This window comes from Lacimicrobium alkaliphilum (genome assembly GCF_002591895.1).
In the GTDB taxonomy this organism is placed as follows: domain Bacteria; phylum Pseudomonadota; class Gammaproteobacteria; order Enterobacterales; family Alteromonadaceae; genus Lacimicrobium; species Lacimicrobium alkaliphilum.
Genome location: NZ_NISX01000001.1, coordinates 345,464 through 403,134, shown reverse-complemented (window position 1 = coordinate 403,134; position 57,671 = coordinate 345,464). Strand labels below are relative to the sequence as shown.

The window sequence follows — 57,671 nt, the reverse complement described above, 5'->3', positions numbered from 1 at the left end:
AGCTATTTTGAACAGCAGGGTATCGGAGTTGATTCATTCGACAAAGAAGAAGGCACTCTGGTGACAGACTGGATGCTGATGGAAACAGAAGTCGACAGTGGCTGGTTCGATTGGACTACCACCGAGCGCAGTGTGGGTAAGCGTTTCGAGTTTAAGCTAGATGTTAAGCCCCATGGCCGCACGGCGGCGTTGAAAGTGAGACTTAAAGACTACCTGGAAACGGTAGGAGACAAGACACGTTCAGCATCAGAATTGAATGATGACGCGATTCGCCGCAATGAGGTAGATATACTCAATCAGGTAATTGGCCATTATCAACAGCAGTTGCAGGTTGCCGATATTCGCAAGGTCAGAAAGATTCGCGAAGGTATGAACATGGCAATGGGAACCAACGCAAAAGGTGAACCGGCGTTTGTGGTTGAAGGTGACTATGATATCGCCTGGACCCGCATGCAACTGGTGTTGCGAAAGCTGGGTTTTAACGTAAAAGATTTGGATAAAACTGCCGGGCTGTTATTTGTTTCTTATGAGGGCGGCGAGAGTAGTTGGTGGGATGGTTTATGGGGCGATGACGAAGGATTGCCACTGGATAAGCAGGAATACCGATTGCGTATGACCCGGGTCGACAACAACAAGGTAGCCATTACATTTATGGATAATGACAGCAATAACCTTTCCGAAACCTTGTTATCGGGTATTTTCCAGCCATTCTCTGACACGATGGCTGCCAATAACCTGGATATTTAACTTTTAAGAGAACCTTTGAATGGAAAAGCGAACTGAACTTTATCGGGGCAAAGCAAAAACGGTCTTTACAACAGAAGACCCGTCCCGCCTTGTATTGCACTTTCGTAATGACACATCAGCCTTCGACGGTGAAAAGATCGAACAGCTTGAGCGTAAAGGGATGATTAATAACAAGTTTAATCACTTTATCATGTCAAAGCTGGAGCAGGCTGGGGTGCCCACTCAGGTAGAGGCGCTGCTGTCTGATACCGATTCTCTGGTTAAAAAACTGGAGATGATTCCTGTAGAGTGTGTGGTCAGAAACATTGCTGCAGGTTCTATTTGTCGACGCCTCGGGATTGAAGAGGGTACGGAGCTGACTCCGCCAACCTTCGAGTTTTTCCTTAAAAACGATGCACTGCACGATCCCATGATCAATGAGTCTCATATCCGTACTTTTGGCTGGGCTGAGGAATCTCATATTGAGCAAATGAAAACCCTTACCTTTAAGGTTAATGAGATACTCAGGAAGCTGTTTGACGACGCCGGAATGTTGTTGGTTGATTACAAACTGGAGTTCGGTCTGTTTGATGGCAAGATTACGCTGGGTGATGAAATCACCCCGGATGGTTGCCGCTTATGGGATAAAGAAACGCGCAAAAAACTGGATAAAGACCGCTTCCGCCAGGGGCTGGGAAATGTGGTAGAGGCTTATGAAGAAGTCTCTGCCCGCCTTGGTATTACACTGAGTTAGCGCTGGATCTATTCGATAGCGATAAAAAAGCAGAGGCCTTGGTTATCCAGCCTCTGCTTTTTTTATTAATAAGCTTCTATGCTCTCCCGGCTGTGTGTGTTCTGCGCAGCGTCAATAACAGTAGTGCACCGAGACTGACAAACAGGCTCCCGCCACCTGAACCACTGCTATTTTGAGCCGGTTCCGGATTTACCGTAACCGAGACGCTCGCCTGACTGCTGAGCCCCGCTGTATCCGTGACGGTTATCTGAAAGCCTAATACGGTTGAGCTGCTGACCACAGGCATACGAATAGCGGGCTGTAAGACCGTTTGTTGGAACGTCACCGCTGACCCGGAAGTTTGTTGCCAGCTAATGGTTAATGGATCCTGATTGGGATCGCTGGCAGTTGCCATCAGTGTGACTAAATCCCCCGACGTAGCCGAAACTGTGGCTTCAGTTTGATTGTTGATGAGTACTTCTGGTGGCCCTTCAACTTCAACCCGCTGCGTTGGCTGATGTTGTTCTTCTCTGGTGTTTTCTCGCTGTGGTAATTGCGAACTCAGGTTAATATCGATGGGTCCGCCACTGTGCTCTTCATCAACCTGTACTGTAAAATTCAGACTGCTGCGATTATCTGAGCCAGCCACTTTATTCAGCTGCCAGCGTATTCCGCTTTCTGTAAGAGTAAAGTCGCCGCTGATACTCTGTGTTTTTACTTCTACGTTTTCAGGTATTGTGGCGTTAATAACATAGGCTCTGCTCTGTGGACCGGGATTGGCCGCGACATTGATTTTATAATCTACCTCCTCTCCGGGGAATACGCGCTGAGCAGACAACGGTACTAGTGTCACATCATCCTCGAGTCTGATCATGTCAACAAGCAACAGGCCCAGGTTGCCAGCCAGATCCGGTGTCGTGCCTAAATCAGCGGCACCATAAACTCTGTCATTGTCACTCATCGGCTGATCCCAGGCGACCTGCAATGAAAAGACTTGCTGCTGCTCCACAGACTCGGGGCCACTGATCATCAGACTATCTGCTTCACTGCCATCGACAATGGCATGGTTTAGGGTGAAAGCGTCGCTGGGGCTGCCACTACCTTGCCAGCTTTGCACCAGGACCCAATATTCTCCGGGGTCAGGCAGGGTTAAATCAACTTTTTCAATGGCAGATGAATTCGCGCTCAACTCGATGAGCTCCTCTTCCTGGGCCATACCGTCATTGTTTTCATCCCGGCCAACCCATAAATCCAAATCCGGGGCCTGGCTTTGTGTCAGTTCTACTACAAAGCGTTTTGCGTTAGCGGGTACCGTAAAGCTGAAAGATTCCACGCCATCGCTGAGATCGTCAAATACGTCTTCATTGTTGCTGTCCTCTGTGATGGTACCTTGTGTAGTCTGAGCAACACTAAGACCATATGAGCGCACTGTCAGCTCATCGATAGTCAGGCTCTGCACATTGTTAATTAATACGGAATCGGCATCCCGCCGGGCTTCAATCACTAACGTTTCAGGCAGTGTTGTTAACGTAGGTTTTATCGCGACAGGCATGGTTAATAACTGACCCGATGCAGAGGAGAGCTGTAATGAAGCAAATTGCCACGTTCCTTGTTCGGCATTACTGCTATTGGCAACAATCTCTAGCTGTTGTTGCTCGCCTTGGTTTATTGAGAATGAATTTGGGCTGACGCTGAACGTCAACTGTGCAGAATCGCTGATAATCTGAGCCGACCATGAATCTGTTTGGGTTCCCTCAACGATGCGCGACCAGCTGCAGGTGCCGAAACAGGCACTGTCGGCCATCGATGGCATATTCAGGGTCTTTGGATCTCCTCCTGCATCGGGGTTTGCTACCTGGTATTGCGCAATACTGATATCCATGATCAGGCCTGATTCGGCAGCCGCACTGACATTAAGCATACCCGAGCCCATATCAAAGGGATCTGAAGGGGTCAGACCATCTTCTTTGAACGTTACCGGGTTGGCACTGAGCATCAACGCAGATTGAATCTGGGCTGCACTCCAGTCCGGATGCATTCCTTTTAGTAATGCTGCCGCGCCGGCAACATGCGGTGCAGCCATGGAAGTGCCGTTTAAAAATGCATAATCCGCCGGGTCGGGAAACTGCTTGAAACCTTCGGGTTGATCGTCTGCGTAGGCTGACCAGATTTCCACTCCTGGCGCGGCCAGGCTGGGGGTAATCACATCATCCAGCTGGTTGTTCGGACCTCTGGAGCTAAAATCGGCAGCAATATTGGCAAGCTCAGGATCAGAACCTATCTCACTGACACTGATGGTTGCCCGGTGACCAGTGCCGCTGGCCAGCCAGTTACGTAATCTGTCCGCTGATATGGCATCAATATGAATGGCGGGAATGACATGATTGTCAGCCACCAGATTCTCAGCGTCTCCCTGTACATTTGCCAGCACCATACCGCCAGCACCACCGGCCTGAACATGCTTACCTTTATCCACGCGGGCAATCTGACCGCGATCACATACTACGATCTCTTTGCTAAACGTACCGGCAGGGAAGGGCTCTATACATTGTGCCGGGTCACCACCCGGGTCATTGGGATTACTGAAATCACCGGCATAAACAATTTTTGCGCTGATCCCTGTGGTTTTTCCCTCACCTTCAATAATACCAGGGGCATCACTGTCACCACCGGTAAAATCTCCTAATGTCTTAGTACCAAATACTCTGTCGTGCGTGTAGGCGGCCACCGTCAGTACCCAGGGAGCGGCCGTGTCGATAGATGCAGACTCTGGATCAGGACCGCTGTTTCCTGCCGAGTTGGCAATGATAATACCTGCTTCCCGGGCATTCAGAAATGCCTGCCCTTTACTGCCTTGCCAGGGTGAGACAGAAGACGCTCCGATTGAATGGTTTAGCACATCCACACCGTCAATAATGGCCTGTTCTATGGCCTCAATGACCAGGTCTGTCCAGCAACCGGCAAAGCCTATATCATCCTCTTCTCCCGGCTCACAAACCTGGTAGCTGATGAGATTTGCCCGTGGTGCAATGCCGGCAATACGCTCAAAGGTGAAAGCAGGCATGGGCTGGCCATCTACATCCAATAAGGGAACATTGAACAAAACATTACCCGCTGCGGCTCCGGCAACATGTGAACCATGACCATTGTGATCTTCGCCGTTTTCTGGCGTGCCAGGGGCAAATTCATCGTATTGAGAAGTGATCCTCTGGTAACTGTAAACGCCAATCAGCTTATTATTGCAGAGTCCGGGACTGGTCTGACAGTCACCCAGATATCCACCGAGAGGATTTTGATGTTGATATCCATCGTCCGCTACTTCGGCAAAAGAGGGATGATCGGTATTAATCCCCGTATCCAGTATCCCTACAATGACTCCTTCACCCTGATAGGCAGGCAAAATATTTTGCCCTTCCCAGACCTGATCTGCACCTGTCCAGGCAGGGCTGGAATCCGTTGCAACAGACAACTTTTCAGAGCGCTCAACAAAAGCAACCTGAGGGAGTCTGGCCACTCTGGCGGCTTGTTTGGGGGTGAGTCTCAGTACCACTGCGTTCAGGGCATACTGAAAGTCCGCTACCATCTTTGCAGCGGTGATCTGGCTGTCAATCGTGTTACGCAAATCCTGCTGTTGTTGTCGTAGCGAAGCTGCATGCCTTTTTGCAGCAGGAGCATGAATATCCAATCGCCGGTGAGCCGCTTGTTTTTGCGTCTCTACTTCGCTGTTTGCCTGTGTTAGCTGGCTGGCCATACCCGCTACGGCGGGGCTGTGTAACCTTACAATGTAATTATAAATGCCGTTTTTGAGTCCTGGTTCTTTAACAAACTTACCCGGGCCAGCAGGTAAAGGTACTTTGCTTTCCCTGCCAACCACGGGAGCAGTAAGTAAAAATGTGGTACTGAGGGCAGTAACGAGCAGCGTACGGGGGAAATTCATATTATTACTCCGGACATCATCCACCTGAGAGCGTTAGACAAAGAACTAATGGTAACGAAAAAAGACCGATAAATGTTTGTACCATGTTCAGCGAATGTGGATCATTTGTTAAATATAGAATTATTGTCCTAATTTAGGTGCATACATTGGTTTCTATGTACTAATAAAATTCAGTGTGCCCGGGTAAAAAGCAACACCTTGCGGAGCATCCTCTACTAGTATAGACAGCAACATTAACACCTGAACCGGCCATTTCCTGTTGCCGGTTTACGAACAGCAAAGGCAAAATATGAAAGACAGAAACCATCTTTCTAACGTCGGTCTTGTTCACGAGGTCAGTATTATTGAGAACGGCCTTATCGACATTCCCATGTTGCAAATTTTACAGCCAGACGGCACCCCCCATAAAAAGGTAACCGTACCGGATATCGATCAGCAACTGGCTTTAAAAATTTATCGCACCATGCGTTTTGTCAGAGTCCTGGACGAGCGTATGGTTGCTGCCCAGAGACAGGGGCGGATCAGCTTTTATCTTGCCAGTACCGGTGAAGAAGCCGCCAGCGTGGCCAGTGCAGCAGCGCTGGAACCCCAGGATATGATCATGTCGCAATATCGCGAGCAGGGGGCGCTGGCGTTTCGTGGGTATAGTACGGAAGCTTTTATGAATCAGATGTTCAGCAATGAAAAGGAGGCCAATAAGGGCCGCCAGATGCCCATACATTATGGTGACAAAGCACTGAACTTTATGACGATTTCTTCGCCATTGGGCACTCAGATCCCACAGGCATCCGGTTACGCTTATGGTCAGAAAATGGCGGGTAACGAGGCCATTACGATCTGTTATTTCGGTGAAGGGGCTGCCTCCGAAGGTGACTTCCATGCCGGATTAAATATGGCCGCGGTACTCCATTGCCCGGTTATTTTCTTCTGTAGAAATAATGGTTATGCGATTTCAACGCCGGCGGAAGAGCAGTTTGCCGGAGACGGTATTGCTTCCCGTGGTCTGGGATATGGCGTAAAAACCATCCGTGTAGACGGTAATGATTCTTTCGCAGTTTATGCTGCTACCCAACAGGCCCGTGCGATTGCCCTTAAGGAAAACTGTCCTGTATTGATCGAAGCCATGACTTATCGTCTGGCTGCGCATTCCACTTCTGATGATCCCACTGGCTATCGCTCGAAAGAGGAAGAGGGGAAATGGCAGCAAAAAGATCCTATTGCCCGTCTTGGTGCCTGGCTGAAGAATAAAGGCTGGCTGGATGAAGAACAGGAGAATAAAGATCTGGAAAAAATGCGCCAGGAAGTACTACAGGAGCTTAAACGGGTTGAGAAAGTACCAATCTGTAAAATAGATGAAATTATTGAAGATGTATATGACACGCCTCCCTGGCACTTAAAAGAGCAACTGAGTGAATTGAAAAAACACATGGCCAAATACCCCGAGGCCTATCCTAAAACATCAGGGAGGCTGTAAGCATGGCTAAAATGAATTTACTACAGGCAATTAATAACGCTTTGATCACGGCCATGGAAGACGATGAAAAGGTCATGGTATTCGGGGAGGATGTCGGTCATTTTGGTGGTGTATTCAGAGCTACCAGTAACCTGCAACAAAAGTTTGGTCGCGATCGCTGTTTTAATACCCCACTGACTGAGCAGGGGATTATCGGGTTCGCCAATGGTCTGGCGTCACAGGGCTCCGTGCCCGTTGCTGAGATCCAGTTCGGTGATTATATCTTTCCGGCTTTCGATCAAATCGTAAACGAAACGGCCAAATGGCGCTATCGCTCCGGTGGTCAGTTCAGCTGTGGCACGCTGACCATTCGTACACCCTATGGCGGTGGAATCGCAGGTGGTCACTACCATTCGCAGTCCCCCGAGGCCTATTTTGCCCATACTCCGGGAATGAAGATCGTCATCCCCCGCAATCCTTATCAGGCCAAAGGATTGTTGCTGGCATCCATTCGGGATGACAATCCGGTATTGTTTATGGAGCCCAAGCGCTTGTATCGTGCCTCAGTAGGGGATGTACCTGAGGACGATTTCACGCTGCCTCTGGGTAAAGCCGAGATTACTAAATCCGGCAGCGATATTACTCTGGTAGCCTGGGGAGCACAGATGGAAGTGTTGGATAAAGCCTCTGAGTTGGCACAAAAAGAGGGCATAGATGCTGAAGTGATTGATTTGCGCAGTATTCTGCCCTGGGATGCAGATACCGTCTGTGAGTCAGTGGTCAAAACCGGCCGCTTGCTGATTTCCCATGAGGCACCTCTGACTGGCGGTTTCGCCAGCGAAATTGCGGCCACGGTGCAGGATAAATGTTTCTTAAACCTGGAATCGCCGATTGCCAGGGTTTGTGGTCTGGATACACCTTATCCTCTGGCCCATGAAAAAGAATATATGCCGGATCACCTCAAGGTGTTCGAGGCCATTAAACGCACCGTTCACTACTAGGAGCCTGGTTTATGAAAGATTTTATATTGCCAGATATTGGCGAAGGTATAGTGGAATGCGAACTGGTAGAGTGGCTGGTTGAGGAAGGCGATACAATCGTTGAAGATCAGCCTGTTGCTGATGTGATGACCGATAAAGCTCTGGTGCAGATCCCCGCCATGAATACTGGTGTGGTTAAAAAGCTGTATTACAAAAAAGGTGAAATCGCGAAAGTGCATGAACCGCTGTTTGCCATGGATGTTGAGGGTGAGAGCAGTGAAAGCGACGCTTCCCAGGTCTCCGCTGACACCCAACAACAGGCTGAAAACACTAAAACGCAGGCCCAATCAGCCCATACTGAGGGCGATTCGCAAAGCAGTTCAAAGCAAACCGAGGATTTTATCCTGCCGGATATCGGTGAGGGGATAGTTGAGTGTGAACTGGTAGAATGGCTGGTCGAGGAGGGAGATGAGATCTCTGAAGATCAGCCCGTTGCCGATGTGATGACAGACAAAGCACTGGTTCAGATTCCGTCTAAATTCAACGGTAAAGTACTCAAGCGTTACTATCAAAAAGGCGAGATTGCAAAAGTACATGAGCCCCTTTTTGCGATTGAAATTGATGCCGATACCGAGACAGAGTCCGCATCGGTAAAATCATCTGAGAAGGCGGGCACAAGCCAACCAGAAACTCAGGAGAAGCCTCAGAAAACCGACTCCGGAGATCGTGCAACTTCAAAGCAGGAAAAGTTCCCCGGCGGCGAGTTTGATCCTAAACCTGCACCAGAAGGTAAAGCGTTGGCCAGCCCTGCGGTCAGGCGTTTAGCAAGAGAGCTAGACGTGGATTTAAATAAGGTTAAGGGCAGTGGCAAAAAAGGCCGGGTGATGAAGCAGGACTTGCATGCTCTTGAACAGCAAGACGCTGAAACTCAGCAACACTCTGGTCAATCTGTACAAAAAGCGTCATCAGCGCCCCAATCCACCGGGGGTAGCAGAGTTGAACCGATTCGCGGTGTAGGGGCAGCTATGGCCAGACAGATGTCAGCGTCGGTATTCAGTATTCCTCATTTCAGCGTCAGCGATGAAATTGAAATGGATGCACTGATGGCTGCCAGAGCTCAGCTTAAGCCTGAATTTGAGAAACAGGGCGTTAAACTGAGCTTTATGCCTTTTATTATCAAAGCGATGTCGCTGGCGCTGAAACACTTCCCCGTCGTTAATAGTCAGGTAAATGATGATTGCACAGAGCTGACGTATTTTGATGATCACAATATCGGTATGGCGGTGGACTCGAAAATTGGCTTACTGGTGCCAAATATTAAAGGGGTTCAGAACCTGAGTCTTTTTGAGGTGGCTAAAGAAGCTAATCGTCTTATTGAGCAGGCCAGGGAAGGGCGCCTGCCCGGCGGGGATCTTAAAGGTGGCACTATCAGCATTTCTAATGTGGGTGTGATTGGCGGTACGGTTGCGACACCTGTGATCAATAAGCCAGAGTCTGCCATCGTTGCCTTAGGTAAAATTCAGCGTCTGCCGCGTTTTGACGAGCAGGATAATGTGAAGCCGGTGAATATCATGCATATCAGCTGGTCGGGCGACCACCGTATTATTGATGGTGCGACTATGGTCAGGTTCTCTAATCTGTGGAAATCCTATCTGGAGAATCCGCTGGCGATGCTGGCTGAGATGAAGTAAAAATCGCCAGAATGCGTAAAAACCCGCGGAGTACGCGGGTTTTCATTTTGGTTCACCTTTGAGGGCGTTCCGCTGTTCAGTTGAAGCGGCCCTTGAATACTGTTGGTAATGTGTTTCAGTTTACAGGCTGCTGATAACTTGTGTCATGCCCTCAACTCCTGAGAGTCTGATTGCATTGCGCACAGCAAGACTATTAGCGGGATTGAGTTCAGTGGCTATTTGCATATCCTTCAAACCCTGTTCGGTTTTACCCTGCACATAGTGCAGTACGCCACGGTTATTGTATGCAATGCTCAGGTCGCGCTTGCTGCTATGCTGTTTAATAGCCATATCGCAAAAAGCTTCGGCATTATTTATCTGGCCCAGAGCGGTATAGGCGACACAGAGGTTGATGTGCGCAGGCGCTGTCAGTTCAGGCAGCCGGGTATTGCCCAGCAAGGTTTTTAATTTCTGGATACCTGTCTGGTATTGTCCGGCTTCAATATTTCTTACGCCGGGTACATCCTGATAACTTGTTTTCAGTTCCAGGTTGTCATTGGCCTGAACGTAGCAGGCAGCTGTTAATGAAAAGGCAATAGTGGTGTTTTTAAATAAATGTTTGAACATGGCTTAAGCCCCTTATAAATACACTTGTTGTGAACCGAACTGTCAGATTGCCGGCACAGGAACAGTTATAAGAAACTACCGGGGCTTGTGCCTGACGAACAAAGAATGAAAAGCTAATGTCTTTCTAATGGAGATTAAAATGGCAAAAAGCAGGGTGTGGAGCTGATGGGGAAAGGGAAAACCCCGGGTGGACAATTTACCATTGGCGAGTTTCGCATCGACACTGGTAATAACAGCATTTACCACAAACAGCAGACTCTGCATGTAGAACCCCGGGCAATGCATGTTCTTTTGGTGCTCGTTGAACATGCGGGGCAAACTGTTGAACGGGAGGTTTTGTTTGATCGCGTTTGGGGGCAGCAGGTGGTGGTTGAAGAGGCCCTTACCCGGACCATTTCCCAGCTAAGAAAAGCACTGAATGACAACCAGTCAAGGAAGTTGATACAGACCATCCCCAAAAAAGGCTATCGACTGGCCAGTGATATTAAATGGCATGATGGTACTGGCAGCAGCGTCAGGGATACTGGTGTAGCAATGAACGCAGATGTTTCGTCCCCTGCGCCACGAAAAAAGCCCCGAACCTTTTCACTTAAACATTTGGTTTGGATACTGCCGGCGGTATTTTTTGTGTTGTGGCTGGCCTTTGAGCTTAGTTGGTTGCATCAACCGGCGACGGAGTATGCCGAATCAGTGATTGTCAAACCTGATGTGGGTGTACTTCCTTTAACCAATCAGTCTGGTAATCCCCAATATGATTACCTGGCTAATGGTATTGCTGATGAGGTATTAACGGCGCTGACGAAAACATCTGATTTAGACCTGACATCACGTTACTCCTCTTTCTCCTATGGCAATACTGAGCTGTCTGCACAGAAAGTTGCACAGGAACTGGCGGTCAGATATTTGCTTGTGGGTAATCTGCAACAACTCAACGAACAGGGGTATGTTATTCAGGTCGAGCTGGTGGATGCACGGCGCAAGACTGCCGCCTGGAACAGGACATATACCGGTCCGCAAGATCAACTGAGTGATGTCAGTCGCCAGATTAGCCAAGATGTTCACCACTATTTGCTACCAGATAAGGCCGCAGCAGAGAATGCGAAATGGGCCCCCGAGCGGATCGAGGTGCAGGCGTATCAACACTATTTACAAGGTCGTTATTGGTGGATGAATGGTTCAACCAGTGAATGGTTTTACCGGGCTGAAAAGGCCTTTCTGGATGCCATTAATGTTGAGCCTGATTTTGCCGCGGCCCACGGCAGTCTGGCTTATATTTATGCCCGGTATCACTTTCATGATATTTACATGGACAAAAATGAAGCCATCCGTAAGGCCGGTTATGCCATAGAACAGGCATTGGCGCTGGATCCTGATCAGGTAGATGCACTCCATGCCCGGGCCATCCTGGCCACTCTGGAACAGCGATTTGACGATGCCACAAAGGCCCTGGAACGGGCTCTGGAAGTACGCTCACCTAATGCACAGGCCTGGTATCTTTTGTCTGAGTTAGCAGTGGCCCAGAGCCAGCCGGATAAAGCGTTAGAGTACGCCTTACGTGCCAGGCAGGCGGATCCACTTTCGCCTTGGGTCAATATCAACCTGGCCATCGTCTACTACTACTCAGGGCAGTCCGAACAGGCTCTACAGGCAATTTCTGTGGCTCAGAGTGTGGATCAGGATTACAGTTGGAGTTATGTCTGGCAAGCCAGGATACTGCATAAAGTGGGGCGGTTGGCTGATGCGATCCTGGCCATGCAACAGTGTCTGAGCCTGGATCCGGGCTCTGCAGCCAACAGTGCTTACCTTGGACTGCTCTATTTAGAGCTGGATCTGCAGGCCGAAGCCGCAAGCTGGTTTGAGCGTACGGCATCTTTATATGGCGATTCCGTCGATGCCCGGTTCTGGAAAAATTTTATTCGTCTTGGATATCAGAATAAGGAACCGCAGATAAGCCTCAGTATGTTGCAGTCTATGCAATCCATTCGCACGGGCACATATGATCTTGTCCCTCTGTTGCGGCAGAATTATCTGGCCCTTGAAAAACAACATCAGGGGGCTCGCGAACTGGCAAAGGTGCAGCCTTCGCCACTTAAGCCAGACGTCACAGTGAATATTCATAATAGTGAACTGTCACTGGCGCTGCTGGCTCTGAGTGATAACTCAAGGATAAAAAATACGCTTTCGCACCAGCTTGCGTATCTTGAACAGCAATGGCCAGATTGGGCGTTGCACTCCGGAGTCAGGGCTAACCATCTGTTTATACAAGGGAAAACTGAGGAAATGTTGACGCTACTATTACAGGCCTATAAAAAAGGCTGGGTTCCGCTCTGGTGGTTATTTATACACTCTGATAAGAGTGATAATGCCAGGGCATTAAAAAGACTGCCGGAGTTTAGTCGACTAAGCAGATTAATTGAGTCTGAACAGCAGCAGCAACGACAACAGCTAAATACCGGTAATACCAAAATCACGGAATAATTGACAAATACAGTGAACGGACCGGTGATATAAGCATCGTTTGCAAACCCCACTTTGGATTACATCGCCTTTATGACTATTAATCTGAAGTCATCCCGACTAAGGTGTAAAACACCTTAATATCACTGACACCAAAGGGGTCATTTCAGTGAAACAGATAAAGTCTCTCATCGCTACCCTGGTTTTCCTGTGCTTTTTCAGCAATACACTGCTGGCTGAGACAGCGCTGGTGGTCAAAGCCGGTCGTTATCTTGATGTGCAAAGTGGAGAAATGATTTCTCCTGCCGTGTTTGTGATTGAAGACGGATTGATCGCCGGGATAAATCCGCAAAACCTGCCTGATGATGCCAGAATTCTTGAACTGGGAGACTTAACCCTGTTGCCGGGTTTTATGGATATGCATAGTCATATCACGCTGGATTATTTTAATGATGATCACTGGACCACAGCGCCGGTTATGGAAACCTCGGCAGACTGGGCTCTACACGGAGTGAAGTTCGGTGGTGACATGCTTAACGCGGGCTTTACTACCGTAAGGGATGCAGGTGGGTTTCCGGGTTTTCCCGATGTTGCCCTGATGCGGGCTATCGATAAGGGCCATGTTATTGGCCCGCGTATGTTTCCGGCTGGCCATTATATCTCTATCACTGGCGGCCACTGTGACATTACCGGATTTGCTCCGGGGATCATGGAACTCGGTCCTCAGCAAGGAATCGCCGATGGTAAAGATGAACTGCTTAAAGCCATTCGTTATCAGGCAAAACATGGTGTCAAAGTGATCAAAGTCTGTGCTACTGCTGGTGTTTTCTCAAAAGGCAACAGTCCGGGGGCACAGCAGTATTCAGATGAAGAGTTACAGGTAATAGTTGAAGAAAGCACCCGACACGGGCTAAAGGTGATGGCTCATGCCCATGGCAGTGAGGGAATTATGGCGGCAGTAAAGGCCGGTGTAGCCTCTATAGAGCATGGCTCTATGCTGACCCCGGAAATTATTCAGGAGATGAAAACGAGGGGAACATACTACGTGCCCACTATACATTTAAATGATGTTCCACTGCCCCCTGAAACACCTGAGTGGACAGTGAAAAAAAATGAATTTCTCAAACCCCATGTTGAAACCAGCTTTAAACTGGCACTTAAACATAAGATTAACATCGCTCTGGGGAGTGATGCCGGTGTGATGCAACATAAAGATGCGAGATTAGAATTTCACGCCATGGTTAAGCGCGGAATGAGCCCATTGCACGCCATTCAGAGTACTACGATTAATGCAGCGGGCTTATTGGGTGTATCTGACCGGGGACAACTCAAAGCAGGCATGCTGGCTGATATGGTTGCCGTTGAAGGCGACCCTCTAGAAAACATCAGAATACTGGAGGATGTAAAAGTAGTGATTAAAGGCGGAAAAATTATTAAAGGAGAGTAGAGGGCGTCTCTTTGCAAACCAGGACAGAGATGTCAGGACTATTAAAATCCCTTAAACTACCGTCAGTCAGATAAATTTAATTGGAATAACGCATTGTTCAGTTACCGACATGCTTTTCATGCAGGCAATCATGCTGATGTACTGAAGCATCTTTGCCAGATGCTGTTGCTGGAAAAGCTCTGTGCCAAAGACAAAGCATTTGTTTACATCGACACCCACGCAGGTGCGGGGATCTATGATTTAACCTCTGAGCAGGCGCAGAAGACCGCTGAGTATCAAACCGGTATTGATATTCTGTTGGATGCGGGATGTCAGAGCTCGCATATAAAAGCGTATTTAAAACTTGTAGAGCAATACCGTCAGCATAATCGCTATCCGGGCTCCCCTGAAATTGCCAGAAGGTTATGCCGTAAACAGGACAGCCTTCAGTTTATGGAATGGCATAACAACGAAGTTCAGCAACTTGAAGCAAATTATAAGCAGCAGCGCCGGGTCCACGTTCACCACCGTGACGGGTTTGAGGGCCTGGTGGCTATTACACCACCAAAGCCTGCACGAGGCATGGTGTTGATTGATCCCTCCTATGAGCTTGAAACAGACTATCAGGTACTCCCAGACACGCTGAATAAGGCGTACAGGCGTTGGCAGACCGGTATTTATGCCATCTGGTATCCACTTTTAGCTAAGCAGCGGGATCGCAGTCAAGGTATGCTTGAGGCGGTCAGCAGGGGCCCTTATAAGTCGGTGCTGGATATTCGGCTCAGTGTGGTGCCACAGGATGAACAACTGGGCATGCATGGCTCAGGGATGCTGATTGTTAATCCACCCTGGCAGTTCGACCAGCATGTAGAGATGTTAATGCCTGAACTGGCAACGGCTCTGGGGCAGGGCGGTGAAGGCAGTTATCAGATTCGCTGGCTGGCTCAGCAGGATTAGCATCGATGTCAGTACCAGATTCCAGACTTAAGCATTTCTATATCCCTGATGAGCAATCCATTTATCTGCTATCTCATCAGGATGCGCAAAAGCTGAAGGACTGGATTAATCTGTGCATAGAGCAGCTGGAATTACTCGGTTATGAAAACATCGAGCTGATCGGTAAAGGGGCCTTTGGTTTTGCTTTTGCCGGAGTAAATGAGCGAAATCAGCAATTAGTGTTTAAATTCTCCCGTATTAACCTGCCTCAGCATGTACAGGATCGTCTTGAAGAAGAAGCTTATATGTTGAGCCAGGTGGATCATCCCAGAGTACCGCAACTGGAAGAGTTCCAGCGAATTAAAAAACAGGCGATCCTTGTAATGGGGCGGGCAAGAGGGTTGGACCTGGAACAGATTTCTTTGCAGCAAGGGCCACTGCCGACCCGGCTGATTGTAAAAATTGCAGTCCAGTTGGCGGAGTTGCTCTGGAGCCTTCGTGAAAATAGGCAAAATGGCATAGCCAAACCTATTGTGCACGGCGATATCAAACCTTCCAATCTGGTGTTTGATCAGGAACAGGAAGAGATTGCACTGATAGACTGGGGCTCCTGTGTATATGCACAGCTTGATGCCGATGGCCACTATGTCGGCAACAGTGTGATGGACTTAATGTCCAGTGATCTTCAACAAACCAATGCCCGTCTGGGGGACGTATATTTTATCGGTGAAGAGCAACTCAATGGTGCTCTTTCCAGTCCGCGCTTTGATGAACAGGGCCTCGCCAGCACTCTTTATGCGTTGGCATCGGGTCAGTCATGTCGCTTTGGTACTCAGGTGATTACCCCCAATGCGCTGGGCCTGCCACAGGAACTGGCCCAAACTCTGACCGCTATGCTCAGTGATGACGCTGATATCCGCCGAAAGGGCGGGGATTATTTTATGCGCAATGCCAACTATTTACGCAACTTACTGTTCAGTGACCAGAACATACAACAACACCAGACAGTGATCCCCTGTTGGACCCATCATGGCGACAAACCGATCGATACCGTAGTCTACAGCTCCAGAAAATCGTTTTTGCGAGCGGAATCGATAGAGGATGAGCTGCGCTATCTTAATGATGAGCAGTTTGAGCGTTATTATAAGAATTATATGCAGGGCATGGGGCAGACTGAAAAAGCATTTATCTCTGCAGTGAGTCGCCTCGGACGCTACCCCGTAGTAGGCGGGCTGGCGGTACGCTGGCATCCTGAAGGTATATATATCGACTCCAGCCTCAACCTGCATGATCCGGCAATGAAGTATTCTTTTGAGGTGTCTGTAAACAATGTCGTCACGCTCGCCAGAGCGATACATCGTGTCGGGGTGTTCAAAAGCTGTATGTTTAATGCCCGGGATACTCTGCACCTGGAACGCAGCGATGTGCACCAGCCCTTCGTTCCTGAACCGGGAATGGCGATACCTTACGAGGTCAGTCGTATTTCAGTGGAGGAGGCGCAAAGTCGCATGCATTCCTACTTTGAAGACGGTGATGATCCCGATGAGCTGCTTAAATTACCGCAAACCATCCTGGCTATTCTCAGTGAATTAAATGATATTCACCACACAGGTTGTATTATCTTTGAAGCACTGGAAACCCATCTCAAGGTACACAGTTACTACACTTTGCTGGATCACAGTAAAGAACAGGTATTCAGTACATTGTTGAAACAGCTAATATTGCATATACCAAAAATTCATGGTGTAGGAATATCCGGTTTTATGAAACTGCCTTATAAAGATACCCGTTTCTTTGAACATATGGCGTGCCTGCCTGATAAGTTCTATCCCCGCAATCCGTTGGAAGTGAGATCCTGAAAACATGAAAAATTCTGTACAACTGAGTGAATTACTGACCTTGGAAAGGCTTGAGAAGGGACTTTACCGTGGCCTGAGCTGGGATTTAGGCTTTCGCGCATTGTTTGGTGGCCAGGTAATGGGCCAGGCGCTGGCGGCGGCACAGCAAACCGTAGACCCAGATCGTATCGCTCATTCAATGCATTGCTACTTTCTGTTGCCCGGCGATGCCAATAAACCTGTGGTTTATGATGTGGAATTTATTCGCGATGGACGCAGCTTCTGCACCCGCCGTGTGAAAGCGATCCAAAATGGCAGAACAATATTTTACATGACAGTATCGTTTCAGGTGGAAGAACAAGGGTTGACGCACCAGCACGCCGATATGCCCGACGTCCCCGATCCGGATAGCCTGGAACCGGATATCCGCTTTTATGAGAATGTACTGGATAAGCTACCGGAAAATATGGTGGAAAAGCTGGCCTATCATCGTCCTGTCGACATGCGTACAGTGCAGGCCATCAATCCCATGAAACCCACAGTAGCACCTCCTACCCGTAATGTATGGATGAAAAGTGTGGAAAAACTGGGGGATGATCTGAATATTCACCAGACAACATTAACCTATGCTTCCGATTACTATTTTCTGGTTACTGCCCTTCAACCCCATGGTATGTCTATTATGCATCCGAATATCCGTATGGCGACTATTGATCACGCCATGTGGTTTCACCGGCCGTTTCGGTTTGATGACTGGTTGCTCTATTGTATGGAAAGTCCATTCTCAGGAGGCTCCAGAGGATTTGCCAGAGGGCAGATATTTAATCGAAAAGGTGAGCTGGTGGCTTCAACAATGCAGGAAGGTCTTATGCGTAAGGTGGAAAAACAGTGATATACAGCCTGGATTCAAAGCACCCCCGCCTGGATGAAGACGTCTATGTAGCGCCCGGTGCTCATATTATTGGTGATGTGAAGATACACAAGCAGTCTTCTGTATGGTTTAACGCAGTGATCCGCGCCGATAATCACGAGGTGGTAATTGGTAGAAAAAGTAACATTCAGGATGGTGCCATTTTACATACAGATGAAGGCGTACCCCTTACTCTGGGTGAGGGAGTGACAGTCGGTCATAAAGCAATGTTGCATGGCTGTGTAATCGATGATTACAGCTTAATCGGAATTAATGCAGTGATACTAAACGGGGCCAGGATCGGCAAGCATTGCCTGATAGGAGCCAGTGCACTGGTAACGGAAAACATGCAGATACCCGATCGTAGTTTAGTGGTGGGGAGCCCGGCTAAAGTGATTCGCCAGTTAACTGAAGAACAGTGTGAAATGTTACAAGCCTCTGCTGCACATTATGTGGAGAACGCAGCTCGTTATCGCCTTAAGCTGAAGACTGTAACTGACTAACAACGTCTGTGGGGGGTAAAAAAAGGCCCAAGAACCCGGGGAGGGTCTTGGGCTTAGGGGAATGGCTCATAAATGAGCCGTGCGCTAACTTTTAAAGCCTGGAAAACGGGAAAACTGTTCATCTCAATTTGTACCGGACTCTAATTGTAGAACAACCCTGAGAGTTTTTTTAATATTTTTCTGTATTAAATAAATATTAATTAAATATCATAAGGTTACCGGTGTGACTTGGCGAACATGCGATACATATAAGCACAGCTTCTGCAGAGGTTATCCACAGCATTATGCCCAGCTTTTACATCGTTTGAATGAGATAATTGTGGCCCTGAATATCGCCGTTCCAGCGAGGTAAATTGTCTCTGACCAGCTCCCGGGGCAGGGAATTTTTTACTCTTTGTCCCAGACCCTTTGCCATACCAACGGGCTGCTCCTGCCAGGTCAATAGAATTTCCCCTTGCGGGGGTATTTCATCAACCTGAAGATCCCGGCCCTGACAATATTCTCTTAGTTGTGCAGTAGTTAATGCCAATCGTTGTCGTGTGAAGCCTGTACCTAATGCAATTGCCGCATCATGGGTTAAACGAAAGCCTGATTTGTGCTGAGTGGCGAGTCTCAGACCAATCCTCTGAAAGCGAAACCTGGATAGCAGAGGTGCTGCCTGCTCAGGGAGAAGCCAAAAATCCTGTTCTTTGATAAACAGCGATTTATCTTCCGGGAGTGTGTAACCGAACTGGTTGAAGAGATATTCGTTGATCAGTTTTTGCTGTTTTTCAGTTACTCTGATATACGGTACCTGGGCTTTTCTGGGGCCTGGGACAGGAAGTCCGAGGCTGCGTGATTTTCTCAGCCGTGCGACGAAAAAACCCTCACTATCAAAAATCTGAGGCCAGATATGCAGATATCCCTCTTCGGTTACCGCTTTATCGGCCCCGGGGAAAAGGTTATTCAGCGGTTCTATCTGTACGGCGTCATCATAAATGTCTGCAAGGTGGTTACAAACTGCCTGGTTTTCCTGATGGTTCAGGGTACAGGTGGAATACACCAGGCAACCGCCGGGCTTCAGGGCTTTAAAGGCGCTGTCGATGAGTTTTTTCTGCACCCAGCTGATTGACTTAATTGACTCATGGGACCAGTTTTTAAGGGCATCGGGATCTTTTCTGATGGTGCCTTCACCCCCGCAGGGCGCATCAACAAGAATGGCGTCAAAGCTCTCCGGGAGCCACTCCCCAAAAACGTTGCCATCAAAATGACTGATTGCTGTATTAGTAACTCCCAGACGCTGTAGCACTGCGGCCATGGATTTGATCCGGCTGGCAGCCAGCTCATTGGCTACCAGCAAACCTTTGTTTTGCATCAGTGCACTGAGCTGGCTGGTTTTAGAGCCCGGCGCTGCAGCCATATCAAGCACAGTTTCAGGTAACGCGTTACCGATTAATGCCAAAGGAGGCAGCATAGAACTGGCCTCCTGTATATAAAACAACCCGGCCAGGTGTTCAGGAGTACTGCCAAGGGGGACAGATTGTTCCTGTTCTGCCGTACGCTGAAGCCAGAAACCATTATTGCACCAGGGAATAGCTGTGAAGTACCACTGTTGGCGGCGCATTTTCTCACAAAAATCTTCTACGCTAATTTTTAACGTGTTGACCCTGATACTTTTTCGTAGCGGTGTTTTGCACGTTTCTACAAAATCACTCATTTCCAGTGAGTCAGGAAGAATATCTGCGATGTGTTTCAGAAACGGCTCAGGAAGGCACGGCGAGGACATAAGCGATACTAAGGTTTTGGTAAACGGCAAGTATACCTAAAATTAAACCTGTGCGGCAGTTGGTTGAAGAACACTCTCTGGGGTAAACTCTGTGCAAATATGGAATGAAAGGGGAACTTTTATGAAAAGACTGTTAATCGGTTCTTTGTTGGTGCTGTTGACCGCATGCTCAAAGGTCAATATGGAGTCCTATGATCAGGTGAAGGCAGGTATGTCTTACGCTGAAGTCAAAACGGTATTGGGAGAAGCCGATAAATGTGAGGAAAAACTGGCTAATACCCAGTGTATCTGGGGTAATAAAGACAAACATATCAAAGTCAATTTTGTTGCTGATTCAGCAGTGTACTTTGATCATAAAGGGCTGATGCCAGAACAATAGTCAGTATTACCGGATGAACTGTAATTCATCCGGTGTTCAGCTGCGATAAGGAAAATGTGTTGTTCAGTCACCCATAGATGATATTACCCCCGGAGCGTTTATGAAAACAATTGCAATCGCATTTTCACTGGTCTTATTTAGTCTGCAGGCCTGGGCACAGCAGTCACCGCCGCAACAAATTCGTGTGGTGGGACAGGCCAGTGTCAGTAAAGTGCCGGATCTCTTTCAGTTCAGTCTGTATATTGAAGAGAAAGGACCGGTTATCAGTAAGCTGAATGACAGCCTTACTGATAAAACACAGCGCATAATTCATAGTCTGATTGAGCAGGGGGTGGAAGAAAAAGATATTGCTTCTATGCAGGTACAATTGCAGCCCTGGTACGAACATCGTAATGGTATGACTGAACAAAAAGGATTTGTGTTGTCCAGAACCGTGCACATTAGCCTCCGGGCGCTACAGCTGTATGACAAAGTACTGGATTCCGTATTCAAACTCGGTGCCACACGTATGGACGGTTTCGAATACGGTTTTGAAGATCCACAAAGTCTTTATTTAAGTGCATTGGCAATGGCGGTTGAAGATGCCCGGGGTCGAGCTGAAAAGCTTGCTGGTGCTGCGGGTGTCAAGGTTGGTCAGGTTAAGAGTATCAATGAAATGTCTCAATACCGGCCAGTGCCAATGATGGCCGAATCACGTATGCGTGTAAAAGGAGATGCCAGTATGCCCGGTCAACAGGCAATTGATGCAAGAGTTGAGGTTCAGTTTGAACTGATAAATTAACCGGGGACGATACTTCAGCCTGTTTTTTTACCCGTTTTTTTATTGCATTTAATAATAAGTAGTAGAATTTTATGCCTTTAGATAAAACACAGTTATACGATGAGATTGTTCAGCAAGCAAAAGCGTTAACAGAAGGTGAGCCCGACTTAGTTGCCAACCTGGCAAACCTCGGTGCCTTGATCTGGATGCGCTTACCCGAAATTAACTGGGCAGGCTTCTATCTATATAAAGATGATCAGTTAGTGCTGGGCCCCTTTCAGGGTAAACCGGCTTGTGTTCGCATTCCTATGGGGCGCGGAGTCTGCGGTACTGCCGCAAAGCTGGGAAAAGCACAATTAGTTGAAGATGTGCATCAGTTTGAGGGGCATATTGCCTGTGACAGTGCTTCAAACTCAGAAGTTGTCATCCCTTTTTATCATCGGGATACCTTGTTAGGTGTGCTGGATATTGACAGTCCTGCCACCGGGCGTTTCGATGAGGACGACTTGCAAGGCTTACAAAAAGTTGTTGATGCACTTGAGGAGGCGCTGCTTTGAAACAGATGGTAGATATACATGTGGTGTTAGCAACGCCTGCCGACATGGAGTTCTGGGAAGAACGGGCAGCGGAAGCCAGTGATAAGCTAAATGAATTTTTACACTATCTTTATAACAGTGTCGACGAAGATATTGATACCCATCAATTGGAATTAATGCTTCAGCATATATGGGAAAATTGGTATGAGGATCAATATTTACTGGATATTGAAGAGCATGAGCTGCATGACTGGGTTGACCAACTACTAGCAACTTGGGATGATGAGCCCCCTGAAGCACACACAGACCATTAGAACAATTGAATGGATAACCCACAACAGAAGTTTTTAAACAGCAAAGAAGTGATTGCTTTTTTAGCTGAAACCTTTCCTGCCTGTTTTAGTACTCAGGGCGACGCCAAACCCTTAAAAATAGGAATTTTTCAGGATCTCGCTGAACGATTGGCTGACGATGAACGTATCAGTAAAACAATGCTGCGTACATCCCTAAGGCACTACACGAATAGCTGGCGTTATTTGCATGCGGTTATCGAGGGGGCACACCGGGTTGATCTTGACGGTAAGGAAGATGCTGCAATCGATAAAGAGCATGCCGAGCATGCAAAACAACAGCTGGCAGAAAGTAAGGAAAAAGCCGCGCAACGACGTAAAGAAAATAAAGAGAAGGCGGCCAAGGCAACAAATGGACAGAAAAGGCCGCAGAAAGCCAGAAACGCCGATGGAAGCAGTACCACAAAAGCAGTAAATCAGGGTACTAAGGGAACTAAATCGGGTTCAGCTAAACCAATAAAAAGGCCCCCCCCGGCTAAACTGGGTGATAATGACCTTAAAGCAGGAACACATGTCACCGTTAAACTTGGGAAAGTACCAGTAGAAGGTACTATCAGTGAAATTGCTAAGGAAGGGGTTCATGTTCAGCTTAGTACAGGCATGGTCGTAAAAGTCCCTGTTGATACACTAAGGTTAGCCCCGCCTAAGAGGTAAATATATGAATCATGCAATTCGGGTTTCCGTTGCCACAGCACTGCTGGTGCTCAGTGGACATTCTGCAGCTGTGCCTGGCACCGCAGGTATTGAAGATCTGCCGGATCTTGAGCAGGAATCACAACACGCCGTAGCATCCAAGCGGGTGGCGTCCTTGTTCACCAGAGCGCACTACAAGAACATTGAACTCGATGATGAGATGTCTTCGAAGATTTTTGATCGCTATTTGCAAGGCCTGGACTCGAATCGCAATATATTCCTGGCCTCTGATATTGTCAGGCTGGAACAGCACCGGGATACCTTCGATGATTCCTTGCAACGGGGTAACCTGAGTCCGGCTTATGATATGTATAAGCTTAATATCAAACGTCGTGCACAGCGTTACGAATATGCGTTGTCGCTGTTAGAGGAACCCTTTGATTTTGAAAAACAAGGGGATGCCTTTCATTATGATCGTGAAGAGGCAGAGTGGCCCAAAGACCAGGCTGAACTGGACGAGTTGTGGCGTCAGCGTGTCAAATATGATGCGTTGAATCTGAAACTGGCCGGTAAGGACTGGGAAGGTATCAAAGATGTGTTGGAAAAACGTTATCAAAGAGGAATAAAACGCCTTACTCAAACACAGAGTGAGGACGTATTCCAGGCGATAATGAACGCTTTCGCGCGCAGTGTAGAAGCACACACCAGTTATTTATCGCCTCGCAACGCTGAACGCTTCCAGATGGAAATGGATCTGTCTTTTGAGGGCATAGGTGCTGTTTTACAGTCAGAGGACGATCATACTGTGATCCGTTCTATCGTGCCCGGTGGGCCTGCTGATGTGTCAAAGCAGATCAAACCAGAAGATAAGATTATTGGTGTTGCTCAGGAAGACGATGAATTTGTTGATGTGGTGGGCTGGCGTCTGGATGAAGTTGTTGAGTTGATAAAAGGGCCCAAAGGAAGTGTAGTCAGACTTCAGGTCCTCAAAGGCTCAGTAGACAGTGGCGCTCCATCGGTGGTTAGTCTTACCCGCGACAAAATAAAACTGGAAGATCGGGCTGCAAAATCCGAGGTGTATATTCCTGAGCAGGGTCCGAACAAGGGTGAGAAACTCGGCGTTATTACCATTCCGTCTTTTTACAATAAGCTGCATCAGGATGTCAGAGCAGAGATCGATACTCTCAAAGAACAAGGTGTACAGGGGCTGATTGTTGATCTGCGGGGAAACGGTGGTGGTTCGCTCAGTGAAGCAACCCTGTTATCAGGTTTATTTATTGATAAGGGACCTGTTGTACAAATTCGCGATGGTGCAGGGCGTATCCGCGAAGAGCGTGATACAGACGGTATGGTTTTCTACGAAGGCCCCCTGACGGTATTGGTTGACAGGTTTAGTGCTTCAGCTTCAGAAATCTTTGCCGCTGCGATGCAGGATTATGGCCGGGCCTTAATTGTTGGTGAGCAAACCTTTGGTAAAGGAACGGTGCAGCAGCACCGGGGGTTAGGTCGTATATATGATTTGTATGATAACCCCCTTGGTAGTGTTCAGTTCACCATAGCCAAGTTTTATCGAATCAATGGTGGAAGTACTCAGCACAAAGGCGTAGTGCCGGATATCATGTTGCCTTCGCCCGTGGACCCACAGGATTGGGGTGAGAGTAAAGAAGAGAATGCGTTACCATGGGACAGCATAATCCGGGCTAACTACACCACCTTTGGTGACACCTCTGATGCGGTGAAAAAGGTTGAGGAATCCCACGCTCAACGGATACAAAAAAATCCAGAATTTGCCTATATTTTTGAGGATATAAAAGAGTATCGCCGTAAAAAAGAGGAAAAATTTATTTCTCTCGTAGAATCTGAGCGTATGCAGGAAAAGGCTGAACAGGAAGAGCAGGCGTTGGAAAGAGCGAATGAGCGTCTGTCGCGACTCAGTAAGGAGCCGGTGGATTCTCTTGAGGATCTGCCCGAGGAACTTGAAGAGATTGATCCATTCCTGGATGAAGCTGCCGCTATTACCTTCGATGTGGTGGGAACCGGCAAGTACGCGATTAAGACTGAGTAAAATAAGTGCAATAAAAGGCAGGCCATGTAAATCTACATGGCCTTTATTTTATGTACAGGAAGTACGGTATGCCGTGGGCGCATGGATGCGAGAGAACGGCGATGTACAGGAAGTACGGGCAGGTAATTGCTCCTGCATAGCCTGCACTTCCGCCCTCCATGGCGGTCGTATGCCGTGGTCGCATGGATGCGAGAGAACGGCGATGTACAGGAAGTACGGGCAGGTAATTGCTCCTGCATAACCTGCACTTCCGCCCTCCATAGCGGTATTTAGTACTCTTATGGATCAGAAAAGGCGCGGGTTTAGCCGAGAATTCAAATTACAAGATGTAAAAAATAGTACAGTCAGGATCTATCCCGACATAAAAATAACAAAAACTTAGGGCGATAATATGAGTGCAAGAGGTGAATTTTCTTCCCGGCTGGGATTTGTGCTGGCGGCGGCCGGTTCGGCAGTCGGACTGGGGAATATCTGGGGTTTCCCTACTCAGGTGGCCAGTAACGGCGGTGCTGCTTTTGTAATGATGTATATTCTGCTGGCATTTGTACTTGCCTATCCGGTATTGATGGCTGAATTGTTAATTGGCCGTGCCACACAATCAAATATGGTTGATGCGTTAGGCAAAATATCCGGTAGCTTCATAGGCAAAGCAACGGGTATCTGGGGGTGCATAACAGTATCACTGATCCTGGCCTTTTATGCGATTGTCGCCGGCTGGATGATCGCCTTTGCTCTACAGGCATTGACCAATATTTTTCAGTGGCAGGCAATGTCACAGTGGCTGATCAGCTTTTCAGACAGCCGTAATCTCATTTTCTGTGCATTTTTCGTTGTGCTGACGGCCCTTATTGTGACCGGTGGGGTCAGTAAAGGTATTGAGAGATGGTCAGTCAGATTAATGCCGACGTTGTTTCTGATTGTCTTATTGTTAATTGGTTATGTAATGACTCTGGACGGAGCCATGCAGGGACTGAAGGTTTACTTACTGCCGGACTTTTCAAAAGTACTTAATCCGGACCTGTTGATCAGCGCCATGGGTCAGGCTTTTTTCTCTATGTCGTTAGGCGTTGGAACCATGTTGGTTTATGGTTCCTATGTGAGCAAGAAAGAGAAACTCCCTAGTCTTGGCGCTTCAGTGGCGTTGGTAGACATTGCGGTTGCGATTCTGGCCGGGTTGTTGATTATACCGGCAATGTACGTCGCACTGCACAATGGCGTAGAGATTTTCTCTGAATCAGGCGAATTGATAGCCGGAGATACCCTGATCTTTACCGTTCTACCGGCACTCTTTGAGACCATGGGCTCGGTGGGCAATTTTGTGGCATTAGCCTTCTTTATACTGATGACTATTGCCGCGGTCACGTCGTCTATCTCGATGCTGGAAGTTCCTGTGGCCTATGTAGTGGAAAGCCGCGGTGTTAAGCGCAGAGCCGCGGTTTGGCTGATCGCGCTGGGCATTTTTGTGTGCAGCGCCATTATCGCGCTGAATTTCGAAGCGCTGTTTGGGTTAGTTATTGCCGCCACAACACAATATAGTCAACCATTACTGGGATTAATGCTGTGTATTTTTGCCGGCTGGGTATGGAATCGTAATGAGATCCTCAAAGAGCTGCGTCACAGTGATGAGCAGGCTGCTCAGGGAATGTTCTGGAAAATCTGGCCCTGGTATGTCCGTTTTGTGTGCCCGGTCATTATCATACTGATGTTTTACCGGTCGTTCTGATTTGTTTTAAGGCCACTATCCCGTCAGGGATGGTGACCACTTAATCGGTCCTCAAATAACAATAATCCAAGGAGCCCCTGATGTCTGACCGAAGACAACCCTCAATGCTGGACGCGCTTATCCCCATTACCGTGCTGGTTGTGCTGCTTAGCTCATCGGTAATACTTTTTGCCGATGATTCTTCTTATGGCCCTAACCAGATAGCACTGTTGCTGGCAATGGGCGTGGCTGCAATTATCGGTCTGAAGAATGGTTTTACATGGAAAGAGATTGAAGAGGGCATAGTACATGGGATTTCTCTGTCACTGGGAGCTGTGCTGATACTTCTATCCGTAGGAGCTTTAATTGGCACCTGGTTACTCTCCGGTACTGTACCCATGTTGATTTACTACGGTCTTAAATTGCTTGACCCGTCTTTCTTTTATGCTGCAACCTGTATTATTTGTGCCATTGTCGCCATGAGTATTGGCAGTTCCTGGACAACCGCGGCTACAGTGGGTGTGGCACTGATTGGTGTTGCTAATGGTATGGGTATGTCTGAAGCGGTAACCGCAGGTGCTATAGTGTCCGGTGCCTATTTCGGCGATAAAATTTCTCCTTTGTCTGAAACCACTAATCTCGCGCCAGCTGTGGCCGGTACCGAATTGTTTGAACACATTCGCTATATGCTGTGGACAACTATTCCGAGCTTTATTCTGGCAGTATTGTTATTTGTTATTGTAGGACTCAACGCATCAGGGCAGGCCTCACTGGAAAAAATTGACAAGATGCAGCGCCTGCTTGAAGCTAATTTTGAGCTCAGCCCGGTATTATTAGTGCCTTTGATCGTGCTGCTCGCATTAGCTATCCGAAAGGTACCGGCGTTTCCTACCGTTTCTATAGGTGCATTGCTTGGAGGGCTCTGGGCAGCATGGTTTCAACCTGATGTTGTACAGAATCTGGCACAACAGGGGCGCGAGGGCTGGCTTGCTTCGGTGACAGTGGTCTGGACCAGTCTGTTCAATGGGGTTACCCTGGATACCGGTAATGCTGACCTTGATGATTTGCTCAGTGGTGGTGGCATGTCCAGTATGCTGAATACTATCTGGTTAATTATCTGTGCCATGTCTTTTGGTGCAGTGGTAGAAAAAACCGGTCTGTTAAAACGTGTGGTTACGGTGTTTCTCAGAGGAGCCAAAACTGCAGGTGGGATGGTTACCCGCACCATGCTAACCTGTCTGGGAACAAACCTGATCACCGCTGACCAATATATGTCCATTGTTATGCCAGGCCGGATGTATAAAGAAGAATTCGCCAAACGTGGGCTACATCAACTCAACTTGTCCCGTAGCCTCGAAGACGGTGGGACTCTTACATCACCACTGATTCCCTGGAACACCTGCGGAGCCTATATGCATAGTGTATTAATGGTCAGCCCGCTGGAGTATATTTTCTTTGCCTTCTTCAACCTCATTAATCCGGTACTAGCGATTATTTACGCGTATCTCGGTATCAAAATATTGCGCATTCCTGTGCCATCGCCAGACGTGGCCAAAACCTGATAAAATAAGACGCAAACACGACCTAATATCACATCATCATTCACTATGGCCATTTCTACCAGCCATAGTGTTTTTGTTCAGGAGTTGCAATGTCCTCAAGCCAGTCCGGTACAATGAAACTATCCGATTACACGCCTTCCGCGTTTAGCATTTCTGATTTATATCTGGAATTTGATCTACAGGATAAAGAAACACGGGTTACGGCGGTTAGTCAGATACGAAAACTGGATAATTCCTGTACTGATTTGGATCTGGATGGAAAGCAACTGACTCTTAAAGCGGTATGGGTAAATGGCATTGAAACCACGGTTACTCATACAGAGCAGGGGATCAGATTAACGGATGTGCCGGATCAGTTTGAACTGAAAATTGAGACCCTGATTGATCCCGTAAATAACCATGCACTAGAAGGCTTGTATAAGTCTGGCGGGGCTTTTTGTACCCAATGCGAAGCACAGGGATTCCGCCGCATTACGTATTTTCTTGATCGTCCTGATGTGATGGCGAAATACCGGGTAAAACTGATTGCTGATAAACAGGCAAACCCATACTTGCTGGCCAATGGAAATCTGATTGACAAAGGTGAGGCGGAGCAGGGGCGCCACTGGGCGCTCTGGGAAGATCCCTTTCCTAAACCCTGTTATTTGTTTGCTCTGGTGGCAGGCGATTTCGATAAGCTGGATGATACCTTTACTACCTGCTCTGGCAAGCAGGTGAAATTGCAGCTTTTTGTGGATAAAGGCAATGTGTCCCGGGGGCGTCATGCACTCGATTCGCTTAAAAAAGCAATGGCCTGGGATGAGCAGAAATATGGTCTGGAATACGATCTGGACATCTACATGGTCGTGGCGGTGGACTTTTTCAATATGGGGGCCATGGAAAATAAGGGACTGAACATTTTTAACAGTAAATATGTGCTTGCCGATGCGGCCTCTGCCACGGATCAGGATTACTTTAATATAGAATCGGTCATTGCTCATGAGTATTTCCATAACTGGACAGGTAACCGGATAACCTGCAGGGACTGGTTTCAGTTGAGTCTCAAAGAAGGCCTGACGGTTTTCCGGGATCAGCAATTCAGCGCGGATATGGCTTCAGCTGCGATCGTCAGGATTAATCAGGTAAAAATCATGCGGGAGCATCAGTTCGCCGAGGACAGTGGCCCCATGGCACATCCTATTCGTCCCTCTGAAGTGATGGAAATGAATAATTTCTATTCAGTAACGGTATACGATAAAGGCGCTGAAGTTATTCGCATGCTGCATACCTTGTTGGGGGAATCTGGCTTCAGAAGGGGTATGGATTGTTATATTGAACGCCATGACGGCCAGGCAGTAACTTGTGACGATTTTGTGCAGGCAATGGAAGATGCTAACCAAAAAGACCTGAGCTTGTTCCGACGTTGGTACAGCCAGTCTGGTACACCGGTTATCAGTGTGAATTGCCAGTGGCATCAATCGCAACAGCAACTGAGACTGGAACTGACACAGAATACCGCACCCACAGCGGACCAATCCATTAAACAGCCACTGCATATCCCCGTTGGAATAGAGATTGTAACCTTGTCAGGTGGGGAGCCGAAGATCAGTGAAGTGCTATCGCTGACTGAGCAGAAGCAGACGTATGTTTTTGAAAATATCCCGAGCCCCTCAACGGTTGCAGTGCTGACTGGTTTTTCAGCACCGGCAAAGCTGAACTATCAGCCTGCGGAGGCCGAACTGATGGCGGTGATTCTACACGCCAGTGATGCGGTAACCCGTTGGGACGCCAGTCAGCAATTAATCAGTGAGGCAATATTCAAATTTTCGCAGAGGGATAATGAAAAAGAACTGCCTGAGTCATTAAAACGGCTGTTCCAGGGATTGCTCGGGCAGGCACATACCGAGCCCGCTTTGATTGCTGAAATGCTCGAATTGCCGAGCTTTGAAACTCTCTCTCAGCAGCAGGAAAAAATTGATCTTGATGCCTTACTCAAGGCCAGAAAACAGCTCAAAGCTCTTCTGGCGGTGAATTTTGCCGAGCATTGGAGAGCACTGTTTGAAAAGTTGTCTAATTCTGCCTATTCCTATGAACAGACGCAGGTAGAGCGGCGACGTTTATCTGGTGTATGCCTGTCTTACCTGGCATGCCTGGACAGTGATGAAAGCCTGGAGCTGTTACAACAGGCATATGAAAAGAGTGACAATATGACAGATACTCTGGCAGTGCTAAAAGCCTGTCAGGCAGAAAACCTGCCTTTATTTGATTCACTGATGCAGGATTTCGAGCAAAAATGGCATGATGACTCATTAGTGATGGATAAATGGTTTGCACTGCATGCCGGGCGTCAACATCCGCAGAGTCTGAGTAATTTGCAATTGCTGATGGCGCACAGCCGGTACAGTATTAATAATCCTAACCGTGTCAGATCGGTGATGGGCACCTTTGCATTTTATAATACCGAAGGGTTCCATCGTCGTGATGGCAGTGGTTATAAGTTTCTGACTGATTATCTGCTTGAGTTGGATAGTGTTAATCCGCAGGTGGCAGCAAGATTAATTACCCCGATGATCCAATACGCTAAACTTGATGAACACAGACAACACCAAATACGCTTACAACTGCTCCGTTTGTTTGAGCATAAAACTCTCAGTCGGGATCTGTACGAAAAAGTTCAGAAAGCCTTGTGATTATGATCAACTGAAGCAAAACTCCGGATTCTGGCGGTGAAAACCTATTTTTTCCGTATCCATTTAAGTTATGACCAGTGTCAGCAATTATACAATGGCAGTACCAGCCAGGCAGTTGTAACTGCCGAGTCGGGCCAGCGTATTCGCATTCCTGCCAGTAACCTGCGACCTTTTATTGGTCAATATGGTATTCGTGGCCGATTCCGGTTAATAACTAATCAAAACAATAAAATTCTGTCGTTTGAACCGGTATCTTAATCGCATTTTTATCAAGAAATAAAAGCAACTCATTGAAAATAAAAAGAAAAGCGACTACGCTCAACTGGTACGATTAGTTCTTGCTAATGGACTAAAATGATGTAATCATTTTGTTAATTGTCCAGCATTGGCGCCGGATACCGAGGCAAAAGTACCTGCAGTAGCACTCAGAATACAGTGCTGCAGGTTCAGGGGAGAATAAAAAAATGAACAACAGGCCGCGCATATTTTGTAAAACACCGATAGCTATTGGCATCGCTGCACTTCTTGGGGGGGCTCTGACTCCTGCAACAGCAGCAAGCTGGGATGTTGGTGATGTGTCTATTACGTTAGATTCTAACTTTTCTTTAGGTACAAGTTACCGTATTGAAGAGCGGGATTTCAGTCTGATTGGTAACAGTAACCATCCTAAGTTTGACTGGACTGGCTACAATGGCACTACAAATGTAGTGTACTCGTCAGCCGATATCTGGGCACAAGCCGATGGCTCATACTCCACCAATGGTGATAACGGTAACCTCAACTTTGATCCCTGGGAAGCATTTTCTACACAGTTCAAAGGCAGTCATGACCTGAATATTACCTATAAGGATATGGGGTTCTTTGCACGGGCCATGTATTTCTATGATTTCGAATTGATGGAAGGTGATCGCGCCTGGAGAAATCCTGTTTCAGCCCAGGCGGGGTTTGATCAGCCTTACGATCCCTGTAGTGATCCTGAAGCCAAAGACGAACTCTGTCGTGATGTTCGTCTGCTGGATGCGTTTTTCTATTATGATTTCTATATGGGCGATGTGCCGGTATCTTTGCGTGTTGGTAATCAGGTAGTGAGCTGGGGTGAGAGTACCTTTATACAGCACGGAATCAATACGATTAACCCGGTAGATGTGAGTCGTTCTCAGGCACCTGGTGCAGAATTAAAAGAAGTGTTTATCCCTGTAGGTATGGTATTCGCACAGTTTGGGCTGACCAATAATCTGGGTCTTTCCATGTACTACCAGTATGAATGGGAAAAAAGCCGTTTGCCGCAGGCGGGCAGCTACTTTGCCACCAATGATTTTGCCGGTGAAGGGGGCCAGGCCGCGAATGTTCAGCTAGGTTTTACCGGTAACCCCGATATCGATCTGGATTTCCTGATGATGAGCCTTAATGGTCTTGGCGATGGCCTGCGTGCCGGTGCCGATGCCAGCATGATTTCTCAGGCTTATCTGGCATTCCCCACGAAAGTTGCAGTGCGTGGCTACAGTGATGAAGCACATAACGATGCGGACGACCAGGGCCAGTACGGTATCAAATTGTCCTATTATGCAGAAGCGCTGAATGATACAGAGTTTGGTTTCTACCATATTAATTATCATAGCCAACGACCTCTGATATCCGGCATAGCTTCAGACTTTACTCAGGCTGGTATCGGGGCTGATTTAGCTTATCTTGCGGCTAACCAAATCACCAAAGACAATATTACTAACCTCGGCGCGTTCACCAAGGCCGAGTTTATGTATCCGGAAGATATCAAACTCTATGGTGTAAGCTTTAATACTCAGGTAGGCGAAACGGCTCTGGCTGGTGAAGTGGCCTACCGACAGGATGAACCATTACAGATAGATGATGTTGAACTGTTGTATGCTGGTATGCCTCAGCAGCTTGCAAATGCTGGTCTGAGACCGGATCTTGCGGGTATTTCTCAGCTTAATGATTATCTCGGCTATACGGTGGGGCCCGGTGAAACCGCCCCGGGTGCGGTTTTTTCTGATACCACACAACTTCAGTTAACGGCTTCTCATCTGTTTGGTCCGGTATTAGGAACCGACAATCTGGTGTTGCTTGGCGAAGTTGGCTATGTAAATGTTCACGATATGCCGGATCCGGAACTGATCAGACTCAATGGTCCCGGAACCTCCAGAAGTGGCCCGATTCCGGGTAAGGAAGGCTTACATGTCGGTATTTCTAACGGCCCTGAAACAAATCCTTTCCCTACCGATGATGCTTGGGGCTACCGGTTACTGGCTAAAGCGGATTACAACAATGTTTTTTCCGGTATCAATATGTCCGTAAGAGCCACCTTCGCTCATGACGTTGACGGTATCACACCGGACCCATTATTTCTGTTTATTGAAGACAGAAAGTCATCCAGTATTTCGTTGGATTTTGACTACCTGAGTAAGTGGTCTGCCAGTTTCTCGCTGAATTCCTTTTGGGGTGGCGTGGGTACGACTAATGCGCTGTCTGATCGGGACTTCGTATCCTTTAACATCAAATATTCAATCTAGGGAGTAGTAGCAGATGAAAAAATTAACCCTAGTCGCAACGGCATTGAGTCTGGTTCTCAGTACCTCATTGGCTCAGGCTAAAGTGTCAGAAGCAGAAGCGGCAAAATTAGGCACAGAACTCACCCCTCTTGGTGGCAATAAATCGGCCAATGCAGACGGCAGTATACCAGCCTGGGATGGTGGAATTACTGAACCACCAGCTGGTTATGAAGTAGGTGACCATCATCCGGACCCTTATCCCGGTGATGAGGTGTTGTTTGAGATTACGGCATCAAATATGGCAGAGCATGCAGCGTTGCTCTCAGAAGGGCAGAAGAAGCTGTTTGAAACCTACCCGGATAGCTTCAGAATTCCTGTGTACAAGACACGCAGAAGTGCCTCCGCGCCGGAATTTGTGTATGAAGCGACCAAAGAAAATGCCATACGAGCGGAGTTGGTGCAAGGCGGTAATGGGGTCAAAAATGCCGCAATGGGCATTCCGTTTCCTATCCCACAAAATGGTGTAGAAGCAATATGGAACCATATTCTTCGTTACCGCGGAGAGGCGATACAACGATACGGTGGTCAGGCAGCTCCTACTGCATCGGGTGATTACAATATCATCGGCTTTGACGATATATTGATGATTAAATATTCAGAACAGGGTGTGACACCGGAAAAACTGGTAGAAGAAAATGTACTGATGAAGTTTAAGCAGAGTATTACTGAGCCGGCGCGACTGGCAGGTACAGCATTGCTAGTGCATGAAACCATGGATCAGGTGCGCGAACCTCGCCAGGCCTGGACTTATAACACCGGTCAGCGTCGCGTACGTAAAGCGCCAAATATAGCCTATGACGCGCCGGGTACGGCAGCGGACGGTCTGCGAACGACCGATGACTTCGATATGTTTAATGGTGCGCCGGATCGTTACAACTGGACCCTTAAAGGTAAACAGGAGTTGTACGTTCCGTATAACAACTACGAACTGCACGGTGATGACGTTACCTACAGCGACATCCTCAAACCCGGGCATATCAATCCGGATCTGACACGCTATGAGAAACACCGGGTGTGGGTAGTAGAAGCCAACCTTAAAGATGAGTATCGTCATATCTACCAGAAGCGGGTGTTCTATATTGATGAGGACAGCTGGCAGATCCTGGTGGCCGACATGTATGACAACCGTAATGAGTTGTATCGTGTGGCTATGGCCTATGCAGTGAACTATTACGAAGTCCCTGCGCTATGGTCTACACTGGATGTGTATCATGATTTGAACTCTCGTCGCTATCTGGCGTTGGGTCTGGATAATGAAACAAGTATGTATGATTTCACTATCAAGCCGAGTGACAGAGATTTTACACCTCAGGCATTACGCCGCTCAGGTATAAGATAACTGGCGTTACCAATCTCTGAGTGGGAATGGTAGATAACGGTTGGCATTGCCAACCGTTTTTGTTCGTCTCATCCTTGAGACTCACCTCGCCTCGAGGGCCAGCTGAAGCTGTCCTGAAACACTCCCGGAGTTTTAGTGTTTGGTTTCTCAACAGTGTGAAAATCTATGAAAAAAAAACTTATTCCTCTCTTTTCAGCATTAATTTTCAGTAGCTCGTCCATCTCTGATGTCAGGCCCCAGGAAGCGTTTCAGGCACCTTTAGCTGATAAATCACTGTTACTGGACATCAGTCAGATTGGGCAGAAACAACAACTGATTGCTGTCGGGGAACGTGGACATATTCTGACATCCGCTGATGGCCAGAGTTGGGAGCAGCAAGAGGTGCCGGTCAATGCCGTGCTTACCGCGGTTTATGCCCGTGATAAGCATATCTGGGCCGCCGGCCATGACGCGGTGATTCTCTATAGCGGTGATGGCGGTGAAAGCTGGCAAGTTCAGAATTTTAATCCGGAGTTACAAAAGCCGTTATTGGACGTTCTTTTCTTCGATGATCAGCACGGTATTGCTATTGGCGCCTACGGTCTTTTTTATCGGACTGAGAATGGCGGACAGAGCTGGAACAAAGAGGCACATATTTCATTACTCAACGAGATGGATGTGGAATATCTCGAGTCTCTGAAAGAAGAAAACATGGCGTTTTATGAAAGCGAAATGGAGGCCATTCTTCCTCATCTTAATCGTGTCTCTGTGGCAGGCGACAAACTATTGCTGGCGGGAGAGGCAGGAACCCTGGCTATCAGCGAAGACCAGGGGCGAAACTGGCAACGTATGGATGTGGATTACTACGGCTCCTTTTTTGATATTCAGCAAACCACAGACGGCCGTATTTTCGCTGCCGGCTTACGGGGAAACCTCTTTGAATACAGTGATGAGCAATGGCTGGAAATTGAGACCGGAATCAGTTCCACGTTAAATTCTATTGTTAACATTGAAGGTAAGCCGCCACTTGTTGTTGCCAATAAAGGCTATTATTTGTGGCTCGAAGATTCCCTGAGGGTGGAACAGACAGATGACGAGGAAGCTCTGGTCAACGCGGTATTTTTTAATAATAAAATCCTGGTTGTATCAGAAGCCGGAATTCAGGAACTGACGAAGTAGAGTGCAATTATGACAAAGCTGATAGATGTTTTAGAGTTAGTTATCTTCAGGCACAGAGTCTGGGTTATTGCACTGTTTGCCTTGTTTACCGGCTATCTGGCGGTACAAGCTACCAACCTGCGACTGGATGCTGCTTTTACCAAGAATATACCTCTGAATCATACCTACATGAAAAACTATATGAAGCACCAGAAAAACTTTGGTGGTGCAAATAGTATTCTGGTGTCGGTGTGTGACAGAGATTCAGATATCTTTAATGAAACCTTTTTTAATCGTCTCAAGAATGTTCACGATCAGTTATTTTTTATACCCGGCGTAGACCGTTCTCAGGTTAAATCCCTGTATAGCCCATCAACCCGCTTTACCGAAGTCGTCGAAGAAGGCTTTTCCGGAGGACCGGTAATACCGGCTGATTTCTCAGCTTCTGATCCCCGTGGACTGGAGCTGGTCTCTCAGAATATCAGCAAGGCAGGTATTGTCGGAAGAATGGTCTCCGATGACTTTCAGTGCGCTATGGTTAACGCGCAGTTGCTGGAACTTGATCCACAAACCGGTGAGCAGTTAGATACATTGGCCTTCGCTCAGGATCTTGAAGACCAGCTGCGTGGTAAATACGAAGACGATGAGATTAGCATCCACATTATAGGCTTTGCCAAAATGGTAGGGGATGTTGCCGACGGTGCTAAAGATGTTCTGCTGTTCTTCGCCGTTGCTATCGCTATCACCGCAGTGATGGTGTACTTCTTCTGTAAATCGCTATTGCTGACTGTATTACCTCTGGCCTGTTCTATTATCGCGGTAGTCTGGCAAATGGGTCTGGTGACATTGTTAGGCTTCGGCCTGGATCCCATGTCAATACTGGTACCCTTTTTAGTCTTTGCCATTGGGGTCAGCCATGGCGTACAGATGATCAATTCCGTAGGTAAACAGGTGGTAATGGGCCAAACCGCAAAAACCGGCGCACAGATGGCCTTTCGCACCTTGCTGATCCCTGGCGGGGTAGCGTTGCTGTCAGATACCGTTGGCTTTATGACGTTACTGGTCATTGATATTGGTATTATCCGTGAACTGGCCATTACTGCCAGTTTGGGTGTGGCTGTGATAATCCTCACTAACCTTGTCCTGTTGCCGGTACTGATGTCCTACGTCAGTCTGGGTGACAAATATAAGGCTAAATTCGAGAATAAAGAAAAACGTTCTGATCACTTCTGGGAAAGCATATCGAGATGTTCAAGTCCTAAAGTGGCCAAAGTGATTCTGGTATCGGTGGCCTTGTTGTTTGCTTTTGGCTGGTATCAATCCAGTCAGATGAAGATTGGTGACCTGCATCCCGGTGCGCCGGCATTGCACGAAGATTCGAGATATAATCAGGACACTTTCCTGATTACCGACAAATACGCCATCAGTGTGGATTATTTGTCGGTGTTGGTGGAAACCACCCCATCGGCTTGTACCTCACATCAGATCATGAGCGATATTGATGAATTCCAATGGAAAATGGAAAATGTTGCAGGTGTGCAATCTACCGTCAGTCTGGCCTCAGTGGCTAAATTGATTAATGCCGGTTATAACGAAGGCAATCCCAAATGGCGGGTATTGCCAAGGAACCAGCAAACCATGGTGCAGGCTATATCACGGGTGGATACGTCATCAGGTTTGCTTAACGGCGATTGTTCGGTAATGCCTGTTATTTTGTTTATGGAGGATCATAAAGCCGAAACCATCAGCAGAGTTGTAGATGCGGTGAAAGAGTACCGGCAGCAATATCAGCAAGAGGACCTGCAGTTTAAGCTGGCATCAGGTCCTGTAGGGGTAATGGCGGCCACAAATGAGGCGGTTAAGGCGGCGCAGGACCCGATGATGGCCTATGTATTTGGTGCCGTCATCCTGTTGTGCCTGCTCAGTTTCCGCTCTTTGCGGGCAACCTTGTCAGTGGTGGTCCCTTTGTACGTGGTCTCCGTGTTGGCACAGGCACTGATGACTAAACTGCAAATCGGCCTGACAGTATCTACTTTGCCGGTGATTGCTCTGGGAGTTGGTATTGGTGTGGATTACGGCATCTATATTCTGTCGACAATGAGCCAGAAACTGAAAGATGGTGTGGCGGTGCGCCAGGCTTATTTCGACGCACTGAAGGAGCGGGGCAGTGCGGTGCTGTTTACCGGTATTACTCTGGCCATTGGTGTAAGTACCTGGGTATTCTCCAGTCTTAAATTCCAGATGGATATGGGCATATTGCTGACCTTTATGTTTGTTGTGAATATGCTGGGTGCCATCGTGGTATTGCCCGCTTTGGCATCTGTATTCTGGTACAAACAGAGCGGTGATAAGAAAGTGCAAAAATAATTCACATATTTTTTATGCACCGAAGTCCGGCCAGGAAAGATTCCTGAGCCGGACTTTTGTTTTTTCTGACCAGGCTGAACGTTGCATAATTAGAGCTTTTAGCAACGGATAGCGATGACTTCTGTACAGAGTTATGAAAAGTTACATATCCTCCTACACACCGGAATAGGTTATTTTTATCCTGGCTCTGTGCATATCTATATTTGTTACTGATTTTAACCTGCTTCAGGGCCTTTCAAAGGCAGCAGTAATCAGCGAGAATACGTTTAAAATCTAGAGAACTCAGTTCTTTAGCTGCTGAGTAAAGCGCAAACTGAAAAATGTGGCGTGAAGCTTAGCAGTGATAAAACGCCAACTATATCCGATTCCACAGACCTGTATCAGGCTGGCAGAAACACTAAACCCCGTTGTTTTTGCTTGTAAATCGAAGGAATAGGTTGTTTGGTATACAATTTGCCCTACAAAGTCTGCATAACAAGGTAGAAAAATGACGGTCGATAACCAGCACTCTGTACTTTTGGATAATGTGTATACATTGATTCGCAAGAAAGTGGATAAAACGCAGGCGCAACTGGTTGAGCAGTTTGCCAGTATCTTATTCAGTAATATTTCCCGTGACGATCTGGAAAATCGCGTCGACAGTGATCTCTACGGAGCCAGTCTCAGCTTATGGAATGAGTTTTCTGATTACCATGACAGCGAGCCTTTTATTCGTGTATTCAATCCTGAAATATCCAAGCATGGCTGGCAGTCTTCACACACTATTATCGAGCTGATTACCGAAGATATGCCGTTTCTGGTTGACTCAGTGCGCATGGCCATCAACCGTCTGAGTATTACGGCGCATCTGTTATTACACAGCCCCATTGCAGTAAAGCGCAATAAAAACCATATGGTTGAAAGCCTGCTGGACACAAACCAGGAAGGGCATGGCAAGCAAACTATTTTTCTTATTGAAGTAGACAGACAGACCAGCAAGAAAGCCTTGCAGGAAATTGAGAGCGAATTGCATTCAGTGCTTGATGAAGTACAGCTTGCGGTATCTGACTGGATGCCGATGAAAAAGCAGCTTAAAGATATTATCGCTGGTTATGATAAACAACCCTGTCCGGCAGGGGAGCAATCGCAGAAACAGACTCATGCTTTTCTGCGCTGGATCAGCAACGAGAATTTCACCCTGATGGGGTACCGTCATTACCAGGCCAAAGCGGTTGAGGGTGATCACCGCTGGATTGCCGATAATGACTCCAGTCTGGGACTGATGAAAAACTCGGTCAGTAACCGTGAAAGGCTGCTTTCCAAACTGCCACTCTCTGCGCAGCAGGAAACATTGAGCGACAATCCTTTGATTCTGACTAAAACCAATTCTAAGTCCAGAGTGCATCGCCCGGCTTATATGGATTACATTGGTATCAAGGAATTCGATAAGCAGGGTAATGTGGTTGGCGAGCACCGTTTTCTCGGCTTGTACTCCTCCACGTTTTATAATGCCGGTGCTTATGAAGTCCCCGTCCTGAAAGACAAAATCGCCCGTATGTGTGATAACTCAGGTTTCGACAAGACCTCTCACGCTTATAAAGCATTTTTAAACATTCTGGAGACCTACCCCCGTGACGAACTGATTCAGGCCAATGAATCGGAACTGGGCAAGATTGCGCTGGGTATTTTCCAGATGCAGGAACGGGGGATCTCCCGTTTGTTTATGCGCCGTGATGTGTTCGGACGTTTTTATTCCTGCATGGTGTTTGTACCCAGAGAGCGCTACAACACTCAGTTACGCAAAGAAACCCAGGCGCTGTTGCAGAAATCCTTTAACAGCGATCAGGATGTGGAGTTCACCACTTACTTTTCAGAATCTGTCTACGCCCGCACTCACTACATCGTCAGGGTGAAAAATAACAATGTGGAAATAAATGTGAAGGAAATAGAAAAGAACATCATTGAACTCAGTAAGCGTTGGGAAGATAAGCTCAGTAGCGCATTGAGGAGTACCTACGGTGAGGCCAGTGGTAAACAATTGGATGAAAAATATCTCAATGCCTTCACGCGCAGCTATAAAGAACAGAATCTGCCCACTACCACTGTGGTGGATATTGAAAAAATTGAGAGTCTGACCGATACCCATACTCTGGATATGCTGTTTTACCGGCCACAGGAAGAGTCAGCAGGCAGTGAAGCGGTGAAACTTAAGCTGTTTCATCGTAATCAACCTATCCATCTGTCAGCCGTACTTCCTATGCTGGAGCATTTTGGTCTGCGGGTGATTGACGAAAGCCCCTATCAGGTGAAGGCCAGTGATGGCAGTGTGAACTGGATTATGGATTTTTCCATGTTGCATACGGCCAGCAACAAGATGAGTCTGGAACAGGCTCAGGAACTGTTCCAGGATGCATTTTCTAAGGTCTGGTATAACGAATTAGAGGACGATGCCTTTAACCGTCTGGTACTGGGGGCCGGCTTGCCTGGCCGTAAAGTGACGGTTCTGCGTTCATACGCCAAGTATATGCGTCAGACCGGCAGTTCTTTCAGCAAAAATTATATCGCCCGTACGCTGGATGCTTATCCTGCTATTGCCACTTTGCTGGTGAATTTGTTCGAGCAACGCTTCGATCCCAGAATCAAACGTTCAGAGAAAAAAGAAGAGGCGCTTTTGGCGAAAGTCAAAGAGAGTCTTGATAATGTCTCTAACCTGGATGATGACAGAATAATTCGCCGTTATCTGGATATGATCATGGCGACGCTGCGTACTAATTTCTATCAGGCGGATGAGCAGGGTAATGACAAGTCATACATTTCCTTTAAGTTGCTTCCCGAACTGATCCCGGAAATGCCACTTCCTTTGCCCAAGTTTGAAATCTTTGTGTACTCTCCCCGTGTGGAAGGTGTGCATTTACGCGGTGGTAAAGTAGCTCGTGGTGGATTGCGCTGGTCAGATCGCCGGGAAGACTTCCGTACTGAGGTATTGGGTCTGGTTAAAGCACAACAGGTAAAAAATACTGTTATTGTTCCTGTAGGTGCAAAGGGTGGCTTTGTCTGCAAAAATCTGCCAGTGGGCGAAGGCCGCCAGGCTGTTTTTGAAGAAGGTAAAGCCTGCTATAAAATCTTTATCCGCTCTTTGCTGGATATCACCGACAATATTGTTCAGGGTGAAGTGATACATCCCAAAGATGTCGTCAGGCTGGATGAGGATGACCCCTATCTGGTGGTTGCCGCCGATAAAGGAACCGCAACCTTTTCCGATATCGCAAACGGTATCGCCGAAGAATATGACTTCTGGCTTGGTGATGCCTTTGCCTCCGGCGGGAGTGTGGGTTACGACCACAAAGGTATGGGCATTACCGCCCGTGGCGCGTGGGAATCAGTAAAACGTCATTTCCTGGAAATGGGGGTGAACTGTCAGACCACAGACTTTACCTGCGTGGGTATCGGAGATATGGCAGGGGATGTATTTGGCAATGGAATGTTGCTATCCAAACATATTCGTTTGGTTGCCGCTTTTAATCATATGCACATCTTTTTTGACCCCGATCCGGATGCGGCCAGCAGCTATAAAGAGCGCCAACGCTTGTTTAAGGATCCTTCACTGAACTGGGCCGATTACGACAAATCATTGATCTCAAAAGGCGGCGGTGTATTTTCCCGTGCAGATAAGTCGATAAAACTTACCCCCGAGATGAAAAAGTGGCTGGGCACTAAACAATTATCGATGACACCCAGCGAGCTGATCAAAACAATTCTGCAAATGCAGGTGGATTTGATCTGGAATGGTGGCATCGGCACTTACATGAAAGGCAGTAAAGAAACACATGCCGAAGTAGGCGATCGGGCCAACGATGATCTGCGTGTAAATGGTAATCAGGTTAAAGCAAAGATAATTGGAGAAGGGGGTAACCTCGGCTTTACTCAGTTAGGCAGAATTGAATACTGTGCTGCTGGCGGCCGCATGAACACCGACTTTATTGACAATGTGGGTGGTGTGGATTGTTCGGATAATGAAGTAAATATCAAGATATTGCTGAATACTCTGGTTCAGGATGGCGAGATGACCCTGAAGCAACGTAATAAGTTGCTTTATGACATGACCGACGATGTGGCACAAATCGTATTGCAGGACTGTAAGCGCCAGGCTCAGTCAATCTCCATCGATGAATTGGGAGGGGCAGACAGGCTTAAAGAACAGTTACGCTTTATCCATGGCCTGGAACGTGAAGGCAACCTTAATCGTGAACTGGAATTTATCCCTTCCGATGATGATCTATCCGAACGCCAGGCATCAGATAAGGGCCTGACCCGCCCTGAGATGTCTGTTCTGCTGGCTTATGGCAAGATGGTATTGAAGGAAAAGCTGAATATTCCTGAGTTAACTGATAACCCTTACCATGCGAAATTACTTATCAGTGCATTCCCTAAACCACTGCAGGACCGGTTCTCTGAGCAGATGACGCATCATCCGCTACGGGGAGAAATCATTGCCACTAAGCTGACCAATAACATGCTTAATGACATGGGGCTTAACTTCGCCTTCAGACTGCAGGAAGAAACGGGTGCCAGCATTTCCGAAGTGGTCAATGCCTACTCGGTAGTGAAAGGGATCTTTGGTATGGAGAGCCTGTGGCGTGATATCGAAAAGCTGGAAGATAAGATCACCAGCGATGTGTTGCTGAGCATGCTGGATGATATGCGCCGCACACTGCGCCGTGCATCACGCTGGTATTTGCGCCATGGTAATAAAGCCATGGCCATTGATGAATCAGTTGAGTTTTACCACAGTACGTTCGTTGATCTGAGCAAAAATCTGCAACATTATCTGGTTGACGAGGAATATAAAGAGCTGGAAAACAAAGCCCTGAAACTGACCAAAGGTGGTGTGCCTGATAGCATTGCGTACAAAGTTGGCAGCCTCAGTAATCTGTTTTCCTGCCTGGATTTGGCACAAATTGCTACCAATGAACAAAAACCCGTGTCACTGGTGGCCAGTCTTTATTACAAGTTGGGTAATAAGCTGCAACTTCACTGGTTCCTGGACCAAATCAATCGTCAGTCTGTGAGCAATCATTGGCAGGCGCTGGCGAGAGCTTCGTATCGTGAAGAGCTTGACTGGCAGCAACGGGCTATTACATCGGTGCTGCTGAAGTTTGAGCCGGATAATAAAGAGGCTCAGGCGATTCTGGATAACTGGATGGAAGCGCATAAAGTACTGCTTGAACGCTGGTATCATATGATGTCTGAGTTTAAGACCAGTTCCACGCATGAATTTGCTAAATTCTCGGTGGCACTGCGTGAGCTGATGCTGCTCAGTCTGAACTGTGCTTAAGTTCTGATGTAAATTTTGTATATAATGCCCCGGTTTTCCGGGGCTTTTTTATGTCGATCGGGGTCGGGTCATGCCCGGATAATACTAAGTACAAAAGCCAGGGGATCGAAGCTGGACTTGTGATTTGAAGCCGAAAGCCAGAATCAAGAGGCGGTAAGCCCCGTTGTTGGCAATATCGCTTCGCTGGTGTTCCGAAAAAGGCGCTAAATTATCAGCAAGATCGGCAAAATCTGTACCTCTGCTATCCACAGTGGTCAGAATCCGGATTGTATATAGGTTTCCAGAATATATCTTTGTCAGGTTGCAAGACAGCGCAGCCGATTAACTTACAAACTTTCAGGCCGGAGCTATAGCTCATGTACACATTTTTAAGAGATCTTCTTTTCAGGCTTGATGCTGAAGCATCCCACGATTTGAGTATGAGCTTTTTAAAGCATAGTCAGCACAATTTTCTAACGGGTCTTTACAGCCAGAAACTGGCACCAAAACCGGTTCAGGTTCTTGGCATGAACTTTCCCAATCCCGTTGGGTTGGCCGCAGGGTTAGATAAGAACGGTGAATGCATCGATGCATTTGCTGCTATGGGGTTTGGTTTTATTGAAATAGGTACCGTAACCCCAAGGCCTCAGCCCGGTAATGACAAGCCCAGGTTATTTCGTTTGCCTCAGTCACAGGCCATTATCAATCGTATGGGGTTTAATAATAAGGGAGTGGACTATCTGGTCGAGCAGGTAAAACAGTCTGAGTATCACGGAATACTCGGAATTAATATCGGTAAGAATAAAACCACGCCAGAAGAGCAGGCACTGGACGACTATATTATGTGTCTGAATAAGGTCTATACCCATGCCAGCTATGTCACCATTAATATTTCATCACCCAACACTCCAGGTCTGCGTAATCTTCAATATGGTGAAGCGCTGGACTCATTACTCAGTGGATTGAAACTGCAACAACAAAAACTTGCCCAGCAGCACGGGAAGTATGTTCCTGTATTGGTGAAGATTGCGCCGGATCTCAGTGACGAAGAGCTAGAGGATATTGCACGCTGTTTGATTCAAAGTGGAATGGATGGCGTTATTGCGACCAACACGACTTTGAACCGGGATAAGGTAAAAGGGCAATTGCATGCACAGGAGAGTGGGGGACTTAGTGGTTCACCACTGACCGATCAGAGTCAGTTGATCGCTTCTAAACTGAAAAAGGCATTACAAGGCAGCATGCCGATCATTGGTGTAGGCGGGATCGATTCACCGGATGCGGCAAAAGCGCGCATGGAAGCAGGATCGGATCTGATCCAGATCTATTCTTCACTGATCTATCAGGGCCCGGAATTGATCGCAAAGATCCTTAAAGGCTTATAAGGATCGTGCTGCGATCCTTTCTGACTATTAGAAAAAAATATTAATAAAAATAGTTAGTTAGGTGTATGTTTGGGTTTATGTAAGTAGACGCGAAGGAGGGCCCTGTATGTTGCAACCTGATACAAACTGGTATTGGTTCTACGATTCACATTATGGCTGTCTGTCACTGTCGATGGGCGAAATGCAATTTACCACGCCTTATGCTTACAAGATGTTGAATCGCCCGCCTGTAAGAGCCGCAGAGTTTGACCTGCAGGATCTCGAGCACTATTCCCTGATATCCCGAGAGCTGGAACTGACGGGGATATCTCTTAGTGGCGCACAAAAGACCCAACTAGCACTCAATGCCTGTGCCGCTTTGCGGTTCCATAAACCGTTGATGCCGAAGAGTTGGTTTTTTAAGCGACATAGACATAACGGCCATTACCACCACCTCGCTTACCTGAGTACGGAAACAGATGATGTTCGGGTGTGGGTAATCGAAGAGAAATCCAGCAGTTGCCTGTGCATGCTGCTGGATGACGACATTCAGTTGCAAGAAGGTAAAACACTGCAACAGTTTGGACTGATCCGGGTTACACCGGATTGTATTCTCCCCTGTATGGAAACAACACCTCACCTGAAAACGGCATAAAATACGCCCCGACCAAACTCTCTGAGCAGTTAAATGGAATGGTCTGGGCATTTCCCTTATAATCCCTGCCTTTGAAATTTAACAGGCTATATATGTACGCTTTTCTGATAACCACCTCCAAAGGGCTGGATGTTCTTTTAATGCAGGAAATCGCTGCATTGTGTCCGGATTTAAGCCTGAAATCCAAACCCGGCCAGGTGTTGTTTGAGGGCGAGCTTGAGCATGCATATCGTGTCTGTTTATGGTCAAGGCTGGCCAACAGAGTATTGCTGACGTTGGCCGAAGGCGAAGTCAATGATGCGGAACAGCTGTATCAGGTCGCCAGCAGTGTTAACTGGTCACTGCAAATGGATGTGACACAACGGTTTGTGGTGGATTTTATCGGCACTAACAGGGCCATCAACAATAGCCAGTTTGGAGCGGTAAAAGTCAAAGATGCCATCGTGGATCAGTTTCAGGAACTCTATGAACAGCGTCCTGATGTCAGTAAAGAGCACCCGGACTTACGTATTCAGTGTCGCCTGTGGCGGCAGAATCTGGGGGTCTACCTGGATTTAAGTGGCCATAGTCTGCATCAGCGTCAATATCGTCTTAAGGCGGGCAATGCCCCGGTAAAAGAGCATATTGCTGCGGCGATGCTATATCGCAGCGGTTGGACGCAGAATCCGGATAAGGTGATAGCAGACCCTATGTGCGGAGCGGGTACCGTTGCCATAGAAGCTGCACTGATCGCCTGTAATATTGCCCCCGGACTATCCCGTCGGGAGTGGGGCTTCAGCCAATGGAAAAAACATCAGTCAGATATCTGGAATCGCCTTACTGAGCAGGCCGAAAAGCAGCAACGTCCATCCAGTACTGTGATTTACGCCAATGATATAGAAGCTTCTATGGTTGCACTGGCAAAACAGAATGCCCGGGAAGCAGGTGTTGCACAGGAAATCGTATTTTCCCAACAAAATGCCCTTGATTGGCGCTGTGAAGAAGCTGAACCCGGTTATCTTGTGTCAAATCCCCCTTATGGTGAGCGGCTGGGGGAACTGACAGAGTTGCTGGGGTTATTCGCAAGTTGGGGATTGCATCTGAAGCATCACTTCCGTGACTGGAACCTGTCATTGCTGACATCTAATCGGGATTTATTGCGGCAGATGAAACTGGTGTCCAAAAAGGTCTATCAGTTATATAACGGCAAGCTTGCCTGTCAGCTGGTAAATTTTGAGCTGGATGCGAAAAACTGTGAGGTACGCGAACAGGCCCCGGCAGGAAGTGATTTCGCCAACCGGCTTAAAAAGAATCTGGGCCGCCTCAAAGGCTGGCTTAAAAACCTCGATAGCAACTGTTACCGCGTCTATGACGCTGACCTGCCCGAATATAATCTTGCCATTGACAGATATGGCGATTGGGTTGTTGTTCAGGAGTATGCTGCCCCTAAAGATATTCCCGAGAGTAAAACCCGAAAACGATTGATGGATGCACTGATGCAACTGCCTGCTTTGCTCAATGTCGACCACGACAAGATTGTGCTTAAAGTTCGCCAGCAACAAAAGGGCAAAGAGCAATATCAGAAAATGGCCACCGAGAAAGAGTACCTCCAGGTCTGGGAGAATGGGGCGCGTTTCTGGGTAAATCTTAAAGACTATCTGGACACCGGTTTGTTTCTGGACCACCGCAAGACCCGGGAGATCGTAAAACAGCGGAGCAAAGGCAAGGATGTGCTGAATCTGTTTGCCTATACCGGCGCAGTCTCTGTACATGCAGCGCTGGGCGGGGCCAGGTCTGTCACCACAGTGGATATGTCAAAGACCTATCTGGAGTGGGCCAAGCGTAATTTTGATCTGAACAAGCTTAACAATGTTTATCAGTACCGCTTCCTGCAGGAGGATTGCCTGCAATGGCTTAGTGAACATACCGGCAAATATGAGCTTATTTTCATCGATCCACCGTCTTTTTCCAACTCCAAGCGCATGCAGGCTACCTGGGATGTGCAACGGGATCATCTGGCGTTGCTTGCCGATGCCAGAGCTTGTCTCAAGCAAGGTGGAGAGATACTGTTTTCCAATAATCTGCGTTCCTTCCGGCTTGATGAAGAAGGATTGCAGGCCATGGGCCTTGCCGCTGAAAATATCAGTGCGAAAACCCTGCCTGAGGATTTCCAGCGGAATCCGAAAATACACCACTGCTGGGTGATACGTCATGCCAAATAGTATCATTCTCTACAGCACCGACGGCTGTCATTTATGTGAGCAGGCAGAGCAGATGATATTGACGGTCAGACCAGATATGACCCTGAAAAAAATCGATATTGCTTATGATGATGCGTTGTACGAACAGTATCGTTACCATATTCCGGTATTAAAAAATGCGGCCAGCGATGAACTGAACTGGCCCTTTGATACCTTTACACTGAAAGAGTTTCTGTCTTGAGTCTATTGCAACTAAAAAACGCACAACTGGCCTTTGGCCATCAGGCTTTGTTGGACCATGTTGAAATGGTTATCCACCCACAGGAAAGAGTCTGTCTGGTGGGCCGTAATGGTTGCGGGAAGTCTACTCTGCTTAAAATTATTGAAGGCACTATGTTGCTTGATGATGGTCAGCGTATCGTCTCTGCTGAGACGGTTATTGCCCGCCTCGAACAGGATCCTCCTCAGTCAGTACAGATGAGTATTTTCGATTATGTGGCTGAGGGGCTGGCTGAATCAGGCGATCTACTCAAAGCCTGGTTTCATATTACCGCTGAAGTGGCCAGTGATCCCAGTGAACGTAATCTTAACCGTATGCAACAGTTACAGTCGGAGTTGGATCACCTCAATGCCTGGCAGTTTGAACAGCGGATTACCCAGGTGCTCACTCAACTGGAACTGGACGGCGAGCAAGCCCTGTCATCCTTATCAGGCGGTTGGCGACGCAAAGCGGCTCTGGCCAGGGCTTTAGTGACAGCACCGGACATTTTGCTACTGGATGAACCCACCAACCACCTGGATGTACAGAGTATTCAGTGGCTGGAAAAGGTGTTGATGGAATTCAACGGAACCGTTGTATTTGTCAGTCATGATCGTGCCTTCATTCGCAACATTGCCAGCCGGATTCTGGATCTGGATCGGGGGCAACTGACCAGTTATCCCGGAAACTATCAGCAATATCTCGATAAGAAAGCTGAAGATTTAGCGGTGGAACAAACACACAATGCGTTATTTGATAAGAAGCTGTCTGAGGAGGAACGTTGGATCAGACAGGGCATTAAGGCGCGCAGAACCCGCAATGAAGGGCGTGTCAGGGCACTGAAGGCTCTTCGAAAAGAGCATGCTCAGCGCAGACAGGTACAGGGCGTCGCTAAAGTCAGCCTGGCGGATAGTCAGTCATCCGGCAAACTGGTGTTTGAAGCTAACGATCTCAGCTACGCCATAGATGGCAAGCAGATTGTCCGAAATCTGGATTTCAGCCTGTTCAGAGGTGAGAAACTGGCACTGGTAGGCCCGAATGGTTGCGGTAAAAGTACATTGATTCGGCTGCTGTTTGGCCACATAAAACCAGATTCTGGCACAGTGCGTCAGGGAACCAACCTAGAACTGGCATACTTTGACCAGCATCGCGTGGCCCTGGATCAAAATGCCAGTGTTGTTGATGCAGTGGCCGAGGGTAAAAAAGAGTTGACTATCAATGGTCGTACCCGCCATGTAATTAGTTATCTGCAGGATTACCTGTTCGCCCCCGAGCGGGCGCGGGCTCCTGTGCATTCGTTGTCGGGAGGCGAACGCAACAGGTTGTTGTTGGCGAAGTTGTTGGCCAAACCCAGCAACCTGCTGGTACTGGATGAACCCACCAATGATCTGGATGTGGAAACTCTGGAACTCTTAGAAGAGACCCTGAGTCAGTATCCCGGTACCGTTATTCTGGTCAGTCATGATCGTGAATTTGTGGACAATGTGGTGACCTCAAGCCTGTATTTTGAAGGTGAAGGCCAGATTCGCGAATTTGTAGGTGGTTATGCAGAGATAAATCAGTGGTACAGACAACAAAATTCACCACGCCCGGAAACTAATAGCCAGACCCAAAGTCCAACGGCGAAGCCTTCTGCATCCAAAGGGCAGAAGCTCTCATATAAATTCCAGCTTGAACTGGAGAAGTTGCCACTAAAAATTGAACAACTTGAACAACAGATTGCTGAACTGGAGCAAGTGGTAAACGCGCCGGACTTTTTTACACAGCAATCTGAACAAACCGCCAACCTGCTTGAGAAGCTTGCCAATACTCAGAAAGAGTTGGAGCAAGCCTATGACAGGTGGGAAGAATTAGATAGCATGTCTTAGTGACAAAAATGCCCTTGCAGTAAAACAGGATAACAAATGACAAAAGCAAAACTTTACCCCTTTTCCACATTGGCGTTGGCGTGTTTAAGCCTTGGCGTATCAGCGGCCAGCTATGAGATCGTTGAACTTGACGCGACGGACAAGGGCGTTGCTACCTTTGCCACTGCCATCAATTCGCAAGGGCAAACAGGAATACTGGTGCAGACTCCGTTTAATCCGCCAATTGACACCAGTTTACTGAATCTGAGTGAAAACCAGACGTTGCGGGATCAATTGAATGATCCGGAAGCCGTAGAAGCCGGCCAGATTAGTGCTGAAGATCGGGTAATTATTTATCGTTATCTGGTGGGGACTGTACCGGGAAATCCTCTGTTTCAGAAACTCGGCTCAATCCATAGTTTTGTCACAGATTCCAGCGGCAGCAACGAAGTTACAGGGTTTGATATTGTTGATACGGATATGGGCGGACTCACCCGCAGTGTTGATACCTATGTGACTGATATTAATAGTCAGGGAGATGTCGCTGGCTATGGAAGCGCACCTTACACGAAGTTTCCCTGGATAGATGACGAAGACGAGGCTCTGACTTACGTAGCCAGAGAATTCAAGCGCAGAGGGTTTGTCAGAATCAATGGGGAGTTGGTTGATTTACCGCCTGAAGATACATCTCTGGGCGGTTATGGCCAAGCTAATGCCATAACTGACAACTACCTGGTGGCTGGCTCTGTGTCGCTGGAAGCAAATGAAATTCTGATATCAGCAATGGATGATTGTAATGATGAAGAGAGTAGTGTGGATGCTCCGGTAGAGGTTTGCTACAACAATGCCGTTATCGGCCTCGAGTCTAACTATAACCGCTCTCTGGAGCGCTTCTTTCAGACTCGGGCCAGTGTCTGGCAACTAAGTGCGGACGGCGCGATCAGTGGCCAAACTACCTACGGCATCAGTTATCAGCCTGAGGAAGATGATACGGGGATTTATGCTAGTCGGGCGGCGGATGTTAATGAGCAAGGTATTGCTGTGGGTGAATCAAGCCACCTGAATCCGTTTCGTGATGAGGTGGTACGTAATTACGCAGCCATATTTAAAGACGGTGAAGTAAAGGTTATTGCCGATCAGGAAGATTACTCCATTTCCACCCTGAACCGTTCAAATACACTCAGTACGGCCACTGCCATTAACAATAATAATGTAGTTGTGGGATACGCCATTAAGACGATTAACGGCTTCGATCGTACCAAATTTTTCACTTACAACCTGGATACAGAGGAACTGGTATTCCCTGAGGACTTTTTTCCCGGCTCGGCCAGTATTGCAAAAGATATAAACGACCAGGGACAAATAGTCGGGGAAGGTGAAATCGACTCGGTGATCGGCAGTTCTACCCGTCGTCGCCATGCATTTTTGTATGACATTAGTGAACAGCGTTTTGAGGATCTCAATGATCTGGTTGGCTGTGACTCTCCTTACACGCTAGTGCAGGCGCAGAGCATCAATGAAAATGGTGAAATTTCCGCAGTGGCTACAGTAACAGGTATTCGTAAGGATATCGTCGGTGAGCCAATTCTGGATGATAACGGCAATGAAATTACGGAAGAAACCGTTATGGCAGTAAAACTGGTTCCGATTCCTGGTGGAAGTGTCGATGATTGTGATGATTCAGGTGACAAGCAGGAACGCCAGGGAGCTGGTATGAGTTGGTTGCTACTGACGTTTCTGACAATGCTGGGTCTGAGAAGACGATATCGATAAATCCGTTTTCCGCCGGGATCTGTTACTGAAGATCCCGGCCGGTCAGCAGTATATGGTTGGAGATTCGTCCCGTGCATCTCCGACGCACCCTCCAAACAGAACATAGAAACATTTGTTTTTATTCATTTTTTCCCATCTAAAAGATATCCTTTTGATTTTTAGTGTTATTCCATAACAGGTGTTTTATTACAATTTTATTACTAAATAGTGTAAGGAAAATATTTTACTAATTCAGTTAGTTAAATGATGTCAATAAGTACCTGAGAGAAGTTATATTGAACCATTTCTACAGATCCTCTATCACATAGTTGTGGTCGTAATGATCACAACTTAAAACTCTACGGATGAGGTATCTAAATGAAAAGACAGAAAAGAGATAAACTTTCCCGTGCTCATGCTAAAGGTTACCAAGCTGGCATATCAGGTCGTTCCAAAGAAATTTGCCCTTACCAGACAATGGATAGTCGGTCTCAATGGTTAGGAGGGTGGCGAGCCGCTCAGGAAGATCGAAGTATTGGGTTAGTGAATCGCTAGTCCGTCATCTGTTAAAAAAGCCCCTTATGGGGCTTTTAAACTATTTAAGGAGTCATTTTTTAAAAGTTAGAAATTGCTGGTGTCCTGAAACAGGCCGACTTTAAGGTCTTTCGCTTCATATATCTTCCTGCCATCCACTTCGACAATACCGTCAGCCATACCCATAAAGAGTTTACGTTTGATAACACGCTTCATATGAATTTTGTAAGTGACTTTTTTTGCTGTTGGTAGAATCTGACCTGTAAACTTCACCTCGCCAACCCCCAGAGCCCGACCTTTTCCCGGACCTTCACACCAACCCAGGAAGAAGCCGACAAGTTGCCACATGGCATCCAGACCCAGACAACCCGGCATAACCGGATCTCCGGGAAAGTGACAGTCGAAGAACCACAAATCAGGAGAAATATCTAACTCAGCAATAATATGTCCTTTATCGTAATCGCCGCCTTGTTCTGAGATATGAGCGATTCTATCCATCATCAACATGTCAGGCGCGGGCAATTGGCTGTTACCCGGGCCGAACAATTCGCCCCGGCTACAGGCCAGCAAATCTTCTCGGGAAAAGCTAGATTGTTTGAGTGTCATATTTCACTTATGGTTAAAGATTATTGAGCGCCTTAATTTAGCGAACACTCGTACGCCAAACAACTCTGAACAGTAACTTTTTTTCAATATCAGCAGAATAATCATACAAGCCGCTTCACAGTGGTAAGATCTGCCGATGAGCCAATCAAAAAATATCCCGGGTAAATATGAAAAACACCAATGTGAATGCGGAAAAACAAAGACGATTTCGAGAACGTCAGAAAGAGAAAGGCCGAAAAGAGGTGAGGGGATATGTGAACCCCAAGGCGATGCAATGTTATCAGGAGCTGGCCGAGAAAAGCGGCTGGACCGATAGCGAATTACTCAGTAATGCGTTACGCGTAACTTACGCAGCTTATCGGTGTGGCCAGATTAAGCTGCTAAACGAATGGCTGAAAAAGCATGACTACTGAATACAGGACATCCGACTAACTAAAAGGCCAGACTCTGATTACGAGCGGGAATGCCGACACGCAGGTTTTGGTCTTTGTAAAGTCGATCAGCCAGGGCTTGTTGAGCTTTTGGCTCGCCATGCACCAAAACCACTTGTGGTACTGGCTTAAAATGGCTGATCCAGTTAACCAGCCCGGACTGGCCGGCGTGAGCGGAAAAACCACCGAGTGTCTCAATTTGTGCTTTAACGACATATTGTTCGCCAAACAACTTGATATGCCGGGCACCGTCGACCAGAATGCGGCCCAGAGTACCGCGCGCCTGGAACCCGACAAAGATTAATGTGTTGTTGGGGTTCCAGATGCGCTGTTTAAAATGGTGACGAATACGCCCACCTGTACACATACCACTGCCAGCAATGACAATAGCTCCGCTCTTTATTTTGTTGATGGCCATGGAGTCTTCCGGAGTGACAGCCAGAAAAAGATTAGGCAGAAACTCTTCCAGCGGCGCCTTATGATTTGTATCCAGGTGCCGGGTATCTTCTTCAGACAGCAATTCCAGCCACTTTTCATAAATTCGGGTGACTTCAATGGCCATCGGGCTATCGAGAAAAATCTGCCAGCTATCTAACTTGTTCTGTTGCCGCAGGCAGCCTAAATGAAATAGCAGTTCCTGAGTTCGGCCTACAGCGAAAGAGGGGATCATCACGTTACCGCCTCGTTTCCAGGTATCTCTCAGAATCTGTTCGAGCTGTTCGAGGGTGTCTCCTTCGGTACGGTGCTCTCTGTCACCATAAGTGCTCTCCATCAGCACCAGGTCGGCTTTAGTCGGAGAGCTGGGATCATTCATGAGTACAGCATCCCGTTTGCCTAAGTCACCGCTAAATACCAGGGTCTTTTCATTGCCATGTTCGGTAAAGGTCAGTTCAATGATAGAGGAGCCCAGTATATGTCCTGCGTCATGTAACCGGACATTAGCATTCCCTGAACAAATAGGTCTGACTTTGCAGTAGTCCAGTCCCTCACACAGGCTTAGTACTTTTTCAACATCCTTCATGGTGTATTCTGGCTTACGCTCTGGTTTGCCCTTACGTTTATTTTTGAGATTTTCACGTTCCAGATCTCGTTCATACAAACCCGCTGCATCTTTGAGCATGACTACCAGTAGATCTGCTGTTGCCTTCGTACAGTAAATCGGACCATCGAAGCCCTGATGAACCAGTTTTGGCAACATACCGCAATGATCCAAGTGACCATGAGAGAGAATAACGACATCAATGCCTGCGGGATTAAACTCAAATTGTTCTTCCTCAAGCCGGCTGAGCAAATCGCCTCCCTGGTGCATACCGCAATCCAACAGAATCTGCCCGAAACACTCAGATTCCAAAAGGTGACAACTGCCCGTAACCTCCTGCGCTGCGCCAAGAAAGGTAACTGTAGCCATTTGATAGTCCTTTTATTAAAAATGATTCTGAACTGTTACGTTAGCAGCATATACAATAGCAGACATAAAATTCGGAAATATATTTGATATAGATCAGCCCTTTGCTGACGCTTCGCTTATATCTCTGTGTTAGTTTTAATACACGGGCGTTAGTTTTTTTCATAAGAGAATAACTTATTGAATAGTATTCAGATTTTTATATTCAGAAGATTAAGTGCACTGCTGTTAATCGGACTTTCATTTGTCTGTTTTCCATCTAAGGCCGCTACCTATGCATTACCGGAGAAGGGGAATGATCTTGTCGGTGAAGACCGTACTGTAGTGGTTAAAGCCGGAGAAACCCTGGCCGATATCGCCGCACAGCATTCTCTGGGCTTTAGTGAACTGGTGGCGGCAAATCCCGGACTGGATCCGTGGATCCCGCCACCTGGCAGTAATGTGAGACTTCCCGGACAAGTTATTTTACCGACCTGGCGATCTGGTGTGGTCATCAATCTGGCTGAATATCGGCTGTATTACTTTCCAGAGAATACACACAACGTTATCACCTATCCGGTAGGCATAGGGCGCCTTGGCTGGGATACACCGGTTACCGAAACCCATGTTACCGGCAAAAATAAAGATCCCTGGTGGCGTGTACCAGAAAGTATCCGGCAGGAACATAGTAAGCAGGGCCGCCAGTTACCGGAAATGATCAGACCAGGTAAAGATAACCCTTTGGGAGGCTATGCGATTAACCTGAGTTTACCAGGGTATCTGTTACATGGAACTAACAAGGGCTTTGGCATAGGAACCCGTGTCAGTCATGGTTGTATAAGGCTAAGAAACCAGGATATCGCGACTCTGTATGAGCAACTGCCCGAAGGCACTGCTGTGAGAATCATCAATCAACCGGTAAAAGCAGGCTGGTTGCAGGGTAAATTAATGCTCGAAGTGCATCCGGCGCTGGAACAACCAGAGTTGAATAGCCTGACACCCGTTACGGCCGCCGTGGTACGCTACTCTAATCAAAAACAAATAAGTATTAACTGGGATAAGGTTCTTACGACTGCCAGAAAACAACTCGGTACAGTAAGTCAGATATCATACTAGACGATTATTGTTGCATCCTGGCCCCAGTTGACTAGCTTTATAACAGTGTAAATACGGAGGAAAACATGAAAAAGATAGGTTTCAATCTTATCCCGGCAATGGTTATTCTAGGCCTGAGCGGTTGTGCGTCAAACAATGGCGATGTGCTACAAGCGAAAATAGACCAGCTGCAAAGCGAAATTAATCGGTTGAATAGTCTGAGTAACGAAGTGGCATCAACGGCAAAGTCTGCAGATCGAAAAGCCGAAGAGGCAATGATGGAGGCACAAAAAGCCCAGCAAATGGTAAAAGACGCGGAAGAGAAGGCTCAACGCATGTTTGAACGTTGTTGCGGCAAATGATCGTTACCTTTAAAACAAAGGCATACAGCAATATCACGATGTTTGGTGATGTTGCTGTGCAGTTGCTGAAAATGATGGGCCAGACCGGAAATGTACCTGGTGCGATAAAAGGCGATGATGTGGAGCAAGCCTGTAAACACCTTGAGCGTGCCTGTAAGAACCTGCCCGGGAAAGATCACACGGCGACTTCGCCACCGGATAACGACCAGGGATATAACGATGAAGACGAAAAAGAGGAGGAAAGAAATAACCCGGTAAGCCTTGAACACCGTGCCCGGCCTCTGCTGTTATTGCTGTCATCTGCAGCAAAACATAAGGATTACGTCAGCTGGGAGGCAGAAGAGTAATATTACTCGAAATGAGCGGGGCATTAGCCTGATTCAGGCTTCAACCACATAAAATAAGCAGTCAGATTGGGCGATACTGGCATTGGTGGTAACCATAAAAAGCTTAAGCGCCTGCCTTGTTATGAGTTGATGATTGTCAACGCGAAACCACTGCGAAATCTTGCAGTGATTGCGGTCTAATGTCAGCGCATCGAGATTATTTCCGCTCACCCAACCTAATATCGTACCTTCAGGGGTCACACCAAAATTAAACTTTTCAATGTCTTTATGCAGCGTGATCGCTTTGTCGGCCAGCGGGACATCGGCATAGGCAATGTTATATCCCCGGCAAAGTTCAACCCGGCGAGGCATGGTGAGCTGTTCAATATCTTGCCGGGCACGGAACACATTCTCTGCACTCAGAAATGACATCAGTCCATTGCAGGCAACCACATCGGCCACATCATCCTGGGCACCCCCAGCCTCAACCGTGATGACGGGACAGCCCAGTTCCTGTTCCATCAGTGAACCAAGCTGAATATCGGTGAGGATCATCCGATGACTGAAATGAGACGTCAGTGCAAGATGCTGCTGTGTGGCCCGGGTGCTGACACAAAATGCCGGGCCGCTGCCAGAGGTGTTATGTAAATCAATAATAGCTTGTGGAGTAAAGCACAGGAGCTGCTCACGGATGGCCTCGGCTAACTGGTACTGCAGGTTTTTACTGGTTGTACCAAAACAGCGGTTCAGGTCCGGTTGACCGGGTAGCATGCGATGGCTGAACAGGGGCTCAGTTTTGGCTGCTACCACAGAAGCAATGATAAATTTGGTATTTACCTGGGGCACAAATTCCTCGTTGAGTAATCTGTGAATGGCTCTGAGACCTGAGGGTTCATTTCCATGCAGCAAGGTTACTACTACCCGTGTTACTGATGTATCAGTGCCGGGTACATGCAGTACGCTGGGCCCTGGCAGATAATGCAGAAAATTGCTGAGGGTTTTACCCACGCAGAGTTCAAAGGGTGGGTAGAGGTGCTGTAATCTTAATCCGCTCATGGACTCAGACTCCAGTTGGCAACGGCTTCACCGCTTAGAGATAAACGCTGATAATCCTCCAGCATACGATGCAGTGCCTTTTGCTGGTCGCAGGATTCCAGGTGTTGCTCCAATCTCTTAAGTTGCCAGCTGGAACCCGTGATACCGGTATCCAGGCGTTTTTCAATCACTGTCAGCAGACGATTTGATTCTTCTGCGGCAACGCCCAGCTTTGCCAGCCCCCTTGCGGCCTCGGGTAATAAGAAGCGAAGCACATCAACCACTGCGCTTTCTCGCAGGCTGTGCTGATTGTTTGTTGGCCACAACACATTTGTACTCAGCCCTTTTTGCGCCGCACGATAAAAATTAAATTCGGCGTAAGGGAAGGGTAGTCTGGCCAGCAAGCCTTCTATATCTTCAGCCAGTGCAGTGGTCAGCCCGATGGCCAGGGCGGCGTTGGCCATCATGTCGATAACCGTGGGGCCCGCGGGCAGAGCGCGATATTCTATACGTAAATGCCC

The 57,671-nt window shown here is 47.6% G+C and carries 44 protein-coding genes (2 of these 44 running past the window's edge); 37 read left to right on the top strand and 7 right to left on the bottom strand.

The window, feature by feature from the left end; translation table 11 throughout:
* On the top strand, positions 1 to 747 hold the 3' portion of the coding sequence (bamC, locus tag CDA54_RS01825) for an outer membrane protein assembly factor BamC (RefSeq protein WP_099033285.1). The gene continues 363 nt to the left of window position 1, outside the view; 747 of the gene's 1,110 nt are visible here — the last part of the coding sequence; its start codon lies off the left edge, out of view; its stop codon occupies positions 745 to 747.
* A gap of 19 nt (positions 748 to 766) precedes the next feature.
* Positions 767 to 1,480, top strand: a complete 714-nt coding sequence (gene purC, locus CDA54_RS01820; RefSeq protein WP_099033284.1) for a phosphoribosylaminoimidazolesuccinocarboxamide synthase — start codon at positions 767 to 769, stop codon at positions 1,478 to 1,480.
* A 76-nt stretch (positions 1,481 to 1,556) separates the two neighbouring features.
* Here the strand turns inward: purC and CDA54_RS19895 are convergent, their stop codons facing one another.
* Positions 1,557 to 5,396, bottom strand: a complete 3,840-nt coding sequence (locus CDA54_RS19895; protein WP_099033283.1) for a S8 family serine peptidase — start codon at positions 5,394 to 5,396, stop codon at positions 1,557 to 1,559.
* A 289-nt stretch (positions 5,397 to 5,685) separates the two neighbouring features.
* On the opposite strand from CDA54_RS19895, the gene CDA54_RS01810 reads away from it, so the two are divergent.
* From CDA54_RS01810 to CDA54_RS01800, 3 genes are read left to right on the top strand one after another with little or no spacing between them, the layout of a single operon-like run.
* Positions 5,686 to 6,870, top strand: coding sequence for a thiamine pyrophosphate-dependent dehydrogenase E1 component subunit alpha (locus tag CDA54_RS01810; RefSeq protein WP_099033282.1), 1,185 nt, complete (start codon positions 5,686 to 5,688; stop codon positions 6,868 to 6,870).
* A 2-nt stretch (positions 6,871 to 6,872) separates the two neighbouring features.
* Positions 6,873 to 7,850, top strand: a complete 978-nt coding sequence (locus tag CDA54_RS01805) for an alpha-ketoacid dehydrogenase subunit beta (RefSeq protein ID WP_099033281.1) — start codon at positions 6,873 to 6,875, stop codon at positions 7,848 to 7,850.
* An 11-nt stretch (positions 7,851 to 7,861) separates the two neighbouring features.
* The gene (locus CDA54_RS01800; protein WP_099033280.1) at positions 7,862 to 9,520 is read left to right on the top strand and encodes a dihydrolipoyllysine-residue acetyltransferase; all 1,659 of its coding nucleotides are present in this window, start codon (positions 7,862 to 7,864) and stop codon (positions 9,518 to 9,520) included.
* 120 nt (positions 9,521 to 9,640) lie between these two features.
* Here the strand turns inward: CDA54_RS01800 and CDA54_RS01795 are convergent, their stop codons facing one another.
* Positions 9,641 to 10,126, bottom strand: a complete 486-nt coding sequence (locus tag CDA54_RS01795) for a tetratricopeptide repeat protein (RefSeq protein ID WP_099033279.1) — start codon at positions 10,124 to 10,126, stop codon at positions 9,641 to 9,643.
* A 165-nt stretch (positions 10,127 to 10,291) separates the two neighbouring features.
* On the opposite strand from CDA54_RS01795, the gene CDA54_RS01790 reads away from it, so the two are divergent.
* The 6 genes from CDA54_RS01790 to CDA54_RS01765 all read left to right on the top strand — a co-directional run bounded on the left by CDA54_RS01790 (position 10,292) and on the right by CDA54_RS01765 (position 18,196).
* On the top strand, positions 10,292 to 12,604 hold the full coding sequence (locus CDA54_RS01790; protein WP_099033278.1) for a winged helix-turn-helix domain-containing protein: 2,313 nt from the start codon (positions 10,292 to 10,294) through the stop codon (positions 12,602 to 12,604).
* A 148-nt stretch (positions 12,605 to 12,752) separates the two neighbouring features.
* Positions 12,753 to 14,030: a metal-dependent hydrolase family protein gene (locus tag CDA54_RS01785; protein ID WP_099033277.1), complete on the top strand. Its 1,278-nt coding sequence runs from the start codon at positions 12,753 to 12,755 to the stop codon at positions 14,028 to 14,030.
* A 93-nt stretch (positions 14,031 to 14,123) separates the two neighbouring features.
* Complete coding sequence (locus CDA54_RS01780; protein ID WP_099033276.1) at positions 14,124 to 14,966, top strand: 23S rRNA (adenine(2030)-N(6))-methyltransferase RlmJ; 843 nt, start codon at positions 14,124 to 14,126, stop codon at positions 14,964 to 14,966.
* A 5-nt stretch (positions 14,967 to 14,971) separates the two neighbouring features.
* Positions 14,972 to 16,804 (top strand): serine/threonine protein kinase, encoded by a 1,833-nt coding sequence (locus tag CDA54_RS01775; protein WP_099033275.1) that lies wholly within the window; start codon positions 14,972 to 14,974, stop codon positions 16,802 to 16,804.
* Between the two features lie 4 nt (positions 16,805 to 16,808).
* Entirely contained in the window at positions 16,809 to 17,675 is an 867-nt protein-coding gene (gene tesB / locus CDA54_RS01770; RefSeq protein WP_099033274.1) for an acyl-CoA thioesterase II, read from the top strand.
* On the top strand, positions 17,672 to 18,196 hold the full coding sequence (locus CDA54_RS01765) for a gamma carbonic anhydrase family protein (protein WP_099033273.1): 525 nt from the start codon (positions 17,672 to 17,674) through the stop codon (positions 18,194 to 18,196). Before tesB ends, CDA54_RS01765 begins: the two co-directional genes overlap by 4 nt.
* 295 nt (positions 18,197 to 18,491) lie before the next feature.
* On the opposite strand, the gene rsmF is transcribed toward CDA54_RS01765, so the two are convergent.
* On the bottom strand, positions 18,492 to 19,961 hold the full coding sequence (gene rsmF, locus CDA54_RS01760; RefSeq protein WP_099033272.1) for a 16S rRNA (cytosine(1407)-C(5))-methyltransferase RsmF: 1,470 nt from the start codon (positions 19,959 to 19,961) through the stop codon (positions 18,492 to 18,494).
* A 121-nt stretch (positions 19,962 to 20,082) separates the two neighbouring features.
* On the opposite strand from rsmF, the gene CDA54_RS01755 reads away from it, so the two are divergent.
* From CDA54_RS01755 to rmf, 22 genes are all read left to right on the top strand, one after another.
* Positions 20,083 to 20,340 (top strand): DUF3862 domain-containing protein, encoded by a 258-nt coding sequence (locus CDA54_RS01755; RefSeq protein ID WP_099033271.1) that lies wholly within the window; start codon positions 20,083 to 20,085, stop codon positions 20,338 to 20,340.
* Between the two features lie 100 nt (positions 20,341 to 20,440).
* Positions 20,441 to 21,121, top strand: coding sequence for an SIMPL domain-containing protein (locus CDA54_RS01750; RefSeq protein ID WP_099033270.1), 681 nt, complete (start codon positions 20,441 to 20,443; stop codon positions 21,119 to 21,121).
* Between the two features lie 71 nt (positions 21,122 to 21,192).
* Positions 21,193 to 21,657, top strand: coding sequence for a GAF domain-containing protein (locus CDA54_RS01745; protein WP_099033269.1), 465 nt, complete (start codon positions 21,193 to 21,195; stop codon positions 21,655 to 21,657).
* Positions 21,654 to 21,950 carry a hypothetical protein gene (locus CDA54_RS01740; protein WP_099033268.1) on the top strand — a complete coding sequence of 99 codons (297 nt, stop codon included), beginning with the start codon at positions 21,654 to 21,656 and terminating at the stop codon, positions 21,948 to 21,950. Before CDA54_RS01745 ends, CDA54_RS01740 begins: the two co-directional genes overlap by 4 nt.
* A gap of 9 nt (positions 21,951 to 21,959) precedes the next feature.
* On the top strand, positions 21,960 to 22,640 hold the full coding sequence (proQ, locus tag CDA54_RS01735) for an RNA chaperone ProQ (RefSeq protein WP_099033267.1): 681 nt from the start codon (positions 21,960 to 21,962) through the stop codon (positions 22,638 to 22,640).
* Positions 22,641 to 22,644: 4 nt separating this feature from the next.
* The gene (prc, locus tag CDA54_RS01730; protein ID WP_099033266.1) at positions 22,645 to 24,684 is read left to right on the top strand and encodes a carboxy terminal-processing peptidase; all 2,040 of its coding nucleotides are present in this window, start codon (positions 22,645 to 22,647) and stop codon (positions 24,682 to 24,684) included.
* A gap of 391 nt (positions 24,685 to 25,075) precedes the next feature.
* Positions 25,076 to 26,407 carry a sodium-dependent transporter gene (locus CDA54_RS01725; protein ID WP_099033265.1) on the top strand — a complete coding sequence of 444 codons (1,332 nt, stop codon included), beginning with the start codon at positions 25,076 to 25,078 and terminating at the stop codon, positions 26,405 to 26,407.
* Between the two features lie 80 nt (positions 26,408 to 26,487).
* Entirely contained in the window at positions 26,488 to 27,948 is a 1,461-nt protein-coding gene (gene nhaC, locus CDA54_RS01720; protein ID WP_099033264.1) for a Na+/H+ antiporter NhaC, read from the top strand.
* An 89-nt stretch (positions 27,949 to 28,037) separates the two neighbouring features.
* On the top strand, positions 28,038 to 30,617 hold the full coding sequence (pepN, locus tag CDA54_RS01715; protein ID WP_099033263.1) for an aminopeptidase N: 2,580 nt from the start codon (positions 28,038 to 28,040) through the stop codon (positions 30,615 to 30,617).
* A gap of 36 nt (positions 30,618 to 30,653) precedes the next feature.
* The gene (locus CDA54_RS01710) at positions 30,654 to 30,875 is read left to right on the top strand and encodes a DUF2835 family protein (RefSeq protein WP_099033262.1); all 222 of its coding nucleotides are present in this window, start codon (positions 30,654 to 30,656) and stop codon (positions 30,873 to 30,875) included.
* Between the two features lie 206 nt (positions 30,876 to 31,081).
* Positions 31,082 to 33,145, top strand: a complete 2,064-nt coding sequence (locus CDA54_RS01705) for a DUF1302 domain-containing protein (RefSeq protein WP_099033261.1) — start codon at positions 31,082 to 31,084, stop codon at positions 33,143 to 33,145.
* Between the two features lie 13 nt (positions 33,146 to 33,158).
* A complete protein-coding gene (locus tag CDA54_RS01700; RefSeq protein WP_099033260.1) occupies positions 33,159 to 34,523 on the top strand; it encodes a DUF1329 domain-containing protein in 1,365 nt (454 codons plus the stop codon).
* Between the two features lie 165 nt (positions 34,524 to 34,688).
* Positions 34,689 to 35,681 carry a YCF48-related protein gene (locus CDA54_RS01695; RefSeq protein ID WP_099033259.1) on the top strand — a complete coding sequence of 331 codons (993 nt, stop codon included), beginning with the start codon at positions 34,689 to 34,691 and terminating at the stop codon, positions 35,679 to 35,681.
* Between the two features lie 9 nt (positions 35,682 to 35,690).
* On the top strand, positions 35,691 to 38,027 hold the full coding sequence (locus CDA54_RS01690; protein WP_099033258.1) for an efflux RND transporter permease subunit: 2,337 nt from the start codon (positions 35,691 to 35,693) through the stop codon (positions 38,025 to 38,027).
* Between the two features lie 487 nt (positions 38,028 to 38,514).
* Positions 38,515 to 43,341 (top strand): NAD-glutamate dehydrogenase, encoded by a 4,827-nt coding sequence (locus tag CDA54_RS01685; protein ID WP_099033257.1) that lies wholly within the window; start codon positions 38,515 to 38,517, stop codon positions 43,339 to 43,341.
* A gap of 356 nt (positions 43,342 to 43,697) precedes the next feature.
* On the top strand, positions 43,698 to 44,705 hold the full coding sequence (pyrD, locus tag CDA54_RS01680) for a quinone-dependent dihydroorotate dehydrogenase (RefSeq protein WP_099033256.1): 1,008 nt from the start codon (positions 43,698 to 43,700) through the stop codon (positions 44,703 to 44,705).
* Between the two features lie 106 nt (positions 44,706 to 44,811).
* Entirely contained in the window at positions 44,812 to 45,339 is a 528-nt protein-coding gene (locus tag CDA54_RS01675) for a cell division protein ZapC domain-containing protein (protein WP_099033255.1), read from the top strand.
* A 92-nt stretch (positions 45,340 to 45,431) separates the two neighbouring features.
* A complete protein-coding gene (gene rlmKL / locus CDA54_RS01670; RefSeq protein ID WP_099033254.1) occupies positions 45,432 to 47,540 on the top strand; it encodes a bifunctional 23S rRNA (guanine(2069)-N(7))-methyltransferase RlmK/23S rRNA (guanine(2445)-N(2))-methyltransferase RlmL in 2,109 nt (702 codons plus the stop codon).
* Positions 47,530 to 47,760, top strand: a complete 231-nt coding sequence (locus tag CDA54_RS01665) for a glutaredoxin family protein (RefSeq protein ID WP_099033253.1) — start codon at positions 47,530 to 47,532, stop codon at positions 47,758 to 47,760. The genes rlmKL and CDA54_RS01665 overlap by 11 nt, the downstream gene beginning before the upstream one ends.
* Positions 47,757 to 49,646 (top strand): ATP-binding cassette ATPase Uup, encoded by a 1,890-nt coding sequence (gene uup / locus CDA54_RS01660; protein WP_099033252.1) that lies wholly within the window; start codon positions 47,757 to 47,759, stop codon positions 49,644 to 49,646. The genes CDA54_RS01665 and uup overlap by 4 nt, the downstream gene beginning before the upstream one ends.
* Before the next feature lie 36 nt (positions 49,647 to 49,682).
* Entirely contained in the window at positions 49,683 to 51,398 is a 1,716-nt protein-coding gene (locus CDA54_RS01655; RefSeq protein WP_099033251.1) for a DUF3466 family protein, read from the top strand.
* 357 nt (positions 51,399 to 51,755) lie between these two features.
* Positions 51,756 to 51,932 (top strand): ribosome modulation factor, encoded by a 177-nt coding sequence (rmf, locus tag CDA54_RS01650; protein ID WP_082633216.1) that lies wholly within the window; start codon positions 51,756 to 51,758, stop codon positions 51,930 to 51,932.
* Positions 51,933 to 51,998: 66 nt separating this feature from the next.
* On the opposite strand, the gene fabA is transcribed toward rmf, so the two are convergent.
* Entirely contained in the window at positions 51,999 to 52,517 is a 519-nt protein-coding gene (gene fabA / locus CDA54_RS01645; RefSeq protein ID WP_099033250.1) for a 3-hydroxyacyl-[acyl-carrier-protein] dehydratase FabA, read from the bottom strand.
* 167 nt (positions 52,518 to 52,684) lie between these two features.
* On the opposite strand from fabA, the gene CDA54_RS01640 reads away from it, so the two are divergent.
* Positions 52,685 to 52,930: a hypothetical protein gene (locus CDA54_RS01640; protein ID WP_088328497.1), complete on the top strand. Its 246-nt coding sequence runs from the start codon at positions 52,685 to 52,687 to the stop codon at positions 52,928 to 52,930.
* A gap of 19 nt (positions 52,931 to 52,949) precedes the next feature.
* Here CDA54_RS01640 and CDA54_RS01635 read toward each other — a convergent pair whose 3' ends face one another.
* Complete coding sequence (locus CDA54_RS01635) at positions 52,950 to 54,356, bottom strand: MBL fold metallo-hydrolase RNA specificity domain-containing protein (protein WP_099033249.1); 1,407 nt, start codon at positions 54,354 to 54,356, stop codon at positions 52,950 to 52,952.
* 177 nt (positions 54,357 to 54,533) lie between these two features.
* Here CDA54_RS01635 and CDA54_RS01630 point away from each other — a divergent pair, with 177 nt between their 5' ends.
* The 3 genes from CDA54_RS01630 to CDA54_RS01620 all read left to right on the top strand — a co-directional run bounded on the left by CDA54_RS01630 (position 54,534) and on the right by CDA54_RS01620 (position 56,136).
* A complete protein-coding gene (locus CDA54_RS01630; RefSeq protein ID WP_218962357.1) occupies positions 54,534 to 55,448 on the top strand; it encodes a L,D-transpeptidase family protein in 915 nt (304 codons plus the stop codon).
* 65 nt (positions 55,449 to 55,513) lie between these two features.
* The gene (locus CDA54_RS01625; protein WP_099033248.1) at positions 55,514 to 55,789 is read left to right on the top strand and encodes an Lpp/OprI family alanine-zipper lipoprotein; all 276 of its coding nucleotides are present in this window, start codon (positions 55,514 to 55,516) and stop codon (positions 55,787 to 55,789) included.
* Positions 55,790 to 55,827: 38 nt separating this feature from the next.
* Entirely contained in the window at positions 55,828 to 56,136 is a 309-nt protein-coding gene (locus CDA54_RS01620) for a DUF1840 family protein (protein WP_229748044.1), read from the top strand.
* Between the two features lie 33 nt (positions 56,137 to 56,169).
* On the opposite strand, the gene CDA54_RS01615 is transcribed toward CDA54_RS01620, so the two are convergent.
* Both CDA54_RS01615 and CDA54_RS01610 read right to left on the bottom strand, forming a co-directional pair.
* Positions 56,170 to 57,171 (bottom strand): M14 family metallopeptidase, encoded by a 1,002-nt coding sequence (locus CDA54_RS01615; protein ID WP_099033246.1) that lies wholly within the window; start codon positions 57,169 to 57,171, stop codon positions 56,170 to 56,172.
* Positions 57,168 to 57,671, bottom strand: the end of a protein-coding gene (locus CDA54_RS01610) for a glutamate-cysteine ligase family protein (RefSeq protein WP_099033245.1). The gene runs 954 nt beyond the window's last position; the window shows 504 of its 1,458 coding nt (coding positions 955-1,458); its start codon lies beyond the right edge, outside the window; it ends in the stop codon at positions 57,168 to 57,170. The genes CDA54_RS01615 and CDA54_RS01610 overlap by 4 nt, the downstream gene beginning before the upstream one ends.

What these genes read in the sequence shown, in the direction of transcription:
- CDA54_RS19895 (WP_099033283.1), bottom strand. Translation starts at nt 5,396, where the DNA reads ATGAATTTCCCCCGTACGCTGCTCGTTACTGCCCTCAGTACCACATTT.
- CDA54_RS01795 (WP_099033279.1), bottom strand. Translation starts at nt 10,126, where the DNA reads ATGTTCAAACATTTATTTAAAAACACCACTATTGCCTTTTCATTAACA.
- CDA54_RS01775 (WP_099033275.1), top strand. Translation starts at nt 14,972, where the DNA reads ATGTCAGTACCAGATTCCAGACTTAAGCATTTCTATATCCCTGATGAG.
- CDA54_RS01725 (WP_099033265.1), top strand. Translation starts at nt 25,076, where the DNA reads ATGAGTGCAAGAGGTGAATTTTCTTCCCGGCTGGGATTTGTGCTGGCG.
- prc (WP_099033266.1), top strand. Translation starts at nt 22,645, where the DNA reads ATGAATCATGCAATTCGGGTTTCCGTTGCCACAGCACTGCTGGTGCTC.
- proQ (WP_099033267.1), top strand. Translation starts at nt 21,960, where the DNA reads ATGGATAACCCACAACAGAAGTTTTTAAACAGCAAAGAAGTGATTGCT.
- CDA54_RS01615 (WP_099033246.1), bottom strand. Translation starts at nt 57,171, where the DNA reads ATGAGCGGATTAAGATTACAGCACCTCTACCCACCCTTTGAACTCTGC.
- purC (WP_099033284.1), top strand. Translation starts at nt 767, where the DNA reads ATGGAAAAGCGAACTGAACTTTATCGGGGCAAAGCAAAAACGGTCTTT.
- CDA54_RS01790 (WP_099033278.1), top strand. Translation starts at nt 10,292, where the DNA reads ATGGGGAAAGGGAAAACCCCGGGTGGACAATTTACCATTGGCGAGTTT.
- pepN (WP_099033263.1), top strand. Translation starts at nt 28,038, where the DNA reads ATGTCCTCAAGCCAGTCCGGTACAATGAAACTATCCGATTACACGCCT.
- CDA54_RS01800 (WP_099033280.1), top strand. Translation starts at nt 7,862, where the DNA reads ATGAAAGATTTTATATTGCCAGATATTGGCGAAGGTATAGTGGAATGC.
- CDA54_RS01675 (WP_099033255.1), top strand. Translation starts at nt 44,812, where the DNA reads ATGTTGCAACCTGATACAAACTGGTATTGGTTCTACGATTCACATTAT.
- rmf (WP_082633216.1), top strand. Translation starts at nt 51,756, where the DNA reads ATGAAAAGACAGAAAAGAGATAAACTTTCCCGTGCTCATGCTAAAGGT.
- nhaC (WP_099033264.1), top strand. Translation starts at nt 26,488, where the DNA reads ATGTCTGACCGAAGACAACCCTCAATGCTGGACGCGCTTATCCCCATT.
- CDA54_RS01685 (WP_099033257.1), top strand. Translation starts at nt 38,515, where the DNA reads ATGACGGTCGATAACCAGCACTCTGTACTTTTGGATAATGTGTATACA.
- CDA54_RS01805 (WP_099033281.1), top strand. Translation starts at nt 6,873, where the DNA reads ATGGCTAAAATGAATTTACTACAGGCAATTAATAACGCTTTGATCACG.
- CDA54_RS01655 (WP_099033251.1), top strand. Translation starts at nt 49,683, where the DNA reads ATGACAAAAGCAAAACTTTACCCCTTTTCCACATTGGCGTTGGCGTGT.
- rsmF (WP_099033272.1), bottom strand. Translation starts at nt 19,961, where the DNA reads ATGTCCTCGCCGTGCCTTCCTGAGCCGTTTCTGAAACACATCGCAGAT.
- CDA54_RS01625 (WP_099033248.1), top strand. Translation starts at nt 55,514, where the DNA reads ATGAAAAAGATAGGTTTCAATCTTATCCCGGCAATGGTTATTCTAGGC.
- CDA54_RS01640 (WP_088328497.1), top strand. Translation starts at nt 52,685, where the DNA reads ATGAAAAACACCAATGTGAATGCGGAAAAACAAAGACGATTTCGAGAA.
- CDA54_RS01810 (WP_099033282.1), top strand. Translation starts at nt 5,686, where the DNA reads ATGAAAGACAGAAACCATCTTTCTAACGTCGGTCTTGTTCACGAGGTC.
- CDA54_RS01700 (WP_099033260.1), top strand. Translation starts at nt 33,159, where the DNA reads ATGAAAAAATTAACCCTAGTCGCAACGGCATTGAGTCTGGTTCTCAGT.
- CDA54_RS01665 (WP_099033253.1), top strand. Translation starts at nt 47,530, where the DNA reads ATGCCAAATAGTATCATTCTCTACAGCACCGACGGCTGTCATTTATGT.
- CDA54_RS01635 (WP_099033249.1), bottom strand. Translation starts at nt 54,356, where the DNA reads ATGGCTACAGTTACCTTTCTTGGCGCAGCGCAGGAGGTTACGGGCAGT.
- CDA54_RS01620 (WP_229748044.1), top strand. Translation starts at nt 55,828, where the DNA reads ATGTTTGGTGATGTTGCTGTGCAGTTGCTGAAAATGATGGGCCAGACC.
- CDA54_RS01690 (WP_099033258.1), top strand. Translation starts at nt 35,691, where the DNA reads ATGACAAAGCTGATAGATGTTTTAGAGTTAGTTATCTTCAGGCACAGA.
- pyrD (WP_099033256.1), top strand. Translation starts at nt 43,698, where the DNA reads ATGTACACATTTTTAAGAGATCTTCTTTTCAGGCTTGATGCTGAAGCA.
- CDA54_RS01745 (WP_099033269.1), top strand. Translation starts at nt 21,193, where the DNA reads ATGCCTTTAGATAAAACACAGTTATACGATGAGATTGTTCAGCAAGCA.
- CDA54_RS01750 (WP_099033270.1), top strand. Translation starts at nt 20,441, where the DNA reads ATGAAAACAATTGCAATCGCATTTTCACTGGTCTTATTTAGTCTGCAG.
- CDA54_RS01755 (WP_099033271.1), top strand. Translation starts at nt 20,083, where the DNA reads ATGAAAAGACTGTTAATCGGTTCTTTGTTGGTGCTGTTGACCGCATGC.
- CDA54_RS01695 (WP_099033259.1), top strand. Translation starts at nt 34,689, where the DNA reads ATGAAAAAAAAACTTATTCCTCTCTTTTCAGCATTAATTTTCAGTAGC.
- tesB (WP_099033274.1), top strand. Translation starts at nt 16,809, where the DNA reads ATGAAAAATTCTGTACAACTGAGTGAATTACTGACCTTGGAAAGGCTT.
- rlmKL (WP_099033254.1), top strand. Translation starts at nt 45,432, where the DNA reads ATGTACGCTTTTCTGATAACCACCTCCAAAGGGCTGGATGTTCTTTTA.
- CDA54_RS01705 (WP_099033261.1), top strand. Translation starts at nt 31,082, where the DNA reads ATGAACAACAGGCCGCGCATATTTTGTAAAACACCGATAGCTATTGGC.
- fabA (WP_099033250.1), bottom strand. Translation starts at nt 52,517, where the DNA reads ATGACACTCAAACAATCTAGCTTTTCCCGAGAAGATTTGCTGGCCTGT.